The organism is Nocardia donostiensis (assembly GCF_002081715.1).
Taxonomy (GTDB): domain Bacteria; phylum Actinomycetota; class Actinomycetes; order Mycobacteriales; family Mycobacteriaceae; genus Nocardia; species Nocardia donostiensis.
This window is the reverse complement of record NZ_MUKP01000024.1, coordinates 1-57,671: the sequence shown is the minus strand read 5'-3', so window position 1 is coordinate 57,671 and position 57,671 is coordinate 1. Positions and strand designations below refer to the sequence as shown.

The following is a 57,671-nucleotide window of genomic DNA, read 5'->3' as shown; positions in this document are numbered from 1 at the left end:
GCCACGAGCATGACCCGGTTGAGCGGTGTGGGCACGAATTCCGCGGTCGGGCGCCGACCCGACGTGCGGGCTCGCCGGACGACTTCACGGATGAGTGCCGCCCCGGCGCCGCGCGATATCACCCGGCAGGACATGAGCAGCAACAGCAGCACTGAGTCGGAGCCGCGGATTTCCGACACCGCGAGCCCGATCGTGCCGTAACCGCCGAACCGGTCGCGCAATGAGGCGACGAGCACCTCGTGGCCGGGTGAGGTGCACAGTTTCCGCAGTTCCTCGGCGTCGAAAGTAATTCCGGTGGTATTGAGCTGGTGAGTGCGCACGGTCAGCTCGTGTGCCCTGACGAGGTCCTCCTCTGCGGCGGTACGCACGGTCATGACCAGGCCAAGTGAGGCAAGGAAGTCCGCGTCGGATCCGGTGAATTCGGCCGCGCTCTCCTTGCGGGCCCGCTCCGCGCGATAGTAGGACCGGCGATGGCGCGCTTCAGGTGTCGTGGTCTCGGGTGTGAATTCCGGGAGGTCGGGCAGGTGCGGGATGCGATCGGCCGGATAGCAGCGGATCTCCGGATACGAGGCCGCCACCTCGGCCAACTCGACCGGATCGTTGTCGACGAAGGCCACGGTGTCGCGGCCGATGTTCAGCGACTCGGCGATACGGCGGATGGCATCCGATTTCGGACCCCACCCGACCTCGACTGCGGAGAACATATCTTCGATACCGTGCAGGCGCAGATGCGCGAGCGCGGCGGAAGGCTCGCCGCGGCTCGCGACGGCATGCAGGATGCCGCGTTCGTCGAGGATCTGAATTGCCTGCAACACCTCAGGTTTGGGGGAACCGCCGTCCGACTCCAGCACGACGCCGGACCACACCGTGTCGTCGAGATCCCAGACCAGGCACTTCACCGTCTCCGGTTGCGCCGTCATACCCTCACATCCGTTCTCCGCAGCACCGCCGTGCTCCACGCCGCCACCGGGCTGCTGTTGAGCAGCAGGGCGGTAGCGCCGGGCGCGAGGGTCGCGGCAGCGTCGTCCATATTGACCAGTACGTCCACCGAGCCGAGATGCCCGTAGCGGGCGAGGTTCTCGCCGCAGCTGGGGTGGATCGGCTGACCGAGGGATTCCGACCAGAAGGCGAGCGCCCCCGCGGACAGGTTCTGCATGAGCACCGCCGAGATGTCTTCGGGGCTCAGAGCATTGCGTGCCAGTACTTCCGTGTTGATCGCGGTGAACCGTTTACTGCTCTCCACCGCGAGCCGGAAGGAATAGGTCGGTTCGTCGGCGCACTCCTCGACCCAGTGATCGCTGGGCACGTCTCGATAGTCGATACGGAACAGGTCGGCGTAGCGGCCGTCGCTGTGCACGGTGATGTCGACGAGCTCATAGCGGCTGTCGGCGCCGTCGGAGCTCAACAGGACGGCCGCCGCGCCGTCGCCGAGCACGGTCATGGGGCTGCGGTAGCGGGCGCGGGTCGGGGTGCGGGCCGCGGCGGCCACCAGCACGGTCCGGCAGCGGGGATCGCCGCGCAGCAGCGCCGCAGCGAGCCGGAACGCCGCCGACACCGAGACACAACCCAGCTCGCCGACACCCGCGACGAACGCGCGTTCGGCGCCCAGCGCCTGCTGGAGCCGGGTCGCCTCGGAGGCGAGGAGATACTGCGGTGCCCGGCCCTGTACCAGGAGCAGCGCGTCCAAGGCGGCGGCATCGAGCCCGGCCCGCCGCAGGGCCTTCCGAGCGGCCTGCTCGGCGAGCTCGGTCTCCGTCGCTCCCTGGGCGCAGCGTACGGTATCGATCCCGAGAGACAGCGCGTGCTCGCGCCGCGCGGACGGCAGTTCGGCGAGTTCGGGCAGGTCCGCAACCCGAAGCGTATGTTCTGGAAACCATGTGGACACGGGCCCGAACCCGATCACGACTCCACGCCTTTCTCCTGTGCCACCTCGGTGAGCAGTTGGTCGCCGAGATGCAGTTCGGCGACGTCGCGGGAGCCTTCGATGATCTGCATGACCTTCGCGTCCCGGAAGAAACGCCCCACCCTGCTGTCCGGAGCGCAGCCGGCGGCACCGAGCACCTGCACCGCGTGTGCGCTGACGTCGGCCGCCGCCTCGGCCGCGGCGTATTTCGCGGCCACTGTCGCCATGATCGCGGCCGGGTCGGCGGTCGCCCGATACCGCGCCGCGCGTTCGCACAATGCCTGTGCCGCCTCCACCTGCACCCGTGCGCGCCCCAGCGTGGCGCGGATCTTCTCGTGCTCGGCGAGCCGGATACCACCCTGGGTCCGCCGCGCCGCATGCACCGCCGCGTCGTGCAGGCAGGTGCGTGCCATCCCCACACATCCCCAGGCGACGGTGTACCGGCCGTGGTCCAGCGCGGTACCCACCACATGGCTGAGGCCGAAACCGGCCGGCGCGAGGAGTTGCTCGCGGGGTACCCGGGCCCGGTCGAAGGTGATGTGCGCGAGCCGCGCCCCGCGCATCCCCAGCTGGTCGACCACCGGCTCGACGGTCACATGAGGCTGGTCGGTGGCCACCAGCGCAGCCTGTAGCCCACCGTCGGCCCGGCCGAGCACCAGCAGCACATCGGCCACCGCGCCGAAACTCACCCAGAGTTTGCGCCCGGACACCCGCATCTCGTGCCCGGTGTCCTCGAAGACCGTCTCGACCCCCGCGAGCTCTGTACCGGCCCTCGCCTCCGTAGCCGCCAGTCCGGCGAGCAGCTCTCCCGAAGCCAGCCGCGGCACCCAGTCCGCCCGCTGCGCGGCCGTGCCCCAGCGGTCCACGGCCGCGCTCACCATGCCGCCGACGGTGAGCAGGCTGCGCAACGAGGTGCACACCGTACCGACCCGGGCGGCGATTTCCCCGAGTTCGTGCGGGTCGAGGCCTTGACCGCCGCGCTCCCGTGGCCGGTCCGCACCGAGCAGCCCCGCCCGGGCGGCCGCGCCGACGATATCGTCGGGCAGTCCTCCCCGATCCCACTCGGCAGCGTCGGTGCGCGCCATCGAGAGCAGTTCCCCGATACCGGTCAACGGTCCGCCACCACTTGCTTCTTCGTTACGAACGCGGCTACCCGCGCGGCGGTGCGGAAGTTGTCCAACTCCAGATCGTCGACGTCCACCTCGAGGCCGAAGGTCCGTTCGACATGAGCCACGATCTCCAGCGCCCGAAGGGAATTCACCAGTCCGAGTTCGAAGATATCGTCGTCCGGTCGTAGTGGGGTCGCTGTCAATGCACTGAAGTAAACGCGCAGTTGTTCCACGAGTTCGGGTGGGGCGCTGGTCTTGCTGAGATCGATCGGTTGGGGCACCCACCGATCCGATCACGGCCGCACAACAGCCTCAAGGCCATGGTCTTAGGGGCAGAAAAAGACCTGTCTCCACAGGGCGGTGCACCCGCCATGCAGGCCCGAATGCGACTCCACTTCGTCGTCCATGCTCCGTTTTGGACCGCTATAGCCGCGAGCTGCTGCGCGGTGGAGACGGCCATGCCGCCTCCGCAGCCCGGCTTGTGAAGACCATGGGGTGTAAACAGCTGCTATGGCCCGTTCAGCGTCGTCTTCTACCAGGGCGCCGGCGTAGCGGATCGCGGACCGCCGCTTCGGGCAGGGATGAGGGGTAGTGTTTGGGGGTGACGGCTGTGGAGTTGTCTCATCGGATCTCGGATGGTATGGCCACCTGCCCGGGTTTGCCTGGACCGCGAGTCACCATGCAGTTTTCGTGTGAGCAGCCGCCTTTGATCGAGACGGCCCATGGCGTCGCGTGCGTGGATATGGTCGGTAAGACCGGGACTTATATCGATGCTCCGTTCCATTTCCATGCTCATGGCGCAGATATCGCCGAGCTGCCGCTGGAGCGGCTGTTGAATGTATCGATCGTCGTGATCCGCGTGGTAGGGCTGCGTGTAGTCGGGCCGGATGTGCTCGGCGACCCGGCGCGATTGTGGGGGAAGGCTGTGCTGGTGCACACCGCATGGTCGGCCCGGTGGGGTTCGTCCGCGTACTGGGACCTCGGGCATCCGTTCTTGGTGGGCGAGGTCGCAGAAGCGTTGATCGCCGCCAATGTGGCGCTGGTTGGAATCGACTCGCTCGACATCGACGACACATCCCTGCCGACGCGGCCGTGTCGCCACACGCTGCTCGGTGCGGGAATCCCGATCATCGAACAGATGACGAACTTGGATGCGGTCCCTGACACCGGTGCCAGACTGGTTGCACTGCCTGCGCCGGTGCGCGGGATGGGCTCGTTTCCGCTGCGTGCTATCGCCTGGACCGATTACGGCGCCCAGAGTTGGTCAGCCGAATCCACGTCGAAAGCGCCATGAGCAACCGTCTGCGATAGCACCTGCGCGATCTTGAACTCTCACTCCCCGCGGCCAGGCGCTGAACAGCGTGAAAGCGTTGGACACACTGCAACAAGCGCTCGCGGATCTGGGCACCGCCTACCGCAACTTCTTCGTCTCGATCGCGGGTAAACGTAAGAGGCGCGGGGCAACCCGCTGCGGTTTCGGTCCCGCCGGATAACCATCAACCGATCCGGTTCCCCCGCAACGCCGAGTGTAGCCATCCCCATCGTTCACGATGGCCGGAGAAAGTCAATTCAGTTCGGTTCGGGCTTGGTCGAGGCAGGCCTGCCAGAGACTGCGATCCATGCGATGGAATCCTTCGGCACCTTCGACGAAGGCGCTGGAGATGACCACGTCAGGTTGCACAGTGGCCAAGGTATCGAGTGCTGCGCGCAACCCGGCCTTGTCGCTGTAGCCCGGCACATAACCTGCACGCCACACCCCGTCGTCGTACCGGAGCAGGGTATCGCCGGTGAACAAGTAGGTCAGGCCATCGTGACCCGGCACCACATAGCAGGTGCTGCCCGGCGAATGCCCAGGAGTGGGAACCACTTCGACACCGGCGTCGTCGACCCCTCGCTCGGAGAGCAACACATCAATCGGGGCGAATGACGAGATCTGTGCGGCCTCTGCCGCGGGAGCGTGCAGGCGGCTCCCGAAGCGCTCGGCCAGCGCGTGCAGCATCGGTCCGGCCTCGTCCTGGTGACTCAGGTACTGACGGGCCACGCCGCCGAGCTCGTGCAGTTGATCGAACTCCTCGTCGTTGCCGGGGGAGTAGAACAGGATGTTGCGCCCTGATGGCGGTGTCCACAGGTAGGCGTGGGTTCGTGGGCCTTGGGGCACGACGAAAGCCCGTGTTTCCCACAGGTCCGGCAGTATGCGCCGCATAGCCACGTTCGACCGGTTCTGATCTTGCGGTATCGATTCGGTAGACATATCACTACGCTAAAAGCTCAACCTCACTCGAGGTCAAGCCTGTCGGTGGAAGTACGGGAGTGGGTCAGCGATGATCGGTCAGGCGTTGTTCTCGGTCGCGGCGCCCGCGACGGTGGCGACATGGCTATCATCGACGCGATGCATGTCGACTTGATGCTCGATTCCCTGGATGGGTTGTCCGTGGGGGACGCGTTGGGTGCGGAATTCCCCGTCATGGGCCGCTCGATCCCGGATCTTCGGGCAGGCAATCTCCCGGCTGGGCAGTGGGGGTGGACCGACGACACCGAAATGGCCTGCACCGTGGTCGCCGAACTCGCCAGTCATGGTGAGATCGACCAGGATCGGCTTGCTGCAGCTTTCGCCCGGCGGCTCGATCCGCGCCGCGACTACGGCTTCATAACGGTCGATACATTGCGTCGGATCCGCGACGGTGCACCGTGGCGGGATGCGGCCGGATCCGCATACGATCACCAGGGTTCCTGTGGCAATGGTGCGGCCATGCGGGTCGCCCCGCTGGGTGCCTTCTACGCCGGCGACCCGGACAAAATTGCCGCCGAAGCGGTTCGCTCGGCACAGGTGACGCATCTACACCCCGAAGGGGTGATCGGAGCGGTCGCGGTGGCACTCGCGGCTGGTAGGGCCGCTCATGCTCGCCTGATCGGGACCCGGCCCACAGCAATGGAATTCATTACCGCCGTCCTCGACCGCATCGACGACAGCGATACGAGCCGACTGATTCGCCACGCCCGCACTCTGCTCGGAGCCTCCGTCGAAAAGGCCGCAGCTGAACTCGGCAACGGTTCTCTGGTAACCGCGCAGAACACCGTGCCGTTCACGATATGGGTCGCGGCAACACATCTGGACGACTACCCGGCCGCGATCACCACATGCATTGCGGCAGAAGGAGACATCGACACCACCAGCGCCATCGTCGGTGGGATCGTCGCCGCCTACACCGGCAGCCGCCCCGGCCCGAACGTCGGGGTGCCGCAGAAGTGGCTTGCCGCGCGAGAACCGTTGCCCGGCTGGTTCGAACCGGTCCGCCGAGCACGCCGGCGCAAGAACTCTGGACCCGGACGTGTTCGACGATGGTTATCCGGCGCGTCGTAAAGAAAGTTATCGTCCCGAAAGCGCCGGCCCGAAAACCGGTTCCAGTCCCGGATACCACAATCGTGGTTCACTCCGAGAGTCGGACCAGCGCGCTCCGAGCCCGGGCAGTCCGAGGCGCCCACCTGCGCGATCGAGCGACGACAGAACTGCTGTTCGTCGCGTCGCGAGCGACGTGGGCGAATCAGGTTGGCTGAACCGGGATCTGGTGGGCTTCAATGTCGATGCGCGCTGCGTGCCGCCCACCAGGCGGGGGCGTCGACGAAGTGGTTGTCGAACTCGTCTTGGGTGGCAGCGAGTTCTGTCATCGCGGATTCGCCCGCGGCGATCCGCTCCAGCAACCGGAAGTACTCGAATCGCTGCACGCCGGGCGTGAGTGCAATCAGGATTCGTGCTGCGCTGTCCGGGGCGGCGCCGAAGGCGTGCGGCATGAACTTCGGGACCACGACCGTACCTCCTGCGCCGACGGTGACGATCCGATCGCCGGTCAGCAGTTGCAGTTCGCCTTCGGCGATGTAGAACAGCTCGTCGGAACGGGTGTGATAGTGCGGCGCCGCGCCGTCCGCGCCGCGATCCATGCTGACCTCGAGCGTGCTCGATCCGCCGCCCGCTTCTTCGGCGTCGATCAGCAGCCGCAAGGTGACCGACTTCGTGTGCAAGATCTCCGCCTCCTGCGGCTGCCGGATTGCCACGTCCTTACGTGGGGCAGGAATGCTCATCATGGGCTCCATGTGGTTCGCTGGCAGATAGTTTGTTATCGAACTATATGCCACCGAATAGAATCGTGTCCATGACCGAGCGGAAGACCGATCCCGTAGACGCGATCGTGGCGCAGTGGCGGCGCGAACGACCGGACCTCGATCTCGAGGCCATGGCCGTCATCGGCCGTCTGGGTCGGCTGTTGCTGGTCGCGCAGCGCGAGATCGAGACTGTATTCGACGGACACGGCCTGCGACAGGGCGAGTTCGATGTGCTTGCGGCGCTACGTCGTTCAGGGGAGCCGTTCGAACTCAACCCGTCGATGCTCGCCGATACCCTGATGCTCTCCCGGGCGGGCATGACCGGGCGGCTGGACCGGCTGGAGACGGCGGGACTGGTGCGACGCGTCGCGGACGCGCACGACCGCAGGGCGATACGTGTCGCCCTCACCCAGGCGGGGCGGGAACTGGTGGACACCGTGGTTACCGAACATACCGCGAACGAGACCGAGATGCTGTCCGTGCTGACCGCCGATGAGCGGCGGGAATTAGACCGGCTCGCGCGAATTCTGCTGAGCAGCTTGGAACCGGACGCGTAGCAACGGTAGCTTACGCAGCTGCTGCGACACCGGTGAGCCGCCCAACTTCGACGCCGACGCCCACAGGCACGCTGCACGACCTCACGAAACTACTCGGCAGCAGCCGTGGTTCGGCTCGCTCGACGGTATCTGCGCCACTCACTTCCTAGAGCGACCTTGCCAGCCCGATAAGCATCCTGATAGCGATGCCGCAGGCGAGCAACGATCTGCTCGCCTGCGGCGGGACTGCCACCACTGTCCGAGTGTGGCTACGGTTCGATCAGGGTGGTTGGTGAGCTCCGGTCACGAAGCCCCGACAGGTTTGTCGGCCAGGTGCGCTTCGATGGTCTCGATGATGCGGGGGCGCAGTTCGGTGGGGCGAATGATGGCGTCGACCGAACCGACCTCGACAGCGCGCTGAATATTGTGCACGCGGTCGAATTCCGCGGCTACTTCACCGAGCTTTTCCGAGCGGACCGACGACCGGACCTCGTCGAGTTCTGCGGCCAGGGCCGCGCGGTCGGTGCCGGTTGCGTTCGCGACGTCTGCCTCCAGCTCCCGTACCCGCGGGTCGGCCGCGGTACGTGCGTTGACCTCGCCGGCGAACACCACCGCAGCGGCCGGGGCGCCGCCGAGTACCGAGGCGAACGAGCCTTCCACCGCGAGCACGGTCATGTTCGGGTTCAGCGTCTTCGAGAACACCACGAACGCGCCGCCGTGGTATCGGGAGATGACGCAGAACACGATGGGGCCGCGGAAGTTCACGATGGCGCGGCCGATCTCGGCACCGTACTCCAACTGCAGCTTCCGCATCGACTCCGGCGAGCCGTCGAATCCGGACAGGTTCGCCAACACCACCAGCGGCCGGTTGCCGCTGGCCGCGTTGATCGCCCGGGCGGCCTTCTTCGACGACAGCGGGAACAGCGTGCCCGCGGTGTAGGTGTCGGGGCCGTCGGTGGATGTGAAGCCGCGCCGCGGCACGCTCTGTGACTCGATGCCGAGCAGGCACACCGGGATACCGCCGAGCCGTGCGTCTTGCACCACGGCGGTCTCGGCGTCGGCCATACCCGCCCACCGTTCCAGCACCGGATGGTCCTGATCGGCCAACGCCCGCATCACAGTCCGGATGTCGAAGGGCTTTTTGCGATCCGGGTTGGCGGTGGCGGAGAAGATCTCTCCGACGGTGGTGAAGTCGCTGTCTGCCGACACATGCGGGAAATCGGAGACGTCGCGATCGACCGGGTCGCTGGTGGGCGACCGGCGCGGCGTCTGCTCACCTGGCGCGATGTAGGTGTGGTCGTAGTGCGACATCAGCAGGTCCCGTGCGGCGGTCAGGTTCGGCGCCCAGTACTGCGCCTGCCCGTTCGGGCCCATCACCCGGTCGTAGCCGCCTATACCGAAGTTGTCTTCGGCCGAGACGCCGCCGGAGAAGTCCAGCGACTGCTTGCCGGTGAGCACCATCGCCGACTCCGGGGTCATCACCAGGATGCCCTTGGTATGCATGAGCATGGTCGCCTCGGCGTTCCAGTACGGCTGGGCGCCGACGTTGATGCCCGCGACGACGATGTTGATCTCGCCGCCGTCCTGGGTGAACTCGACGATCCGTTTGAGCGCGGCGGCCACCCAATCCATGTTCTCGGTGCCGGACTTCATCGAGATCCGGGCGCCGGAGGACAGTGCGTACCATTCCAGCGGAACCTGCATCTGTTCGGCCAGATCCAGAGCGGCGATCACGCGGCGGCATTCCGGCTCGGACAGTGCGCCCAGCGATTTGGTCGGATCGCCGAGCAGCACCACTCGGGTGACGCCCTGCGGGTGCTGCTGGGTCGCCGTGGTGACCACACCGGCGACGATCGCCGCCGTGTTACGCCCCTTGGGCCGGTCGACCGGGACCAGGGCGTGGCCGGCATCGAGGTCGTACTCGGTGAACTCGCCGAGCAAACCGGTCAGCTCGTAGGGGTAGACGGTATTGCGGCTCGCCGCCCGCAGCACTTTCTGCCGGTACTCGTCGAGTGGCTCGACCGGGTCGTCGGTGCGCTCGCCGATCGTGACCTTCGTGCCGGTGGCGTCGAAGGAGATGTTCACGGCGACCTTGACCAGTTCGCCGGTCTCCGGGGCGCGGTGCCGGGCGATGAGCAGGATCTCCTCCAGCCCGGCGCCCAGGGTGATCGGCTGGATGCGCTCGACGATGGTGTCCAGTTCGGCGCGGGTGATGTCGACCGGTGGCCAGATGTACATCACGATGCGGTTGGTGTGGAAGCGGGCGGCCGACGACCGCAGCGACCGTGCCCGGCGGATCGAGTCCAGGCAGGCGGCGACGGTGTTCTCCGCCGTCGGCAGCGCGAGCAACCGGCCGTCCTGGTCGCGCAGCGCGGTCAGGTCACGCACCTGCGTGAACGCGACGAGGCGCTCGTCGGCCGGGTTTTCCTTGGCCACACAGCGGAAGAGGTAGACCTCCTCGTCCGAGGACGGCTGCCGGGTGAGGGGTCGAACTTACGCAGCCGTGTCATCTGCATTCGCTGCGCGATGTACGGATGCAGGCCGCGGATCAGCCGCTCCTCGGCCATGCCGGTGGCCGACGGGCGGAATGTGAAGTGATGGTGCATCACCGCGCCGTTGCTCCCGGCCACAGTGGCGGTGATCCGGTGCACCTGGTTCGGCAGGGGGCGCGCGGCGAGCACCTCCTGCAGCGCGGCGGCCATCGCGTCGAAGTCTTCGGGCTGTTTCTCCCAGCTCAGGTAGATATCGGTTTCGACAGACGATGCAGCCGCGCCCGCGCCTGCCAGTTCGGACAGACCGCGCAGCACGGTGTCGAGGGCGTCGAACCGCACCGCGGCCGAGACCAGGCTCGTGCCCTTACGTTCGGCGATCACGAAGGTGCAGCCGCCCGCCTGCTCGGTACGGACACTGGTGAGCCCGGTGTTGCCGTAGTAGCGGCGGGTGAGCACCTCCAGCATGACGGTGTTGTCCACGCCGTCGCGCATCAGACGCTGGCCGAGCAGCCGCACCAGCGGCTCGGTGCTGCGCACCATCTCGGCGACGCGATCGGCGCGGTCGGGAGTGTCCGGGTGTGCGTCCAGGTGACGCAGGTGCCTGCGGACGGTGGTGTAGACCTCGGCGCGGTTGCGCCGCAGCAGCGGCTGGCCGTACCAGGCGTACACCAGGCCGCGGGCGAGGTCGGCGATCACCGGGAAACGCACCTGTGTCGCGCCGACCAGCCGCTCCAGCGCCAAACCGACGGGCTCGCGCAACGCCCGCTCCGGTACCGGCTCTTGCAGCCATTCGCGCAGCAGGGTGGTGATGACCTCGGCGGTGTCGGACGGTCGTTGCTGGGCGAGGAAGATCCGGAAGACCGCGGCCTCGAGGTCGGGGGTGCGTTCCAGATCGGTGACGCCATAGTGCTCGAGCGCCTTGGCCAGCTTGGCCCGGTACGACTCCGGCAGCCCGGCCCGCTCGACGTCGAGACTCCGCATGTAGGTGTGGAAGTACTCGCGGGCGCTGTGCACATGGCTTCGGCCGCCGCTGTCTTCGTCCCATGAGCGGTTGTGGCTCAGCTCGGCGAGGTCGGCGAACACCTGCACGAGTTCGACCTCCTCGGCCAGCGGCCTGCGGTTGTCCGCCACGGCCGCCCGGCGCGCGGTGAGGTAGTCGCCGAGGACGCGGCGGTCGTCGTGCGGGTCGACGTCGAAGCCGAGCAGCAGGCTGCGCAGGTCCTGCAGGCCGCGGACCACTTGTTCGTGCGGCTGGGCAGGTGCGGGCGCAATCGGCAGGTCCAGTTCGACCGTCTCCACGGCCGCGTCGCTGTTCTCCTCGCCCTCCTCGGCGAGCGGTTCCAGCCGCAGCAGCGGCGCGCCGGTCTCCACCTGGGTGCCGACGGAAACCGCGCACTCCTTCAACCGGGCCCGGAACGGTGCGCGCAGCACCGTTTCCATCTTCATGCTCTCCAGCACCAGCACGGGCGCGCCCGCCTCGACTTCGGCGCCGACCTCCAGCGGCGTGGCGACGACCAGCGCGGGCGCGGGGGAGCGGACGACACCCCCCTCGTCCCGACTGATCCGATGCGCCACACCGTCGACGTCGATCAGGTGGATCGGCCCGTGCGTGCCGGTGGTGAGGCGGTACCGGGTGCCGTTGACCACGATCTGCCCGGTGTGGTGGTCGAAACGTTTCAGCTCGACGTCGGCGGTGCGCAGTTCCCCGCCCGATTCGACACCGACCCGGAACCGGTGCGCGCCGACGCGCGCGACGCGGACACGGTAGCCGACCCCGCGCAGCTTGAGATCGTGCGGCCGCCCGCTCTGGTGCTGCACCTGCGGGCGCCCGCCGGCCGCCGTGGACAGCAGCCGGTCCCGCTCGACCTGCTCTTCCTCCTCGTAGGCGTCGATGGCGGCGGCGGCCACCGCGACGGTGGAGTAGCGGTGCGATACGAGACGGCCTTCACCGCGCACCCGGTCGATCCAGCCGGTGTCGGCGCTGGCGTCGATCACTTCGGGCTGGTTGAGCAGGTCGAGCACGAAGCTCTTGTTGGTGGCGCCGCCCTCGATGACCACCCTGGTCTGCGAAACCGCCCGGCGCAGTCTGCCCAACGCTTCGTCGCGGTTGCGTCCGTAGGCGATGATCTTGGCGATCATGGAGTCGAAGTCGGCGGGGATGGTGTCGCCCTCGCTGACGCCGGTGTCGACGCGGATACCGGGCCCGGCGGGCAGGTCGAGCCGGGCGATGCGGCCCGGGGCGGGTGCGAAGTCGCGATCCGGGTCCTCGGCGTTGAGCCGCGCCTCGATGGCATGGCCGCGCTCGACCGGGGGCTCGCCTTCGAGCCGGCCGCCGGAGGCCACGTGCAGCTGTGCCCGGACCAGGTCGAAGCCGGTGGTGGATTCGGTGATCGGGTGTTCGACCTGCAGTCGAGTGTTGACCTCTAGGAAGGCGAACAGCTGGTCACCGGGGTGGTAGAGGAACTCGACGGTCGCCGCGCCGCGGTATCCGACCGCGATGGCCAGCCGCTCGGCCGACGCCTTGAGTTCGGCGGTCTGCTCGGGGCGCAGCACCGGTGACGCCGACTCTTCGATGATCTTCTGGTTGCGCCGCTGCACCGAGCAGTCGCGCACGCCGAGCGCCCACGCGGTGCCCTGGCCGTCCGCGATCACCTGCACCTCGACATGGCGAGCGCCGGTGACCAGCCGTTCCAGGAAGACGACGCCGCTGCCGAAGGCTCGCGCTGCTTCCTGGCGGGTGCGTTCGTAGGCGTCGACGAGTTCGGCTTCGTTGGTGATCACCCGGATACCGCGACCACCACCCCCTGCGGTCGCCTTGAGCATCAGCGGGTAGCCGATCTCGGTCGCGGCGGCCAAGGCGGCGTCCACGGATTCGACCGCGCCCCGGCTCCAGGGCGCGACCGGCACCCCGACCTCCTCGGCGATCAGCTTGGCGCCGATCTTGTCGCCGAGCTTGCGCATCGCCTCCGGGGCGGGCCCGATGAAGGTGATCCCGATCTGCTCGCACAACTCCGCGAACGCCGGGTCTTCCGCGACGAAACCCCAGCCAACCCAGGCGGCATCGGCTCCGGTGGCCACCAGAGCGCGTTCGAGCGCCTTCAGGTCCAGGTAGGGACGGGCAGACGCCGGACCGAGATCGTAGGCGATATCGGCCTCCCGCACGAACGTCGCGTTCCGGTCGACATCGGTGTATAGAGCGACGGTTTCGATCGGTCGCGCCGTCTCCGCCGCCAAATCCCGGACGGCGTGGATGAGGCGCATCGCTGCCTCTCCCCGGTTGACGACGGCAATGCGATTGAACACTCGCCTGGCTCCTTCCATCTCCAATGCGCCGGCCCGGTCGACGGGATGCCGATCGCGGCTCTGCGTAGTGTGCACCTCCAGCCGGGATATGTGCACAGCAGTTGGGTATTACTCGCCCGTATACGTGCTCGCCAGTCTGCTGCCGGCAGGGATCACGTGATGGCGGTATCAAGAGCTTCCAGCTGTCGGCACAGATCCGGCCCCGGCGTCTTTCGGTTCACCACCTGCTCGTCCTCCAGTCGCAATTCGTCGGTTGGGCGCCGACGGCGAGAATCGCGGCCTCCGGCGAGTTGATCACGGCAGTGAAGTGTTCGATACCGTACCCACCCAGGTGGGTACGGTACAGGTGCCGGTGCCCATTTCGTCGGAGCGACAACTTGCGGTCGCGGCGCTCGGGCTCGTCTCGGCTTTCCGTGGCGATGGAATTCGTCGTGAGCTACGCTGTCCGGTCGGCCAGTTGGTCGGCACGGTAGCGGTCCGGTCCCAGTGGAGAGTGTCCGACTTCTCGGAGCCGGCCCAGCAAGGGCACATAATTATACGTAGATATGCGAATTTAACTATAGAAATTGCCCGCCGGAAAACGCCCACTCGAGCGTCTTCCGAATGCAGTCAATGGCGGGTCTCCAGGTCACCCAACTTGTGAATTCGCAAGGTCGTCGGCCACCTGGTCGGCTGAGGCGAGCGGGATCGGTTCGAACATCGCAGGTTCGTCTTCGGCGAAGAGCGCTGTCGGACCGTAGATCCAGTCGGTGAACGAGTAGTCGTGGACGGCTCGCGAACGAAGAAGCACGTTACGTTGCTCGCGCTGCAGGTCGTCGAGGTGCCACAGTTCACCCCACGTGCGGGCCGTGAGAACCACGCGGCGGCAGTGCTCGGGCCGGACGGCTTGGTAGGCCGCGAGCGCACCCGCCCAGTCGACGACACCGTCGTCCGTGCGCAGGCGACGCACGTGCTCGGCGAGCACCCAACCGTCCTCGATCGCCATGATCGCGCCTTGGGCCATGTACTGCAGCGGCGGGTGGGCCGCATCGCCGAGCAGGGCTATCCGACCGTCGACCCAGGTGTCGATCGGGTTGCGGTCGTACATCCGCCACCATTTGTCCCGCCACATGTGCGGCAGCCGCTGCCGGACGAAATCGCAGGTCTCGGCAAAGGCGGCATCGAGCTCGTCAGGAGTGCCCCAGTCTGCGAGCCCGGCGCGTGCTTTGGGGGATTCGAAGACCGCGACCTGGTTGAGCAGATCGCCGCCGCGGAGCCCGTAATGGACGAAATGACAGCGTGGGCCGACGTACACGACGACCTCGGAGAGGTCGACCGGACGATCCACCTCCGCAATCGGCACCGTGCCGCGGTAGGCGACGTAGGCGGAAGAAATCGGCTGGTCGTCGACGAGAAGCTGACGAGCGACGGAGTGGAGCCCGTCGGCCGCGATCACGACATCCGCCTCGTGGGCCGTCCCTGCTCCCGTTGTCGCGCAGGCCTTGTGAGCGTTCTGCGTGTACGAGGTGACCCGCTGCTCGGTGAGCAGTTCGACGCCCGCGTCCCGGCACGCCTCCACAAACAGTGAGTGCAGGTCGCTGCGGTGGATGACCAGGTATGGGAAGCCGTACTTGCGCGCGAGGTCGCGCAGGTCGAGCAAGGTCAGGTCGCTCCCGTCGATGGCGTCGCGCATCACCATCCGGTCGGGTACGACGCCGCGGGACTTCGCCTTCTCCAGCAGGCCGTAGTCGTCGAGGATACGGGTGCAGTTGGGGGCGAGCTGAATGCCGGCGCCCACCTCGCCGAATTCCGGAGCCTGTTCGAGGACCCGCACCTGCAGGCCGAGGCGCGAAAGTGCGAAGGCGGTGCTCAGCCCGCCGATTCCGCCGCCGACGATGACGACGTCAGGGATGCTCATGTGGCAGCCTCCTCACAGCCAGGGGCCGATGTCGGGGACATCGACGAGGGAATGGGAACGACCGGCGAGGTAAGCGGCGACCTCGGGTAGCGGCCCGTCGGGAACCTCGCCGAGACCGCGCTTGGCCTGGATGTCCGTCACGAGCGCGGTGAGGAACTCCTCGGCCAGATCCGCGAAAGTCAGGCCCGTGCCGAGATCGACAGCGTGGACACATACCTCCCGCGCCCGCAGCCAGGGGATCTCCGTGGCCGGTACCGTCCGGCCCTGGGCAGTGACGACCTCGGCGCGCCATTGCTCCTCGGTCAGGTCGTTCATCGCAACGGCCAAGGTGTGCGTTGCCCGGTTCGTCCATGCCGTCAACTGGGACGCGGAGAGCTTCGCGCCTGCCTCGATGTCGGCGTTGCGCTGCTCCGCCGAGGAGTACATCGGCGTGCGCTCACCGGTCTCGGCCCAGTGCACGAGGTTGCCGAGCGCGTCGGCGTTGGCGGCGACGTGCGCCATGAGGTGCTTGCGCGTCCAACCTGGCAGGGCGCTCGGCTCCGCCATCTCCTGCTCTTCCAGCTCGGCCAGCTGCGCGGTGAACAGCTTCGTCCCGTGCTCGACCCACTCGAGCGAGTCCCTGTGCGTGCGCATCGTCACTCCTCGACGACCCGGTTGGTGCACGTCCCGAGGCCGGCGATCTGTGTCACGACGGTTTCGCCGCCGACGAGGTAGACCTTGGGATCACGGGCGTGGCCGACCCCGGCGGGCGTCCCGGTGGCGATCATGTCGCCCGGGTTGAGCCGGATGACGGTCGAGATGTACTGCACGAGATGCACGGGGTCGAAGAGCAGTGTGCCGGTGTCGTCGTGCTGCATACGCCGGCCGTCGATGAGCGTGGTGACCTCGAGCGCGGGGCGGACGCCGCCGACCTCGTCGGGGGTCACGACGTAGGGGCCGACCGGGGTGGAGGAGTCCCAGATCTTGCCTTGGGTCCATTCGATGGTCCGGAACTGCCAGTCGCGCACCGACACGTCGTTCATGACGGTGAAGCCCGCGATGGCGGCGGCGGCCTCCTCTTCGGTTGCCCGGCGGACCGGCTTGCCGATGACGACCACCAGCTCGACCTCCCAGTCGAGGGCGTCGGTCTCAGCGGGCTTCACGATCGGGTCGTTCGGGCCGATGAGGGTGTCGGCGAACTTCGTGAACAGGGTCGGGTAGCTCGGGAGCTCGCGACCCATCTCCTTGATGTGGTTGGTGTAGTTGTGACCGACGCAGATCACTTTCGACGGGTCGGGTACGACGGCGGCGAGGTCGGCGCCCTCGGCCGGCCAGGTCTCACCGCTGGCGTCGGCGGCGATCGTGGCCCAGTCGTCCTGGGCGAACAGGGCACCGAGGTCGTCGTAGCCGAGGTCGACCAGGACGTTGTCGTCGAGGCGGACGGCGCGGGTGCCGCCGGCGACGCGGAGGGTGGCGAGCTTCATCGGATGGTCTCCTGACGGTCGAGTCGGAGCGCCTCGAAGACAGGCGCGTCCGAGAAACGGAAAAGGTCGAGTGCGCCGGAGTCGGAGTCGGTGCTGCCGGCTTCCGACCTGGCTGCGAAGGGCTCCCATGACGGGACGACGAACAGGTCACCGCGGGTGACCGACCAGGTCTTGTCACCGACGGTCACCGTGCCGGATCCGTCGAAAACCTGGTATACCGACGACCCGGTCTCGCGCACCGGCGCGGTTTCCGCACCGCGGGTGATCCGGTGGAACTCGGCGCGGATAGTCGGCAGTACGTCGGTTCCGTTGTGCGGGTTGGTGAACCGGACGGCCGCATGACCGGTTTCGAGGGTGCCCCCGTACCCCTCCTTCTCCAGCTGCAGCTGGTCGTTCAGGGCGGCGTCGGTGTGCTCCCACTTGTAGGCGAGCAGCGGCGAGCCGGGGGCGACCTCGCCCACCGAGAGCGGCCGCAGGCCCGGATGACCCCACAGGCGTTCGGAGCGCGAGCGCTCCGGCGTGGTCCGCTCGGCCGCACTGATCTCCGTGCGGCCGAACTGGAAGAACTGCGACTCGAGGACGTATTGGAAGGGGATGTCCAGTCCGTCGATCCATGCCATGGGCTCCGAGGTCGCATTGTGATGGGCGTGCCAGTTCCAGCCCGCTTGCGGCAGGAAGTCGCCGCGGCGCATCGGAACAGCGTCGCCGACGGACGTTTCGCCGCTGCCGCCGACCACGGTCCACACGCCTGAGCCCTCGACCACGAAGCGGAACGCGTGCTGAGTGTGGCGGTGCTCGGGGGCGTCCTCGCCGGGCATCAGATATTGGATCGCCGCCCACAGCGTCGGGGTGGCGAACGGCCGCCCGCCGAGGGACGGGTTCGCCAGCGCGATCGCCCGACGTTCCCCGCCGCGACCGACGGGGACGATGTCACCCGCCTTCTCGGCCAGGCGCAGCAGGTTCTCCCACCGCCACAGGTGCGGCACTGCGCACGACCGCGGGTGCGCCGGCATCAGGTCACCGATCTGGGTCCACAGCGGAACGAGCAGCTCCTGCTCGAAGCCGCGGTACAGCTCCTCCAGAGCAGGAGTCACGTCCGGCTGGTCCGGCGCCGCGACCGCCTGCAAGCGAACAGAGGTGTCAGTCGTGCTCATGTTCCCTACAGTGGGGCTGAACGCAACAGCAGAACATGAAATTCTGGAGAACGGAACAAATGGCCATGGGTAGCGCCCAACCGAAGACCCCGCCGACGTACATCGTGACCAGTGCCGACCATGCGCTGCGGGTGGCGGTCATGCTGCAACTGGAGGGTGGGCTCACGGTGAGCGAGGTCGCCGACCGGCTCGGTGTGGCGCGGTCGACGGCCCACCGCTTGCTGCAGACGCTCGTCTACCGCGACTTCGCGGTTCAGGACGACCAGCGTGTCTACCACCCCGGGCCGGTCCTCGAACTCGCCACGCACTCGCAGTCCCGCACCTCGCAACTCCGGGTTGCTGCGCTGCCGCACATCCAGCGGCTCGTCGACGTCGTGGGGGAGTCGGCGAACCTGACGATCCGCACGGGTGACACGGCGCGGTTCATCGCCAGCGTGGAGTGCGAGCAGGCTCTCCGAGTGGGTTCGCGCGAGGGAATGGTGTTCCCGGCCCACCGTACTACCGCCGGGCTGGTGCTGCTCGCGGATCTCGATCCGGCCGAGGTGGAGGAGTTGTATGCCGTACAGCGGTATGTCGAGCGCCCCGACGAACGGCCGGATATGCCGCGCTTGCGGGCCCAGCTCGCCCGCGTCCACCATGCCGGGTTCGCGCTCAACGACGGCTTGTCGGAGCGAGGGGTGGTCGCGATCGGGGTCCCGGTTCGTGACGCAGGGGGGACAGCGCTCGCCGGTCTCTCGATCTCGATGCCGTCGGTTCGGTACGACCGGCGTCAGTTGCCGGCGCTCGTGGCCACCCTTGGCCGTGCGGCTGCCGCCATCGAGGCAGATGGGGCCCTCTGAACGCCATGCACTGACCGACTCAGCCCCTCTCCTCTCCGCTCTCGACCTCTTCGACGACACGGCGCTCGTCGGGCCGTGTCCCTGCGCGACCTCGGAGGAGTTGTCCATCTCCTGGCGAACGACGTATACGCCCTCACCTGGCACGACGCCCTTCGCGATGTGCTGGCCGACCGGAGGGGGCTTCTCCTCGGCCGGGGTCAACGGCTTCAACCGACGGTCGGCGAATCGCTGACCGGTTTCTCCTGCACCTCGGACCCGCCGGTCCCATACGCGGCTGCGGGCGACCCTCACCGCAAACCTGTCGCCGCGGGCACTGTGCGGGCTGAAACCGGTATCGATGCCGAAGCCGCCGTGGCGGACGGCGCGGATCACCGACGTCGTCCCGCTCGAGGCGCATCTGGTCGGGGTGCAGAAGGCCGGTTACGGCGTGAACATCAGCGAAACCGAAAGCGGCGTATGCGGGATCGGTATGTGCGTGCACGACGGTGCTCGTCACCCGGTCGCCGCACCGACCATCGCGGTTCCCAGTCCCCGCTTCGACCACGACGACATCGGCCGCTACGTCGACAGCCTTCGGACGGCGATCGCAGTAGTCGAAACCAACCTGTCTCGGCGCTGACCCCGTGGGGTCGAGGCCTCGATCTGTGCCCGAATCCTGCGAAGTAGGCTTCGGGTCGATGGAGACCAGAGGTACTTCCGGGATCTCCCTTGCCCAGATCTGTCCAGATCCCGGCCAGTACCTGGGTGAACACCGTGCGGTCGTTGATGTTGCCCGCAGTCAGCACAAAGCGTCAGAGGCCGACCTCGGCGAGCCGTTCCTTGACGGAGGCCGTATTCGGTGCGATGTGGACCGGTGGTAGATCTCTGCTCATCTGTTCCCCGCACCGGCGCCGCCACGGTTCTCGAGCTCGGCCAACACTTGCAGCCAGTATGCAGTGCCCCTGCGGGCACTGATGGTCGCCACCCGTATCCGCCGATCCAACCGACGTGCCGTCGACGAACTGCGCTGGACGCCGCGTTACCCCACCTGCCGCGACGGCCTGTCGACAGTGGCGGTGTAGCGGCGCCGAGCCAGACCGGACGCGGCGGACTCGGCATAACCCTCAGGATCGACCCCAGGACTTACTCGCACAGTCCGGTGTCGGCCCCGGGTCCCCATGGCTGGCAACAGTCGGTTGTGTGTGCGGTACCTGCTGTGCAACCGTTCTTCCAGGACTGCCTGCGAATCAGCAGGTTGGGGATTCGGGGAGATTGCTGTGAATTCTGCATGGACCGGGTGGCATACCGAAACCGTGGCGATCCGAGTGAGTCGGTCGTCGGCTGTCGGTAACACGTAGCATGACCGGGGAGGACTGCGGTTCCGCAGGGCCGACCGATGAGATCGTACGGGGATTGCCGGAATACGCCCCGGCCGGATGGCATCGGCTGGTGGCGTGGTTTGCGGTGACCACCGTGTCCGAATCGGCGGTACTGATGGTCGACGACGGCACACAGCAGGTCCGGTGTGCCGTATCGGAGGACGTGTGGGATGCGGTGCGGCGGCACCGGCAGGAGTCGGCGACCTCCGACGACGGGCCATGGTGGCGATTGATGGTGCGGTTGGACACCGACGGTGTCGAGACCGCCTGTGATTACGGTGCGGAACCCTTTCCAGGGGAGCAACTGTTCGCGCCGGAGGCATATCTCGCCGATCTGGAACGGTATCCGCGCACGCGACTGCCGGCGTGGCTGGCGGCCTATATCGGGCGCGGTAGCCGGTCGGCGCGGACACCACAGCAGGCCGCCGCAGCCGCGCGCGCCGACAGCGAAGCGGGCGTGCGGCCCGCGGTGGCCGACGGCGAACTGCCGGACCTCCGGGTGCTGTGGGCGCGTTGGGCGGTGCTGGCGGCGGCATTCCTGGCGGCCGGATCGGAGCTGGGGCCGCGGATCGGCCCGTCGGTCGGGGTATTCGAAGGTGAGTCACGCAGTGGATCGACACTGACCGTGCTGCCCGGCGACCGGGCCGTGCTGTCGGGTGGGGTGTGGGATGCGCCCGTTCTCGACGCGGTCTACAACGCAGGCGCCGGGATGCCGGAATTCTTCGCGGGTGCACCGAGCTGGGTTGCCGACCCGGTACTCAACCCCCGGATCGCCACCGGCATGCTGACGTTCTGCTATTGGTGGCAGGACGGCCGGTGGTACCGCGGCGAATCCGAGCCGATGGCACGGTGTGCACCGGCGGTCCCGGCCGTATGGACGGTCGATACCGTGGCCGGCGTCGTCGCCGACCTGTTGGGAGAGGGTGCGAATGTCACCGCGGCCGCGGAGTTGGTTCGTGCGGCGCAGGGACATTCGGTGACCCGAGCGGCGGTCGAGCGGGCGTTCGGGCACGCCGGGATCGATATCGAGGGTGCTCTGTTCCAGTTCACGGTCGCGGGGCTGGTCGCTGATGGTGGCGCTGGGGGCCTGCGGTTGCCGCGTGATATCCCGTCGCACGGGGGGAACGGGTCTTCCTCGGGGGACGAGACCGCCGGGCTCCCGTGGGTGGACCGGATCGCCGAGTCCGGTGGTGCCGTTTCGGTAGCGGATGCCCGCCATGGCGAAGGGAGTGGGAACGGACGTCGGAGCGGGGCCGTTCCGAAGGGCCGCGAGGACGGGACTGCTCGGGCCGAGAGGGTTGCCCGGGAGGGTGCCGCCACCGGGGTAGGCGAGACCGGCACCGCCCTGGGCATCCGAGGTGAGGGGATCTCCGAGAGTGCGGCGATCGACCTGGTGCGGGCGCATATTCGGGAGCAGGGCTACGAGACGACCGGATATCCGCTGTCGACATTGCGGGCCGATCGAGTGGGTACGGTCTGGGTGGTGCATTCGCCGGTGCCCGCGGAGGAGATTGCCTTGGACCGCGCCGTCTTCTATGTCGCTGCGGACGGCGAGGTGGAACGCTCGACCTCCTCGGTTCCGTGGTCGGAGTACGTGGCGGGTGTGGAGCAGCGGTTGCGGCGGCGCAGGGACGGCAGGGACCACGGGCGGCGCCGTGGCAGATGAGCTCCAGGTCGATCCCGACGCCCTGCGACAGCAGGCTGCCGAACTGGCCGAGCTTGCCGACGATGTGGGGAGTTCCTATGCCCGCCTGCGGGAGTCGCTGGCGCGGTTCGATGGATGCTGGGGCGACGACTTCCTCGGCGAGACCTTCGCGAAGGATTTCAAACCTTCCGCCGAACAGCTGCTCACCGGTATGCAGGCGATGGGGAAAGGCCTCCACGATACGGCTTCGGCTATGCGCGGGGCAGGCGATGATTTCGGAGGTCAGGATCTGCAGGCCGGCCGAGAAATAGCGAGGGCATCGGAGGAGACCTACGGCTCGCCGGGGTATACGTCAGGAGCCCAGCCGCCCACGGTCACCACGCCTGTCGAGCCGCGGGTCCCGGTGGATGCGGCACCGAGCGCCCGCAACAATCCGGGGGCGATGGTGGAGACCCCATCGCAGCACAAGAATTCGGAAGGCCCTGCCTCGGGACCGTCGAACAGTGCGCAGCCGCCGAACAGTTCCACCGGGTCGCCGAACCAGCGTGGCGGCCCGGCGCCGTCGGACACTCCGGAGCGCCGCACCTCCCCGCAGCCACCGGCCGTCGCACGAAATACCGACAACCCGCGCATAACGACGGCCGGTCCCGGTGTGAGAGCGGTGGGCACGAGCCCCTCCGCCGTACCGGGTATGGCGCCTGGCGGGTCCAGGGGCGCGCGGGTGAGTGTCGGAGCGCGGGAAACTCCCTGGACCAGACCTCCGTCGGCGCATGCGGGCGCGCCGACAGGTTCGGCGCCACCCTCGCCGAGGTCTGCACAGCCGCGACCGAACGATCGGCGCAGGGGGGAAGACAAGCCCGCCGAGAAACCGCGTCGATCACCGCTGTTCGCCTGGCTGGCTCGCATGCTCGCACAGCGGCACGGCGTGGAGGTCAACGGCTTCGACCTGCCCGATCTGTGGGAGCAGCCGGTGCGCGATTTCGCGGCGGCCGTCGACCGGATACTCACCGATTACCCGATGATCGGTCTGGACGTCGTCGCGGTGGCCGACCTGGACGACGCCGGAACCGTGCGGTGGCGCCGCGAAACGCGGAAGTCGGAAGTCGTGCGGTCGATCACCCTGGACCGGCAGATCGCCTGTGAAGTGAGCGACGACGCAACGAATTACGATACAGACGAATATGTTTCGCGTATCTATGCCGATACCGTGGGCCAGCTCGGTCTGGCGTTGGACAGCGCAGGCGGGGGAGTCGCGAGCCGGACCGCACGACACACGCTGATCGCCGAGTACATGCGCGAAGTCGCCGGCCACTACACCACACTCGCCGAGCTGGTGCGGGGGTATCGGCGGTGGAGTGCCGATTTGACCGGCAGCCCCACCGGATTCGACTCCGAACGAGCGTTGTCTACGGCGTTCGCCGAGGTGGTGGCGCGGGGCGCAGAGGCGAGTGCGCCGGCGCGGACGCTGCACGCGCTGTTGGTGGACGCGGCGCCGCAACAGGACTAGGTGACGAAGGTGGAGCAGGTGGCGGCGCCCGGTCCGGTGGACGAGCTACGGGCGATCTTCGAGAGTTTGCCGGGCGCCATCCCACAGTGGGTTCAGTGGGTGGCGTTCGGGGGTGACTTGCCGCGCGCCGATGTGTCGCAGATGCGGGCGATGGCGGCACAGTTGCGAGCCGGGGGCGAAGACCTGGACGAACACATCGTGAGTGTGAAAAGGCTTATCGCGCAGCATGTTTCGGTGGGCCGATTCGGTGACGGTGTCCGGGGCTCATTGCGTCAGCTGGAGGAGGGCGGGGGCAAGCTGCGTGAGCAGGCCGCGGCGTTGGCCGATCAGGCCGACGCGGCCGCCAACGAGGCGGAGAAGACGCTGTGTGTGATGTTGGCGTTCGGTGTCGAGTTGGGTTTCCGTGTCCTCCGAATACTGTGGACGGCCGCGGCGTCGGGTCCGGCGGGGCAGCTGGCGGCGGTGTCGGCGGCAGAAGCGGTATTGGTCGGCGGTCGGGCGCGTGTGGAGGCGTTGCGCGCGCTGTTGAAACAGGCCTACCAGCGTATCGCCGTGCAGACGGCGGCGCAGGTTCCGTCGGTGAGTCCATCGCAGTTCGCGGTGACGGTGGCACGGGCGGCGGCGTTGCCGGCGGGCGTGGATGCCGGGGTACAGGCTGCGCAGGTGTGGGCCGGGTATCGCAATTTTGCGGTGATGGGTGCGGATGGATCGAATCCGACCGGTATCGACCTGACGGCCATCGGGGTCGCCGCGGCGGCGGGTGCCGCCGGTGCGGGTGGGGGTATGGCCGCGGCTCGGTTCGGCCCCGCGGTTCTCCCGGCGATGCAGTCGAGTCCGCTGCTGGCCGGATTGGTGCACGGTACGACGGGTGCGGTGTTCGGCATGGGGGCCGCGACGTTGATCACGGGATGGCCGCAGCATATCGATCAGATCGTGGCCCCGTTGCTCAACGGTGGGTTCGCCGGTGCGGTGTATGGGCGGGCGGGGGCGATATCGGATACGTCGACCGGGTCTCGCGGCGTGGATGGCAGCGGGGGCTTCATTCCTCCCGACACCGGCGCCCTTGCCGAGACCGTCCCGGAGCGGGTTGGGGCGCCGCGTCGGTCGCTGGAGGTCTCCCCGGAGGCGCGGCAGGGTTGGGAGACTGCGCGTGCGGCCTGGAGCCCGGGTACCGATCCGGTATCGGCGGATACCCCGACCCTGGTGCTCGCGGGATCCGCGGACCGGGCGGAAGGCGTAGGAACAGAACCGGTTCCGACGTTGTCGGCCGGTGCGCAGGTGTCGGCTGAATCTGCCGGTGCGCCGGATGCCAGTGCGCAAGGCTCGACCGGACCGGCCGGTGGTTCCGACTCGGCGAGTGCCGGTGGCGCAGAGACCGCTACCGGGATGGCAGGCGGGGACGGGGCGACGGATGGTGTGCCGGTATCGCAGGAGGCGTCGGCGGCCGGGTCGCAGAGTGGTGCGGAAAAGCCCGATCCTTCAGTGGGTTCCGCTGCCAGTGCGCCGGGTGGCTCGGACGGGGCTGCCGATTGGGCGGCGCCGGGTCGTGCGGAACCGGTCGCGGCTGCGCGCGGTGACGGTGGCGATCCTGCGGATTCCGCCGCGGCGGGTGAGGGCGCGCGACGGGAGGGTCCGGCGCGAGCGGAGGAGCCGGGCGACGATTCCCCCGCGCTCGGTGATTCGTCGGCTGATCCGGCCGTCGAGTCCGGAACCACCGATTGGAGTGGACGGCAATCGTCCACGGTCGATGTGCCCAGACGAGCCGGGAGCCACGAAACCCCAGCCGACACTGGAGGTGTTCCGGAAACACCCGCTGCTGGGGAACATGGAGATCCGAACTCCGTCGCGAGCGGAGACTCGGTAAGGCACGACGCAGCCGCAGCGCCGGAACAGAACAGTGGAACACAGGATGCTGCAGGTGGATACGGTCCGTCGGCAGCTGGTGTAGGCGAATCCGGTCTGGCGCCGGATCCGGCTGTTCGGGGCGACGGTAGCGGAATAACTACGACTGCAAGGGGTTACGATCCACCAGCGGATCTGGGTGCCCCGGCCACAGGGCGGGACTCGACCGCCGGTTCCGGCGACAGTGGTGTCACCACGACCGCTCCGGGCGCGCCGAGGTCATCGGAAATCGGTGTGCGCGGCCCTGGTGCTGAATCGAGTGTGGCGGCGGGGAGTTCCCGTGAGGGATCCCCCGCACGGACCGGCAGCGCCGACCACGGGCGTGACGCATCCGCCGCGTCCCGGCGGCCGTCCCGTGGGGACGACCGCTCACCGGCCGGGCAGCTCGCTCGGACCGCCGAACGGGATGGCGCCGGGGAGTCCGGTTCCACAACGCCGGGCCGGAGCGTCTCGGTCGATGAGCCCGCCGGAGGGTTCCGCCCCCCGCACGTCGATCCGGTGGCCCTCCGCAGCGAGGGCGAAAGACCCTCTGCTGCCGGCGAACACGAGAATTCCACCGCGGCGCGTCAACGCGACAGCGTTGGCGCGGAGGCGACCGAGGGGGACCCGCGCAGCACGGGCGCCGACGCCTCGGCGGACCGGAGTGCGGAGTCCGGTGAATCCGGTCAGCGGACGTCGGATGCCGAGGCGGCTCCCTCGGGGCGTACAGATGCCGCCCCCTCGGCGCGGCCGGATCCGGAAGCCCTGGCGCACGAGGTGTTGGCGGACTTCTATGGCCGCTCGGCGGAGGGGATCCCGGAACACCTGCGGTTGCAGAACCTGTCGGACGAGGCATTGCAGGCGGGACTCTTCCACCCGGACGAGCGGGAATCGCTGATCGCGACGATGGAGATCATCCGTCGTCAGACCGTCAGCGAGGACGTGCCGGGCGGCATGGTGTTGCGGGTGCCGCAGCTAGAGGGTCTGTTCCGGATGGAGCACCAACCGGTGCAGATGTTGCCCGGGCAGGGCAAGACGCTGATGTTCATGGCGGCCACGATGCGTCAGGCGGTCGGCGCGTATGCCGGGCATCCGGGGGCCGGCGACGGATCGGTGCTGTTGGTGACAACCACCGATGGTTTGGCGTACCGGGAATTCGTCGAGTATCGGCGAGTGATGCAGCCCTACGGGATCGATGTGCTGCGTGCGGATCAGCAGACCGGGTTCGGCGATATCCAGCCGGGGCGTCCGACGATCGTGGTGGCGACCGGGGAAACGGTCGGACATCTGTGCAATGCCGGGCACACACCGCCGCGCAGTGTGGTGATCGATGAAATGGACGGCATCGTCGACCGCGGCCTGCAGACGTTCATCCGGTCCGATCGCGCTGCCGAGGCGGCATCGGACGCGACGCGGGAAGAGGTGATCGCCGCCGACACATTCCTGCAGGAGGCGCTCACAGCGCAGAAGCTGTCGTATGCGGACTTCGGCTTGAAGCGGTTGACCGAAACCTACGATGTGCAAGGACCGTCCGGAACGTTCGAGACCGCGGTCAAGCACTGGCACGAGGGTAAGGCGACGTTGACGCCGGAGGGCCGAGCCCGGATCGCCGAGATCCCGGGCGGGGACCGCTGGTTGCAGGGTATGGGGTTGTCGCGGTTGGAGATGGCCGCGGCGGCGGAGTTCACCACCCACAACAAGACGCATTATGTGATCAGTAACGGCAAGATCGTGATCATCGGCCAGACCGAGCACGGCCTGCAGTACAACCCGAAGACCTCGAGCGAAACCCGGTGGAGCGCCGAAGACGGTAGAGCCAGCCTGGCGCAGGCCGTGGAAGCCAAGGAACTACGCCTTGCCGAGAAGAACGGACAGACTGCCGACGAGCACCGGATCGTGGTGCGCGCCGATGCCGGCACCGATGCCCAGACAACTGCCGCCGAGATCTACCGTACCGGGGGCAAGTTCTTCGACCGGGTCACCGGCGCCTCGGGCACCCTGTCCGACCTCGGCGATGTGCTGAACACCGTGTACGGGTTGGAGACACCGCACGAGGTCGCGCCCTACAACCCTTCGAAGCTGATCCAGGGCGTACCCGATGTGCACGAGAACACCCACGCCAAGCTGACCGCTATCGCGGAATACGCCCACGGGATACGGGAAAATACGGGCCGCTTCCAGTTGGTGTTGTGTGACCGCAACGACCTGGTCGACAAGCAAGTGACCGCCATGGTGAAGGCCGGGATACCGCGGGAGGCGATCGAGGCCGTCGACGCCGACCGGATCACCGGCTGGGATCGGGACTGGCTCGACGGTACGACTGCTATCGACTCGGAAACCCAGCTACAGAATATTTTCGACGCCGCCGGCGAGCGAGGCAAGATCCTCGTGATCAACCGGCAGGGCCAGCGCGGTGTCGATATCTCGGTCTCCGACGATGTCCTCGCTCGCGGCGGTATGCACGTCTGGTTGACCGAGGTTCCCGAACAGTCCTACATCTACGACCAGGCCACCAACCGCACTGCCCGCAACGGCCAGCCCGGCACCGCGCAGGCACTCATGTCGCCGCAGGACACGCTCATCCGTAATGCCCTGCACCTGCGCGGGGTCCGCGAGGCGGTAGTCACCTACGAACAGGCCGTCAAGGCAGTCGACGCCGACGACACCCCCCAGGCACGCTCGGCAGTTACCCAGGCCCGCGAAGGACTCACCGATCTCGTTTCGGGCCTGCAACACCGTGCCCACGTCCGCTCCACCGCCGAATTCCTGTATCACAACACAGGGATGAGCAAGGAGGAGGCGGAGCTCCATGCCCGGAGCCACAATCCGGGCAGTAACGACCAGCTCGACGATCCGGCCGATCGGAACGCCCGGCTGGCCGGATTGCTTGGTATCTCCACCGCGCAGCTCACCACAGCCCTCGGTGCCGACCTGCTCGATATCGACGACACCGTCTCGATCCGCACCGAGGAATCCCACGACGGCCACACCCGCGCGCCCGAAACCGATACGAACGACACGCGCAGCAACCAGTCCCGCATCCTCGACCCCACCGATATCCGCAGTGACCCGTCTCGCGAAGCCGATGCGCCCGCCGACCGTCGAGACCCGGCACACGACGTCGACGGTGCCAGGCCCGACCGAGCCCATGACTCCGAATCCGGCGCCGCCCACACCGGGGTGCCCCGCAACCCACTGCCCGGGATATCGCCTGCCGCGATGGAAGCACTGCGGCAACAGGTCGACGCCACCGCTCCCGGACAGACCGCGCGCTACGCGCTGCTCACCAATGAAGAGGCGCTGGACCACCTCTTGCCCAGACGCGACCGACTCGCCGCCGAACTCGGCTGGGATGCCGAGACAATCGAAGGGGCCGAAGGACTGCGCCACATCGGCCGGGCGGCCGACACCGCCCGGCACGAGTTCCTCCAGGCATTGGAATCCGCAGCCGGGCACCGGGCGGGCACCGATCCCAACCACGATGACATATCCCCTGCCCTGTCCGAGGTCACCACCGCCACTGCCCGAGAAAAACTGGGCGAAGCGATAGTTCACCACCTGTCGGGTGCCGCGAACAATCGCCGGTCCGACACCGACCCGACCGCGGACAGCGCCATCGTCGACGCGGCGGTGACTGCGGCAGCTTCGCACTACCTGGCCACCGCGGCCCTGCTCGACCTGATCACCGAGATACACCGCAGCAGCCCGAACAGCTGCGTGAACAATGGCGTCACCGCCATGCGCGTGCTGTGCCCGGAGAACGCCGACAAGTTCACTATGCCGCCCGGCGGGCCGCCCCTGGAGGGCCACAACTGGGATACCGTCAAGGCGTCGTTCCGCAATCAGGTGCCCACCGCCCACCGCTCACTCGACGCAGCCAAGACCACACTCGAACAACTGCCGGGCGGCGTCCAGGTTCTCGTCTACAAGTGGAAGAACAACACGACGAAAGCCACCACCGACCCCGACGCCCCGGAAGGGGAGTCCAGCGCCGCCGAGAAGGGCAGGGACGCCGAGAAGAAGGACATCAGCGACGCCGACAACCACCTGGTCCTGCTGGTCAACAAGAGCGACGACCCCAACCGTCCGGAGTTGGTGGTGATCGATCTCTCGGCCTCCCGCAGCGGCGACTATGCCCAGGACATCGGTCCTGAAGACCTCGCCGGCCGCGAGACTCTCCTGGACAAGGCCGTCTCATTCGAGGAATGGCAGCGCGAACAACAGAAGTTCATCGACCGAGTGCCCGAGTCGCAGCGCCTGTTCCACACCATCGATTTCGACAGGGCCGGCAATACGCCGCCCGATAGAGGCCCCCGTGGTGAACCGGCTCGGGAAAGGACGGCCGAGCCGGCACCAGACGTCGACGAAGTGCGACAAGTGTTCTATGGCCCGGACAATCGGCCGACCGGCGACGAAATACCCGACAGCCCAGCAGGTATCGACCTGGCGGGGATGAACTCCGCCGTCCCGCCGAACACCTCCGCCGCCGACCGTCGACCCGAACCCGCCTTCACGGGCAGCCGGCCTCACGACTTCGACATGAGCCCTGACGCCGCCGACAGGGGCGCCGACCCTCCCACCAATGATCGGGTCGGGAGCAGCCCCTCGGAGTCCGGAAACGGATCAGCGGCCGCGAACACAAACCGCGCGGACAATAGGCCGGAGTGGGTCTCTATTCCCGACCCGCCGTACCCGAAAACCATCAAGATAGCTCGCCAAGAGCTGGATCGCGAATTGCGGAAAAAATTCGGCGATCGTGAACTCACGGCCATGGAGCGCGAAGAGATCAGCGCGAAGCGATTGCCGGGCATACAACAGTATGCGCACGTCGACAGGAATATCGAACGACTGGCGACCGCTCTCGGTATGCGGTCCAGCAAATTGCGCGAAACGATGCGCGCCGAACTGCGGGCCGCACTGGCGGATAAGCCGGTGGCAATCCGAATGGATGCCGAGAGTTTGATCTCGATGCTCAACGACGGCGTCTACCGGCCAGCCTACCCGCCCGACACAGAGCGGACTCGGTTCGAGGAACAGTGGCTCATGGAAAAACCCACGTACGGCTATGTGGCCGTCGATGGAATCCGGCCGTCCGGGCCAGCCGGGCTGGATATGCTGACCACCGAGTACGGTCTCGAACAGGTGATCCTCAAACCAGGGATCCGTAGCTTCACCAGCATCACTCGTGGCGATTTCGAAATAAACAAAACTACCAGCCTTCCGTCCCCGCTCGTCAACCCGCTCGAGTGGTCGTTCGGTGCCGTCCCCGGTCCTGAATACAACAACCGCGGTGCGGTCCGTATCGACCGGAACTCCAGCTATTTCCAGGCTCAGATACTCCGGCAGGTTACCGTCGACGATATTGCTGAGATCGTGCTGCACAAGGAGCCTTCGCCACGGTTACTCGAGGCCCTCGACCGACGTGGCATCGCCTGTCGGGTGCTGAACAACAGCACGGTTGCCGAGTACGGTGATGCCGCCGAGCGTGCCGCCGCGCTCACTCGGGTCGACGACCACCTCGCGGTATTGCGCACTCGTGCTCGTAATCTCGGGAGCTCGTACACGTATGCCGACCGGGATGCGCAGCTGCTCGGCGAATCGGTGCAATTGCAGCGGTCTTTGGCGACCAGCCCGAGGCGCCTGACCGAAGGCAGGGCGTCGGAACCGGTGTGGTCCGGAGAGGAGTCGACCGGCAACGCCGATCATGCGGTGCCGGAAGCGGTGCGGTTGGCCGGTCGCAATGCCGAGCTCATCGACGTCTGGGTTGCCGATGCGGTGCGCGACGGCCTGGTCGAGTCGGGTACCGAGGCCGAGATCGTGCAGCGGGTGGCCGAAGCGGTTCTTTCCCGGGTACTGGATGACACCCGTGAGCATGTCGACGTCGTCGCGGCGGCGGCCGGCGCGCTCGGCGGTGTGGTCGATATCGACCGCGCAGTCCCGGTGATCAATCGGATGGTTGTGGTCACCCTGATGCGGGCACGGTATGCGGACGATCACACCGTGAGCGCGAGTGCCCGTGCGCGGACGACGGTCGGTGCCGTCATCCAGAATCTTCCCGAGTTGGTGAAAGATGTTGTCCCAGAAGAAAGAACGCGGGATAGTGGCGCACGATCCAGCGACGTGGCCGATCCGAGGATCAGGGCTGATATTACCAGGCAGGCTTACCAAGCCGTCGCGGAAGCGCTCGGCGAAGGTCGAGTGTCGCCAGGGGTCGAGGCCAACGCGGTGCGTGCGTTCGCGGAGACAGTTGTATCCCGGCTGGAGGGCATCCGTCTTGCGGCGGAAGTCACCGATCTTGCTGTCCGAGCCGGCGATATCGCCGGCGGAGTCGCGGTGTGCGAGGCGGTAGTCGGTGGTATCGCCGCCGTCGGGAGTGCCGATACCGACGGCCGTGTGGTTGTTGCGGTGATCGCGGAGAACCAGCTGGATCGTTCGAAGCCGTTGTCCGAGGACGATATTGCGGCGATCGTCGATCGCACGGCCGGTGACATCGTGTCCCGAGTCGCCACGTCGGATTTCCGTCGTGCTTCCGATATAGGCCGAGTTGTTGCCGAAACTGTGGCCGACGCCGGGGTGGCGGCTGGTGGCCGGGACGGTGTGGCCGCACGGGTAGCCGAGGCGGTTCGTGCCCGAGTGGCCGGTGCCGACGATAACCCGAACCCCGACCTCGCCACCGTTTCGGCCATGACGAACGCCTTTGCCGCCGCGGTAGCGCGGGTGGACGGTGCCACGAGTGTTGTCGTCGCGCGCGTGGCCGCCGAGGTTTTCGCCCGCCTGTCGAAGGTGAAAGAGTTTGTTCCGGGCGACGCCGCTGAAATCGTGGCGGCTGTGATCGACGCCGTCAGCCTGTGGCCGGAACACGGGAAAGTCGCGCGCGACGAAGCGCGTGCCGACGACGGGGACTTCCCCGGTAGCTTGATCGGCGCGCGGCCCGATACGTCGGTCACCGGGCAGGACGGAGCGCAGGGTCGTATCGGTAGCCGCCCCTCGGAGCCCTGGGATGATTCAGCGGCCGCGCCCACGCACTCCGCGGTCGGCGCGTTCGATAGCACCGGGTACTCGACCGGCCGCGGAATATCGGAACAGGAGCTATCCGCCGAGGAGTCGGGCGGGAATGCCGACCAGGCAGTGCCGAAGGCAGCTCGGTTGGCCGGCCGCAACGCCGAGTTCATCGCCCTTCGGGTTGCCCATGCGGTGCGCGACGGCCGAGTCGAGTCGGAGACCGAGGCCGAGATCGTGCAGCGGGTCGCCGAAGCGATTCTGTCTCGGACAGTGGGTGACACCCGTGATCATGTCGAAGCTGCCGCGGCGGCGGCCACAGCGGTCGGGAGTGTGGTCGACGCTGACAGCGCAGTCGTGGTGATCGATCGGATAGTCGCGGAAATCCTCGGACGGTCGGGGAACGTGTTCCCGGATGACGGCGACATCATGATGTCCGCGCTGGCGCGCGAGATAGTCGACGTCGTCATCCGCAAGGTTCCGGACATCGTGAACGGTGTTGTCCCAGAAGGGGGAACCTACGACAGCGACGTGCGATCCGGGGTCGATATCGATCCGGAGCTCGGGGGTGATATTGCCAGGCAGGCTTATGCGGCTGTCGATGCCGCGCTCGTCGACGGCCAGGTGTTGCCCGGCCCCGAGGCCGAGATCGTGCGGGCGATCGCGGAGGAAGTTGTCTCCCGATTGGAGGGCTTGCGTATTGCCGCTGAGGCCGGCGATGTCGCCGTCGGGGTGGCACTGTCCGAGGCGGTGATCGGCGGTATCGCCGCCGCGGGAAGAGCCGATGCCAGCGCCCGAGTGGCCGTCGCCGCGATCGCGGCGCGCCAGGTGTATCGATCAGATCCGTTGTCCGAGAGACATATTGAAGCCATTGCCGACAGGGCCGCCGCGGATATCGTATCCCGAGCGTCCGCGTTGGGTTCCGCTCCGGCCTACGATGACGTAGGCCGAGTTATTGCCGAAACCATGGCCGACGCCGGGGTGGCAGCAGGTGGCCGGGACGGTGTGGTCGCCCGGGTAGCCGATGCGGTACGTGCTCGGGTGGCCGAGACGGTCGGTACCGACGATAGTCCGCATACCGATGCCGCCGTCGTTTCGGCGATGACAGATGTCTTTGCCGATGCGGTAGCGCGAGTGGGCGACGCCGCCGGTGTGGTCGTCGCGCGGATGGCCGCCGAAATCTTCACCCGTCTGTCGATGCGGGACACGTATACCAGCGGCTCCGCCTCTGCCGGAACCGTCGCGGACGCCGTTGTCGATGCCATCGGTCGGGGGCCGTCGCGCTGGGTTGCCGACCGGGTCGAAGTACGCGCCGATGACGACGATTTCCCAGGCGGTCTCATCGGCGCGCGGCCCGAGGATGCCATGGGTGACGACGTCGCGGAAGACGTGCGGGCTTCGGGGCTGCAGGAAGGCGCCGACGGACCGGGCGCCCAGCGGGCCGACCGGGAGAACATCGATCCCGATGTACGGGATGACGGTGAACTCATCGCCGCCGTCCGTACGGGTGATCGGCACGCCGGTTCGGTGCGCCGGTCCGATACCGCGGAGCCCGACCACGCCGGCGAAGCCCCGAATGAAACGAGTTCCCATGACAGTGGATACGACCCGATCGGCCGCATAGGCAGCCGCCCGGACGATCCTCGACCCGGTGATCGGGACGAGACGGTTGCCGGGGCCGGCCTGATCGGGACGAGCCCCGCTCCCACCATCGCCCAACCCGGTTGGCGGGTGTGGCGCCTGCGGCACGAGGTCGCGCTGGCGCGGGAGTTGTATCACCGACCGGAAAGCCGGCGGGCCGCGGTGGCGATGCTCGATCGCCTGCGCGCGGTGCTCACGGCGCTGCATCCCGCGGCGACGGCCGAGCAGATCGACGCTGCGTTCTACGCGCCGGAGAACACCAGCGCCGGTGGGATGGTGCGGCGATCGGTGCCACTGGACGAGCTGCGCGCCGAGGGAAACCTGCGGGAACTGATGTCGGCGGTGTACAACGCCATGCTGCGTAGCGGCGAGCTTCCCGAGAACCCGGCCTCGACAACGCTGGACGATGGTGTGGCCGCCCTACTGAACCGGACAGGCTGGGAGCGGGAGGCGGCGGATCTGGGGCTCGATGTCGCGGCGCTGGGTCAGGTGCGGGAGTGGATCGTCGAGCGCAACCCGCAGGGGGAGGTCGGGAAACGGGATCTCCGCGACGTGCGCAATACCGTGCGCTATCCCGAAGACCGCACGATCGCGGACGAACGCACCCGCAGCAGTGCCGACGAGCGCCAGCGCGATCTGCGGGAGCAGGTGCGGCGGGGACTCACCGTGCAGGATTGGGCCGTATTGGGAATGCCGTTGTCGCTGCGGGAGGTGGAGGCGATTCCCGGGCCGCTGGTGAAGCTGCGGATATCCCGGCTCGACCCGCACCGGGTATTGCCACGTGGCGTGCGGGGGCGAGTGGATGTGGATGCGCTGGAGAGCCGGCTCCAGGCAGTGGACCGGATCCTGCAGCGAAAACACCCCGTTCGCTTCATCCTTCCGTTGTACGAGTACGAGGAAAACGGCCGCCGAAAACGGGACCGCGCGGGGAATGCCGTGGTGTCCGACCTGCTGGTTTACCGGGACGTCGGGGAGGTCGAGCCGGAGGCTGCGCTGGCGCTGGATCCGAACAGGTTCGCGGTCCCGCTGCCGTGGGGACCCGGTGTGGCGCGGGTAGACCTCGACAGGGAAGGCCCGTGGTTCGGTGAGCGCGCACTCGAACAGGGTTATCCGCTGCTGGCGGGGCTTTCGGGAACCTCGGCACGGTTCGCCTCCCGGTTCTCATGGCTGCGACCGGAGGTCTCCGATACCGATTTCGCCGGGGCGATACTGGCTTTTCTGTCGCCGCAGCATCATTCGCTGTACGAGCAGGTTCGAGGGATGCAGATGTCCGGTCTGCACATCGTGGACGAGGAGATCCTGCGGGCCCCCACCAACGCTGTGGCCGAGCTGTATCAGGCGGTATTCGATAGGTTCGACATCCCCGTACCGGACGGATCTGCGCGCGTCGCGCCGTTTTCCGCGCGTACGTCCGGTATTCGCATCGGTAGCCGTCCGGACGACAATGCGGCCGTCGATCGTGCCGCGGTCGAGCCGGCGGCCGGATCCCGGCCGGGAGATATCAAGCACCCGAGAAGCGTGGTGCGGGCGGCTCTCGGTGATCCGGTGCAGGTGAACAGGATCGCCGCCCTGGTCGCTGACCTGCCGGAGCAGCAGCGAGCGGGCGTGGCGGAATGGCTCGAAGAACACGGAGGAGTCGTCCTCGCCGGTATCACGGCACCGAAGAAGGTGACTGGGGCCTCTGCCAACTCGACGACAGTCGGTCTCGGGAAGCTCGCGCACCGGCTCGTGCGGGAGTTCCCCGAGCTCGCGGTGGTCGGCCGCGACTCCTCGCCCCGCGGGGTGCTCGAGTCCATGCTCAGCAATGACCCCGCGTGGGAAGCTCGAATCGAAGAGGCTCTCGACTCCTTCCGTGACGACGGAAGGTGGAAGCCGCGGTTCGAGAACTTCGAAAAAGTGGTTCTCGAGGGGTACACGGCAAGCGAGTGGGCCGAGGTGAAGGGGCACGCGCGGCAGGTTGTCGCGCGGTCGGTGCAGACGGCGGCGGACCAGGTGCTGCGGGCGCTGTCGGGCGAAGCTCTGACCGAGCGGGAACAGGCCGCTCTGGTGCGGCGGCCACGCCTGTACTACGAATACTTCGATCGGGACGGGTCACGGACCGGGCACGGGGATCCGGACACCGCCGCGGCTCTGAAGATCGTCGAAGAGGTTCGCCGAACCCAACGCGCGCAACTGAGTGTCGCGATCCGCCGGATCGACGACTCCACAGCGCGCAATGCTGCGCTGCTCGGGCTGCTCCGGTCGAAATCTCCCCGACGGATCGCCAAGGAACTCGGCACCGACGAGGGCGATGCCCGCGCAATACTGGCGGCCACGGCGCGCTCGCTCGCCCGACAGTTGCGGTCCTCCATCGATGTGGGTGACGAAGCATCGACTGGCCCGATCGACCGAGGCCAGGCGGAAGGCTCGCGTGAGGGTGGGCCCGGCCGGATCGGCAGCCGTCCGCACGAGGACGAGACATCGGCCGACAGGATCTCGGATGCCATGGGGTCGCCCCCGCATTTCGGTGCCCCGGAGCGTCCGCAACCAAACATCGGCGATTCCGGGATGTCTGGGATTGTCAGCAGCAGGCTCTCGGAGAGCCCGGTCCCCAGGGCTCCTCGCCGCCATCCGATGGATGAATACCACGACCCGCAGATCATCCGGCGTTATGACAACGACTACGGCCTGACCCGCCGGGTCGGCGAGGACGGCAGGCCACTTGCACCGGAAGGAATCTTCGCCTCGGTCGATGTCGACGGCATCCTGCGTATGCAGGTGAAGGCGAGTGAACGCACGCCTCGTGGATTCGCAATGGTCGCGCAGATGGAGGCCGAGATCGGTCATCTCGTTACCGGAATCCAGGACTACTGGACCGACGTCTACGACGGTCTGACCAGCAATATCGACCGGTTCAACACACTACTGCGCGAGAACCCCGAACTGTCGCCGGAGGACGCGGCGGCCCGCACCTTCACCGGCCGGATGGCCGCCCGCCGCGGGTTCACCGATATCCGCTGCGATCATTTCGACGGCGACCGTGGCTATCACCACAACGTGATCGTGACATTCACCCGGCCCGGAAACGCGAGCGATGCCGGCGTTACGCCGGGATTCCAGCCCGGAACACCCGATTCCATCGGGTCCCGACCGCATTTCGAGTTGGAACCGGACAAGACTGCGACCGACGGCACCGCCGGGGCCCAGTCGGCCTCGCCTCCGCCGATCCATGCCGACGAACTTTCCCCGGAATTGGCCGGACACGGCGTGATAGTCGGGTTCGCCGCGGCGGCAAGGGGTTTGGGCATGCCGGCGCCGGCGGTGCCCGATGTGGTCGAACTGTCGGTCCCGCAGTGGCTGTACCGAAAACTGGCGGCGGAGGGCTGGTCTGCGGTGCATGTGCAGCACCGGCGACCTGCCGGGGCCGGTCCGGTCGCCACGGCGGCGCTCACCCGTGGACGTCTGCGGGTATCGGTGGGGTGGGACGGTGCCGTATCGCATGCCGATCTGGTGGAACGCTCGTGGAAATCGGACACGGACGGGCTACGTTTCGCGGGGCTGCCCGATGTCTACGCCTGGGCTCAGGAACGCAACCGGCCGGAGGATGTAATCGCGGGGGATTGGATCAAGGACCGATTGCTGGGCCCCGATCTCCCGCCGCTGCCCGAGCGGATCATCGAACGCGAGATCGGTGAGGTCACCGAGGCGCTCTACACGAGGTGGCCGCAGGGTCGCCTCGACGAGCTCGATGTCGATGTTCCGGAGATTCGGCGTGGGATCCGGCTCGCGGCCGAGGGGCTGTTCGTCAATCGGACGTTGTACGGTGATCCGGATATCGGTCGTGCCAACCAGATCTACGACGACGCCTTCGAATTGCGCGAATACGGTGTGGGGGCGTTCTGCCACAACGGTATGGATATCGCCGCGGACCTGGGTCTTCTCGTGGAAAACTGTCTGCTCCAGGGCGCCGAACCTCGCGAGATCGTGTTGGCGGTCGCCGCGGACGCCTGGAGCGATGTCGTCTACGGCGGCGGCCGGCGTAGCGACAACCCCGACAACTACGACGAGCTGCGATCGGCGCGGTTGGTACACGACCGCGCCCTGGTGCACGGCTTGTCGTCGGTCACCGCCCGAATTCTCGGTTTCGCCGTCAACGCCACGGGGTTCGATGAGAGAACCAAGACCCAGATGATCGCCTCACCGGAGGCGGTCGCCGAATCGACAGAGCAGTGGGACTTGTCACCCGAGGAGTTCGCTCAGGCGATGCGTATCGGCCGGTGGGTTACCGCGGCGGACTTGCAGACGTTGTCGGAGCCCGAGGCCCTGGTGCAGAGCATCGAGTTGGCGCTAGAGGATCTGATGTCGCGACGGTTCAGCTCGACGCGCGTATTCGGCCGGGTGCTGAACGAATGGGGTGAGCGGGTCAGCACAGTGGAGGAGGCGTTGCGGGCGGCGGATCGTTTCGGTCGTCTGTTCCCCGAAGGCGACCACGTCATGGTGCGCCAGGCCTTCCTCGACCGGCTGCGCGGCACGGTCGGGTTCCTGGATCCCGATACCGGATACCGGGCCCCGGAGGGGTGGTTGCTGGGTAACCGCGCTATGCGGCGTGAGCACGCGGCGATGTTACGAGATATCACGGCCCGGCTGGCCGGCGACTCGACCTATACGCTGCTGGACGCCTATCGAGACGCGCAGGCACATGCCTCCGCCATGCGGGAAAAGTACAGTGGTTTCGGCTGGGAGTTGGTGGTCCGTCCGAATATCGAAGGGTGGGATTCGACCGATATCGCTGCGGACGTGGCGGATCGGTTGCCTGATTCCGTCCCGTCGGAGCTGGCCCCCGACCTCCTCGACGCGATTCCCCGTATCGGTGACCTCGCCCGGTCGAGTGTCGATTCCGATCCTGCGCTGGTGGTGTCTTCGGTCCATGACAGTCGCGGGTATCCACGGCTGGTCGGCCAGCTGTCCTATATCCGGCGGCCCGATCCGTATCCCGGCGCGCCGGTATCGCTCGATCTGCTGCGGCGACGGGTCCCGGATGTGAACTGTCGGATCACCCGGTCGGAACCCCTGTCGAATGGCCGGGTCCGCGAGAGTATCGAGTTCGATTTCATGAGTCGGCCTGGCGGGTCGGCCGATCGCCCTGTACCTGCCGACCCGGCGGCCGAGGGCTTCGACTCACGACACCGGCCCGGGGATTCGGAGACTTCACCGGAGGACCGCATCGGCAGCACCCCGGACGACGAGCAGTCTGCGGTCCCCCACGAACCCTCTGCGGCAGCAGGGCGCCCCGCCGGTGACCTCGACCTGATCGGATCTGTCGATGCGCGGTCCGGGCTACCCAGCTACGTGCCACCCGATGCGGATCACCGCGCGCGAGCCGAGGATATTCTGCGGTCCCACTGGGGTCGTGGCGCCACGGCGGAGGACCTGGCCTTCGAGTGGCAGGAGTACCGCACCGAACAAGCCGCGTCCCTGGCCGCGGACGACTGCGCGGTGCACGCCGCCCAGAACGCGCGTCGAATACCCGACCTCGATGTCGACGAGCTGCGGACGCTGGTGCGGGTCTGGCCCGAATATGTCGGCAAGGCGGGCGGATTCCCGCGTGAGGTCCGCGACCAGGCGAATCGGTGGGCGCTGGCCAGGGCGATCCATGAGCTCGAGGTGAAGGCTGGTACCGCCCTCGAGGACGCGGCCGCGATCGACCACCTGTCCGGACCAGAGAAAGCCCTGCGGAAGTATCTGCTGAACTCCCGAGACCTGTTGATCCGGGCCGTTCATCGGGCGGTGACGGTGGATACGCCGGGTGTGCCGGAGCCTACCGTTCTGCTCGAGTGGTTCGACACCGGATCTCCGGGCGCCGAATCTGCCATCGTGTCCTTGGGTAGTGCGCAGCCGGTAGCCGAGGCGTGGCATGTGGACGGTTCGGCGAATGATCTGCGTCGTCTGGATCAGCGCATGCAGTTGGCGTGCAACCATTACGAGGTGGCGGCCCGGGGAAATCCGGACCGCCCGGTGCGGGTGGTGATGTGGTCGGGCACTGACGGTCACCGTTTGTCAGCGGATATGGCGGCGCTGTATACGGCACCGGGTTCGGGGGCGCGTATCGAACGGCAGCTGCTCGTTCACGGTAGAGGTGGCGGCGAGGTGGCGAAGGCGGCGCTCGCGCGCGAGTCCGTCACGCAGGCGCTGGATGCGGTGATCGTTTGCGACGAGCGGAATATCGACGCCTTGGGTGCCGCACTGGCGGATCTCGGGCCGCAGACCGAGCTGTACTACGGGGTCACCTCCCGCGCAGGCGAACCCGCCTCGGCCGTGCGACTTCCGGGCCGGCAGTTCTCGAGCCGGTTCCCGGCCGCGGATTTCGCTTTCCGGACGGCATTCGTGCGGAGGATGAATCTCCGTGTGGCGGGGTACGAGAAAGCGCCATTCGACCTCGGCAAGCCCATCGACGACGAATTTCTCCTGTACATCGACGACCGCACCAAAGTAGGCACGGAATCACTGGACAATGTGGGCCGTATCCTGGCCGGCCGGACGGACCGGTTACGGCTCTTCGACGGGTCGAACGGCGTCGTTCGCTTCAGCGAGTACCTGCCCGGAGCCGGCATCGGTCCGGTATCGCCGCACGACCATGCCCTGCCGCGGGATCAGGAGACGGGCCGGCCGGCGCCCGTGGTGAACGCTACGGTTCGGGAGGTCGCTCGTACGGCCCTCGCGCCGCGCGGCGGCCCGGAAGCTCTGCTGCATCGAGAACTTCCGGACGACTTCACCCGAGCCCACCGGCTCGCCGCGGCCAATCGGCAGTGGTGGGATGAGTTGTCGACGAACCAGCAGCGCGCTGTGGTCGCGGCCTACCCAGAGATTCTCAGTAGAGCCCCGGGCATCCCCTCCGAGGTCGCAACCTATGCGGACGAGTATTACCGCCGCACCGTCTATGCCGAGATCTACCGAGAAGTTTCCGCGAAGGGCATCAGCAGGGTAAGCCGGGCGGACGTGTTCCGGAACCTCGTCGCCATCGACGAGGCGCTGACCCGATCGGTGACAGTACATCGCGATATTCCCCGGCCGATCGTGTCGACAATGGGCGTGGACCCGAACGCGTTCGGCGGCAACGGTGCGGGAACTTTCTTCATCGGCAACTCCCGGGTCGAGGATGCCGAGCACATCGTGTGGTACGTGGACGGGGTGAACACCAGCCTCCAGTCGGCGCCGACCCGGCTGGCATCCGCCCGCAACCTGTACGAGGAACTGGTGCGGGCCGATCCGTCCACGAAGGTCGTGGTGGCGTGCTGGATCGGCTATGAGGCACCGGCGAACAACAAGGAGCAGTTGGCGGCCACGGCGACCCTGGCCGAGGCCGGTGGCCGGCTGTTCGCGCGCGACGTCCTCGCGCTGCGCGCGGTAACCAATGCGCGGATGTCGAAACTCGGATACAGCTACGGGTCCCTGGTGGTGTCGACGCCGCCGGTGGTGTCGGCGCTTCCGGTCCTGATCGGCCGGCCCGGCTACGCCTTCGAGCACAGCATTGTCGGCGCATCTCCGGGGCGCGGCACCCGCTACGACAGCGCCACCGACACCAGCTCCCGATACCGGTGGTCAGGGGCGCAGTCGAGCGATCCGATCAGCGCCCTCGGCGCGGATGCCGCCGGGATGAACGGACGGCTTCTCGGTTCAGGGCCGCTCGGCCACGGCCTCGACCCGACTGTCGATCGGAATGTCGTCCGGCTGCCGAGTGAACGCGGTTTCCCATTCACGCTCGACCCCTACCCCGGACACGGTTTCGACCTGGATTATGCGCTGGCAAGTGCCGCACAACCCACCGAATTCCTGCACTACGTCGCGCTGATTCTCGTCGGGCGGGGCGACGAAGTGCCTCGGGAGGCGCACCGCCGCATCATCGAGGTCCCCTCGTGGACTCACAGCATCGTCGCGAAGGTGGACGACCCGGCCGCCGATCGGCGCGCGATGCAACTCGATCCAGCGCTCGCCCCTCCGGGCCGCCTGCCGTTACAGGTTGGACCCGCCGGTGAAACCTCCGCTCGTGCCGACGGCCGGCAGGAGCCCGGGACAACGCTCGACCGCGCCGAAGGTTTCTCCGAGAGGCCGCTAATCACAGCGCAATTCGCGGTCAACGGTCCGCAACACGCTCGGCGGTCGTTGACGAACGCTCTCGGCCTGGGCGTGGATTCGGTCGCCGTCACCCTCGGATCCGATCGGGACATCACCGAATTCCGTGACCTTTGCCGCGCCCTGGCCGTGTTCAACGACGCAGCAGAACAAGACGTTTCGGTGACCGCGACGGTGAAAGCGGGCCCGAAATGGTCCGACGAGGAGGTCCGGGCGAGAGTCGGCGAAATCGGCGACACCCTGGCGGAACACGGTGTGCCGGGGGAACTGCAGGCGGTTGACCTCCGGGTGCTGGCCGCTGCCGAGGATCTTGCCCTGGGCTACGGCCGGGTGGCGGAACTCAATTCGCTGACCGTGGCGGGCCGCGGTCTGCGTGGTGTTGTCGGCTGGATGGCCCGCTCGATATATCCCGGCGCCAAGGATATCGACGCACTGCTCACCGAGGCCGGGCAGTCGGGAGCGACCGCGGTCGCTGTTCCCTACCAACTCCTCTCCGAAGACTTGGTCCAGAGGGCCGGCGCCATGGGCATGCAGGTCGCAGTCTGGAACGTCACCACAATCGACCGGATGCGTAACGCGATCCGGCTGGGCACCCAGGAAATCCGCGCGGAAGCCGATCACCTCGCGCTGTTGCGGGCCGCGGTTGCCGAGAGCGGATTACGGACACCCGAATCACCGGATGCCCCTACATTTTTGCTCGAAGGGCTGATCGGTAGCAGCCCGGACGACAGCGGACCCGACACCACGGAACAACAGGACTCGGCGCCGCACCGCGCCGGGCCCGACGAACGTGAGCCGGCGGCCGGGCCGGGGGTGCACTCGCCGGAGAATTCCGACTCTCCGGAAACCGGTCGGAGCCCCGCGGATTCGGAGCAGTCGAACCCGGCCGTGACTGGCGAGGCCGGCCGACCGCAGTTCCGAGTGGAGTCGACCGAGACGGTGTATTCGGGGCCCACATTCGACATGCTGCAGAGTCATGTCCGGATGCCGGACGGTAAGGTGCTGCCGCGCGATGTGATCGACGTGCCGGCAACGGTAGCGGTGGTCCCGGTCGACCGGCAGGGCCGCGCGCTGTTGACCAGACGATTCCGCCCAGCGGTAGGCGCCGCGGTGCTCGAACTGCCGACGGGGGTGCTCCCGGTCGATACGGATCCGCTGCAGGCGGCCGAACAAATCCTGGCCGCGAACGGGTTACGTGCCGGTGGGGCATGGTCGCTGGCGACAGATATGGTGCGCAGCGGTGGCCTGTCGAATGCCGTCACCCGCGTCCTGGTGGCTCGGGAGGTCGAAGACCTCGACGATGCCCAGCAGGCACCGAACCTGTTCCGGATGCCGCTCGAGGAGGCGATCGCCGAGGTTGTCGGTGGCGACACCGTGGATTCCGCGGCGGCGGTCGGCGTGCTGGCCGCGGCCGCTGAAACATTCGGTGATATCGCCTTGCGGCCCGCCGCCGACCCGCCGCGGCGGCCACTACGCGCGGCACGCAATGCGCCGCCCTCGGATCTCGTGGGCCGATATGGTGCGCAGCCGCTGACCCCTGTTGGCGGCGAGATCACGATGTACCGCAGCCCGGCGAACGAGGTGCGCCGGGTCCGATTCGAGACGCCGGACGGGGGCGTGGTCGAGCAGGATATGGTGACTCGCCGCTCCGCGGTCATGGTGTTGCCGTGGGACGAGCGTACCGATGAGGTCGTCCTGGTCCGCCAATACCGTCCGGCGCTGGATCGCTGGGTCCTGCAATTGCCTGCGGGCACGTTGGACAAATCCGGCGAGGATCCGCTGGCCGGCGTCCGACGGGAATTGGCCGAGGAGGCCGGTATCGCCGCGCGGGAATGGGGAGAGCTGGTGAACGAGACACCGCTTCCCTGGATCAGTAGCGAGCGTCGGCGAATCTACTTGGCTCGCGACCTGTCCGCGGTCTCCCGTCCGGATTCGGGCGAATCCGATGAAATCGGCATGGGGCAGGTGCGCCTGTCGGCAGCGGAGGCGCTCGATCTTGCGCTGCGCGGCGAAATCGATAATGGCGCGGCAGTTTTCGCGCTCCTGTCGCTGGTCGCCGTGAAGTCCGGGCGGCTCCGGCCTCGGCCGGTCGGGGCGACGAGTCCGAGCGAGCGTGACGACAGGTCGAACGGCCTGGATTCTCGTGTCGGCGGCGATACAACCGGCGGTTCGCGCATCGGTTCCCGACCGAGCGACGACGGGAGGTCGGCGGCCGAGGGACAGGTCACGGGCACATCTGCGCCGCCGTCGTCGTCGGCAGAGCTGATCGATGCCACCGCAGGACACCAGCGTCCAGAGAACATCGACCTCGAGCCGGTTGCGGAAACGGCAGCACACAGCGGGCGATCGTCGCACCGGCGGCCGACGCCGGAATCGGCCGAGCGTGGTGCGGCGGAGGAACCCAGTCGAGATATGCCTGCCGAAATGGGGTCGACACCGTGGTCGGCCCAGCCGCGGTTCGACACGGCAGAGCCGAGGGAATCGGGCGACACGGCCGTCCACGATGGGCCCGCCGAACACGCCGGGTCTCGGCGGCAATCAACGAACGAGCACATTGCGATCGGTGACAGGAATACGCATTTTTCGGCGGTCCGTGCGGGAGCCGGCCCGTTCGGCCGCACACCTTTCCCGTCGCCGTGGCTGGTGATGAACAGTCAGGACCCCAACAAGCGCGCAAGGATTCAAATCTATTCGCTGTGGCAAGCGCGTGTAGCCAACCGCGGATGGGCGAAGCTGGTGAGCCGATGGGATTCGGCGAACTCGTCCGACGAACGCCGCAGGAGATTGTACGAGCTGTACTGGTGGATTTCGCACAAGCGCTATCAGTGGGCACTCCGGTCCGACGCGTTGAAGGCCGAGCCGGGCGAGCAAGATATGCACCCGTCCGTGCTCCGCGCTCGCCTGAAAGGCTACGACTATAAGCGCGTACCGCCAGATAAATTCCGGTCGCGGCACTTGTCCGATCACCCTGGCATCGATACCTTCGGCGCCAAACACCGGGAGAAGGACGGGTCTCGGTGGGACGATGATGCCCAACTATGGCGGGGCGGGAAAGAAACCCCTGCCTTCGAAACCTTCCGCGCAATCGGGGAGATAATCCGCAGCCGTTTCGACAACGATGCTCCGGATGCTGATGTGCTGCAGAACATCATCGAGCTGTACGACGGGACCCTGGAACACGGAAACACTCTGTATCGGGGGCGGGCCGCGGAAGAGGTGAACACCGCACGGCAGGGATATGACCGAGGCCGCGTCGACCCCTTCGACCCCGGCGCCGAGAAGTTCATCACCGTGACGGCACATCCGGAAAATCAACGCCGGATCTTCGAGTCGGCGATCGCCGAGATGGATACCGCACTGAGTTCACCCGCCGACCGATCAGCGGAGGCTGCCCGGCATTACGCCAATGCGATCTACATGCTGTTCCAAGCACCATTGATCATGCGTGGCAGCGACACGGTGATCAGAACCTTCGCATCGATCGCTGGTCTGCTCTTGTTCGGGGAGCCCCCGATCCTCCCGCACGACGTCGACGTGCAGGCTTACTCGCGGAGCCAATCGAACTTCGTCCGATGGCTCACCGACTTCCTCTCGACCTCGGCCAGCTCGCCGTCCGGCGAGCGTCGCCGGGTGGACCTCAGCTACGACACCGACGGCGAGCTGCTGCCTGTCGGCCCACCCGTCTACCCGCCGTTCCCGCTCGACGACATCGAACCTCCCCCGATTCCCGTGGGCACCGGAGAGCGCCCTCGTGAGCCCTGGGAACTCGACGAGTCCGATTCGCCCCGCGGTCGAGGTCGCGGCAGGGAGCACGGTACCGATGAGCACCAGCAGACAGATACACGAGGTTTCGGGCGCGAATCTGGCGCAGCGGGCAGCCCACCGCTACCGATCTCGGGTAGCGGCAACACCGAGCCATCCAGCGGGAAGGCAACGCCTTGGTCGCGCAAGAACACGCAACTGGCTGAGCAACCCGAGGCCACCGATCGCTAGGAAGTGTCCTCAAAGCTTGCGCGGTCGAGGTGCCGGTTCGATTCGATGTGTGGTCGTGACGCGTAGGTATGAGTTGACCGAGGAACGGTGGCGCTCGATCGAGCCGTTGTTGACGGTCTCGGGGCCCGACCACGAAAAACCATCTGGCGTGTGACGGCCACGGTCGGCTCAGCTTCGTGTCTCGGGTGAGACCTTCTGGCGCCGGGCTCGATTTGACCTTGACGTTGGCGTCAAGGTCTACGTTCGAGCCCATGGCTGTCCAGTATTCAACCGTGGTAGACGGTGAACCGGCTGACCCGAACCTGCTGTCCGGGGTGGCATTCGCCGGGTTCGCGCATTTCACGGCGATGCAGGTCCGCGACGGCGGGGTTCGCGGTCTCGATCTGCACCTCGAGCGGCTGGCTTCGGCCTCGAGGAAGCTTTTCGGTGCGGAGTTGCCGAACGAGCAGATCCGAGACGATCTGCGGGGCGCAGTGGGTTCGTCGCCGCCGGATGCCTCTCTGACGGTCACCGTCTTCGATGCGAACGGAGAGTTCACCAACGACGAACGACCGCCGTCGCTCCACACGCTGATCCGAACCGGACCGCCTTCTGACGGTCCCGCCGGGCCGCTGGCATTGGCGGTTTTCGAGCATGAGCGATTCATGCCCGACATCAAGCACGTCGGCGAGGGTGCCAAGACGTTTTTCATGCGCCGTGCCCGCGAAGCCGGGTTCGACGACGCCGCATTCACGGACCGACGCGGCAAGCTCACCGAAGCGTCCATCTGGAACCTGGCATTCTTCGACGGTGACACCGTTGTCTGGCCCGAGGGCGAAATCCTCACCGGGACCACGATGGGCATCGTTCGACGCCAGCTCGCCGAGAGGGGTGTGCCGCAAGACATTCGCCCCATCACCCCGGCGGCGGTAAGAGAGTTGGACGCAGCAGTGGTCATGAACTCCTGGACAGCGGGAACAGCTGTGCACCGCATCGGCGACACGTCCTTGCCGGTGCGACCCGACCTTGTCGGCTTTCTGCACGACGTATATGCAGCAGAACCCCTTACCCGTCTGTAGGGCCACTGGGCGTGTTTCGATCACGGTGCGCCCAACCAGTGCCTGGGGCAGCGGTGGCGGTGAGGGTGAAGCCATGACCTTCACCAGCACACTCACCGGAAGGAAACGCCTGTGACCCGTCGTATCCGTTTCAACGCCTTCGACATGAATTGCGTTGCGCACCAGTCACCCGGCTTGTGGCGTCACCCGGACGACCGGTCGCACCAGTACAAGGAGCTGACCTACTGGACGGACCTGGCGCGACTGTTGGAGCGCGGGCGTTTCGACGGGATATTCATCGCCGACGTCCTTGGCACCTACGACGTATACGGCGGTAACGACACGGCCGCACTGCGCCAGGGCGCGCAGATCCCGGTCGCCGACCCGCTGCTACTGGTCTCCGCGATGGCGGCAGTGACCGACCATCTCGGTTTCGGTGTCACCACCGGCACCGGGTTCGAACACCCGTACCCGTTCGCCCGCCGCCTGTCCACGCTGGACCATCTGACCAAAGGCAGGATCGGCTGGAACGTGGTCACCGGATACCTCCCGTCCGCGGCCCGCAATTTCGGCGCGGCCGACCAACTCGACCACGACGAGCGCTACGACCAGGCCGACGAGTATCTCGAGGTGCTCTACAAGCTGTGGGAGGGTTCGTGGGAAGACGACGCGGTGGTACGCGACGCCGCCGCGGGCGTCTACGTCGACCCGGCGAAGGTGCACCACATCGGGCACGGCGGAAAGCATTTCACGGTACCGGGGATCCATTTGTCCGAACCGTCTCCGCAACGCACCCCTGTGATCTATCAGGCCGGCGCCTCATCCCGCGGCGTACGGTTCGCCGCCGAGAACGCGGAGGCGATTTTCGTGGCCGCACCGTCGAAACGGGTGCTCGCGCGGACCGTGCGTACTGTGCGCGACGCGCTGGTGGCCGCGGGCAGGGACCGGTACGCCGCCCGGATCTACGCGTTGGCCACCCTCGTTCCGGACGCGACCGACGAGGCCGCGCGGCGCAAACACCAGGAGTACCTCTCCTACGCGAGTGTGGAAGGCGGCCTGGTGTTCGTCTCCGGCTGGATGGGTGTCGACCTGTCCCACTACGACCTCGACGACCCGATCGGCGAGGTACACAGCAACGCGATCCGTTCCATCGTGGCGGCGTTCCAGGAGTCCGACGACGAGGGCCGGGAATGGACGGTGCGCGATATCGGGCGCTTCGCCGCGATCGGCGGTGTCGGACCGGTATTCGTCGGGTCGGGGGAGACGATCGCCGATCGGTTGCAGGAATGGGCCGCGGACACCGACGTGGACGGATTCAACCTCGCGTATGCGATCACGCCGGGGACGTTCGAGGACGTCGTCCGCTATGTCGTCCCGGTCCTGACCGAACGGGGCGCGTACCGCACCGAGTACGAGCCGGGCACCCTGCGCGACCAGCTGTTCGGCGCGGGCGATCGGCTGCCGGACGACCATCGCGGCGCCCGCTACCGCCTCGGCGCACCGGATTCGACCGTCCTGCCCGACGAACTGTCCCGCGAGCCGCGCCAGGCGGTGGCGGCGACCGGGTGAGATGCCGGTCGGCTGCCGACCGACGAACGGGCGGTGCGTCTCCGGGCCGGGACGAGACCAGATTGCGGTACCTGCCGCCCCGGCCCCGGCGCGCCTACCGTCCCGGACCGGCCACGACCGCGCCGACTCCCTCCGCCGGGTCGATACCGGCCTCGTCGAGCGCTGTCGTCGCCGGTTCGGGATCGACTGCGCCCTCGGGAAGGTCGGGCGCCGGAATCGATTTGATCCGGTACAGGAACTCCGCCGCGGTGTCGACGAGAGCGGCGCTGTCCCCGGTGGGGACAAAGGGGAGTCGCAGCCGCACCCCGCCGGGGCTACCGCCCTGGGCTGTGGGCCACTCCCGGTAAAGGGAGTCGCGCAGATCCTGGTCGGAGAAGCCTTCCGTCTGTTCCTGGGCGAGCCGCACGATCTCGTCGGCGTTCGCCGCAGCGGCAAGGAACCGCTGGGCGTCGAGTTCGGCCCGTAACCAGCCTTTGGCCGCATCCGGGCGGGTATCCAGGAATTCCTCGTCCATCAGCATGAACCCGCCGTCGAACTGATCGGCGAACGCGCCGCTGGCGACACGTTTCGCCGATCCCGCGTTGACGAGTTTGGAGGCCGTCGGCTCCCAGACGATCGCGCCGTCGATCTTGCGGCTCTCGAAATTCGACGTGATCACGTCGAGACTCCGATTCAGGTACGAACCGGGCCGGACACCGAGTTGTTCGAAACCCGACTGCGCGATGCGATCGGTGCAACTGCCGTGCGGCGTGGCGACGGTCTTACCGTCGAACCAGCCGATGGCCTCCTGCTGGGTGGCGAAATCGGGCCACCTCCGAGAGTCGAGACGATCCGCAGGTCGCGGGTGGCGCGTTTACTGCTTCCCACGAGGACAGCGGGTTCGTTGATGAGCGCTCGCGCCAGTTCCGCACGTCGACGCATCCCGCCGGAGAGTTCGCCGGGGTAGCGGTCATGGAACTCGGCCACCCCATCCGGGCCAGCAGATCCTTGGCCCTGCGGCGGGTTCCGGGATCGTCCTGGCCTCGGGCGCGCGGCCCGAACAGCACGTTGTCGAGTGTGGTGAGCCACGGCCCAGGCGGATCACCTCACTGGAGGCGAATCCCACCAGCCCGAGGGTGATCATCGCGATCACGACGGTGGGATACCGGGTTGTGGTGTAGGAGGTGTTGATCAGGTAGCCGAGCCCGTACTCGCCTGCGATCATCTCGCCCGCCACCAGCGAGAACCATGCCACGCCCATGGCGATCTGCAGGTCGGTGAAGATATACGGCAGCGCTCCGGGCATCACCACGGTGCGCAGCACGTCCACCGGCCGGGCACCCAGGCAGCGCGCGGCACGAATCAGGTTCGGATCGATCGAGCGGAATACCGGCCGCACCGCCCAACCTCTGGCAGCCGACCGTTTCCGCCGACGGCGCGCTGTTCGCGGCAGTGGTGATGCCGCCTCAGCGGGCTCGGTCACCGCTGTGGTGCTCACCGGGTGCTCCACTCGATACCGGTCATGGGCATCAGCTGGTGGGCGCCGCCGCGAACGGGGCGGCGGCGGGCCGCACGGCCCGGCGCACCGTCGGCCGCCACAGTCCGCGCCGCTCCAGGATCGGCAGCACACCCTCGCCGAACCAGTACGCCTCCTCGACATGCGGGTAGCCGGACAGGATGAAATGCGTGATGCCCAGCCGCGAGTACTCGATGAGCCGCTCGGCCACCTCCTCATGGGAGCCGACGAGCGCCGTCCCCGCTCCGCCGCGCACCAAGCCGACGCCCGCCCACAGGTTCGGGGCGATCTCGAGCCGGTCGGTGTTCCCGCCGTGCAGTTCCACCATGCGACGCTGCCCTTCGGATTCGCTGCGGGACAGATTCGCCTGTACCCGTTCCACATCCCCGGGATCGATGCCCTCTAGCAGCCGATCTGCCTCCGCCCACGCCGCTTCGGAGGTGTCGCGGGTGATCACGTGGATGCGCAGCCCATAGCTCAGCTGCCGACCGTGGTCGACGGCGAGGCGACGAACCCATTCGAGTTTCTTGCTCACCGCGAACAGTGGCTCGCCCCAGGTGAGATAGGTGTCGGCGTATCGGGCGGCCACCGGCCCGGCGGGAGCGGACGACCCGCCGAAGAAGAGGGGAGGAGCCGGGTCCGGGTGGTTGTTCAGCAACGCGTCCCGGACTTGCAGGTGTGTGCCCTCGAAGGTGAACGGTTCCCGGGAACGCCACAGCTCCCGCACGATGTGCAGGAATTCCCCGCAGCGTTCGTACCGCTGCTCCTTGTCGAGGAAGTCACCGTAGGCGCGCTGTTCGTGAGGTTCACCGCCGGTGACCACGTTCAGCAGCAACCGGCCACGGGAGTGCCGCTGGAACGTGCCCGACATCTGCGCGGCGAGCGTCGGGGAGATCAGGCCGGGACGGAACGCCACCAGGAACTTCAGGGTTTCCGTGGTCTCCACCAGCATGGCGGTGGTGAGCCAGGCATCCTCGCACCAGGCCCCGGTCGGTGTGAGGACGGCCTCGAAACCGTTCTCCTCCGCAGCGCCCGCGACCTGGTTCAGATAGCGCAGCGACGCGGGCCGGTCACCGGACATGGCGGTTCCGTGTCCGCCCGCGACGAGACCGCGCGAATCGCCGTAGGTGGGCAGGAACCAGTGGAACGACAGGCTCATCCTCAGATCTCCTTCGGGGCATACAGATGCCGGGGGGATGCGTCCTCGGCCGAGCGTCGAGCCTGGACGACCCCCGATTGTGGTGCCGCCGGCCCATCCGGTCACCAGTTCGAATCGGCCCGATTCTTAACTGCACGGCCGGGACGGAAAGGTGCGGGATTTCGATCGCGGTGCGCGTAACCGGTGAGGCCGGCGGCGTCTCCGGCCATCGTGAGCGAATGACTTCCACCGCTGCACGATCGATCTCCGATGCCGAACTCGACGAGATCTTCACTCCGATCTACGAGCGCATCGCCGCCGGTGCGGTCGACCGTGAAACCGACCGCCGACTCGCCTACGACGAGGTGGGGTGGCTGCGCACGGCGCGATTCGGCGCGCTGCGCGTCCCCGTGGAATACGGTGGCTTCGGCGCGGGTGTGCGGCAACTGTTCCGGCAGTTGATCGAACTGGCGGCGGCCGAATCGAATCTGCCGCAGGCACTACGTGTGCACTGGGTGTTCGTCGAGGATCAGTTGTCCGCCGAGACCGGTCCGCGGCGCGACCACTGGCTGCGCGCCGTGGCCGAGGGGACGCTCGTCGGGAATGCCATCACCGAACCCGGCGTGGGCGCGGTGGACCGATACCGGACCCGCCTGACGCCCGACGGGAACGGCTGGCTGCTCAACGGGGTGAAGTACTACAGCACCGGTTCGCTGTACGCCGACCATATTCTGGTAGCCGCCGACCGGGCGGGAGACCGGGTCGCGGTGCTGGTCGATGCGAACGCCGCCGGGGTACGTCAGCACGACGACTGGGACGGCTTCGGGCAGCGACTCACCGCCAGCGGCACCACCGAGTTCACCGATGTCGCCGTGCACGAGGAACAGATCCTCGGACCCGGATACGGTGCCGCCGGACCGACCTACGCCACCGCCTACCTCCAACTGATCCAGCTGGCCGTGCTCGCGGGCATCGCGCAGCGCGCCGAACGCGATGTGCGGGAATGGGTCGCGCAACGCACCCGTGGCTACACCCACTCCGCCGCCGATCTGCCCCGCCACGATCCGCTCGTGCAACAGATCATCGGCCGGCTCTCGGCCGCCGCGTTCAGCGCCCGCGCCACCGTCCTCGCCGTGGCCGAACTGCTCGACGAGGTGCTGGCGGCGGGCGTGAAAGACGAAAAAGCGCTGGTGGAGGTCGAATTGGCGGCTGCGCAGGCGCAGCTCGCCGTGATCGATACGGTACTGCCCGCCACGAGCGAGCTGTTCGATGTCGGCGGGGCGTCCATCACCTCCGAACGGCTGCGGCTGGACCGGCACTGGCGTAATGCTCGCACCGTCTCGGTGCACAATCCGGCGATCCAGAAGGCCCGCGCGATCGGTGACCACCTGCTCAACGGCGCGGACCTGCCGTTCGCGTGGAGTGCGGGGGAGCGGACCTCCGGAGCGAGCCGAGCAGCGACCGAGTAAGCCGGTTCGCCGAGCTCGACGCCGGTCGTCTGTGCCGCCCGCGACCTGTGTGGAACACCGGCGGGTTGTTCGCGGTCGTTCCGGCTCCGGTCGCTCGATACGCAGTTGTCGCTGGGACCGCCGTCCTCGTGGGCGCGGCCCCTGCTCCTTTCTCGGACTGTCGGCGCATCGTGCCCGGGTGGCGAGCCGAGCGCCGGGCCGCCACCCGGCGGGGTACCGCCGTCGGCCCACTCCGGCAGAATCGGCGCCTCGTCGTACCGGTCTGCACGGTGGTACGGCTACGAGCCGGGTGGAGGGAGCGAGTCGAGGAAGACCTCGCTGATTCGCTCGAGCCCGCGCCGGTCCAGGTCGTCGAACCGGGCAGGGCGGGGGCTGTCGAGATCGAAGACGCCGACGAGTTCGTGGCCGCGTACCAGCGGCACCACGATCTCCGAACGGGAGGCGGCGTCGCAGGCGATATGCCCCGGGAAAGCGTGCACGTCGGGTACGAGCTGGGTGCGACGGGTGACGGCGGCGGTTCCGCACACGCCCGTACCGAGGGCGATGCGTACGCAGGCCGGTTTGCCCTGGAACGGTCCGACGACGAGTTCGGCGCCGTCGAAGAAATAGAAGCCGACCCAGTTCACCTCCGGCAGGGCGTGATACACCAGGGCGGCCAGATTGGCGGCATTGGCGATGCGGTCGGCCTCGCCGGCAACCAACGCCGCGGCCTGATCGGCGAGCTGCCGATACTGTTCGGCGCGGTCTCCGGTGAGGGTTTCGGCACGGAACGACATGGTCGAATCGTAGACTGGGCGGCCCGGCGCGCGGATGCTGCGACCGATGCGGAGTGTGCGCGTAAAAGCCTGTGGTAAACGGGTTTCCGCTATTGATTTCTCGGTGATCGCAACTCTCTGGCGACACACCGGACGGCACAACGATGGTCGTATGACATCTCAGCACACCTCCACAAACCGTAAGGCCGCTATCATCGGCGCGGGCCAGGCCGGCGCCACCGCCGCGCTCGGACTGCTCGACATCGGCTTCGACGTCACCGTGTACAGCAATCTGGACCGGGACGCCTTGCGTAACAACGTCCCCGCGACCGGCACCGCCTTGATCTTCGGTGAGGCGCAGGACGCCGAGGAAGCCCTCGGCCTGCCCACCTACCGGGACCGCGCCCCGCTGCACAGCGGGTTGACCGTCCGGATCGCCGGCGGCGGCGACGAGCTCATCGCCTTCGACGGCGAATTCGACGGATATGTCGGGCTCGCCGTGGACACCCGACTCAAAGCCGGGGAACGGCTCGACGCTTTCGTCGAGCGGGGCGGCCGGTTCATCGTTGACGAGGTGACCCCGGAAACGGTCGACGCCATCGCCGCCACCAACGATCTGACCCTGATCGCCACCGGTCGCGGCGGTCTGTCCGACCTGTTCCCGATCGATACCACGCGCACCGTCTACGAGGCGCCGCAGCGCAGCGTGCTGACCGTGACCGTCACCGGCCTCGGCTACGACGAATCGGTGTTCGCGCACCGCAGTCCAGCCGGCGGGGGGCGTTGCGGGTTCTCCATCCTGGCTGAACAGGGCGAGGGGTGGTGGGGGCCCTATCTGCACAAGGACGTCGGCCCGAGTTGGGCGTTCCTCGGATGGGCACGACCGGGCAGCGATTGGGAGAAGCGCTTCGCCGCCGCCGATTCCGCTGTCTCGGCGCACCGGATCGTGCAAGACCTGTATCGCGACTACCTCGACTGGGATCTGCCCGAGGTGCTCGCCACCAAGGTGATCGACTCCGATCCGCACTCGTGGCTGAAGGGTGCTGTACGGCCCCTCGTGCGCGCTGGTGTCGGCACTACCGCCGCCGGTCATACGGTGGCGTCGCTGGGGGATGCCTCCGTCGCCTACGATCCGATCGCCGGACAGGGCGCGCAGAGCGGTCTCATCCAAGCACAGCGGCTGGTCGCCGCGGTCAAAGACCACGAGGGCCCGTTCGACGCCGCCTGGCTGAGAAACCAGTACGAATCGTTCTTGGCGGCCCGTTCGGACGCTGCCGCGAAAGTCACCAGACTGTTCCTGAGCGATCCGGAGTTCGGTGAGATCGGCAACCAGTTCTTCGCCGCCGCCGCGGTCGATCCGCGGTTCGCCGCCGCCCTCGTCGGCCTGCTGCACCGGCCCCAACCCTTCCTCGACGTGAACTCGACCGAGGACGCACAGGCCTACATCACGAAGATCACCGGCGAGGACGCGGGCGCGCTACTGGAAAAGTTCCGCCCCGCCGGCCGTTTCGCCCGATCCACCTACGATGCGGCGGCATCCACCGGTCCCTGACCGGCGGGCTCGGGCAATCCGATCGGGCCGATTCAAACCCTCGTATCCGGTTCCCGGCACTGGTGAACTGAATGGGCGTCGGGCACCAGTTGCCAGGCCCGGCGCCCATTCGAGGAGTTCCACGGCAGCGGCGGGAGCAGGGATGACCACCGAGAAGATCACCGATCAGGTCCAGTTCGCCTACTGGGTGCCCAATGTCAGCGGCGGTCTGGTCACCAGTGCTGTGGAGCAGCGCACGAGCTGGGACTTCGACTACAACAAGAAGCTGGCGCAGACCGCCGAACGCAGCGGTTTCGACTACGCGCTCTCCCAGGTCCGCTACACCGCCTCCTACGGGGCGGAATACCAGCACGAGTCGACCTCGTTCAGCCTCGCGCTGCTGGGCGCCACCGAACGCCTCAAGGTGATCGCGGCCGTCCACCCGGGGCTGTGGCATCCGGCGGTGCTCGCCAAGTTCGGCGCCACCGCCGACCATCTGTCCGGTGGCCGTTTCGCCATCAATGTCGTATCCGGTTGGTTCGCCGGGGAATTCACCGCGCTCGGCGAGCCCTGGCTCGAGCACGACGAACGTTACCGCCGCAGCGCGGAATTTCTCGAGGTGATCCGCAAGATCTGGACCGAGGACAACGTGAACTACGGCGGCGACTTCTACCGTATCCGCGATTTCACCCTGAAGCCCAAACCCCTCAACTCGCCGGCTCGGCCGAATCCCGACCTGTTCCAAGGGGGTAATTCGACCGCCGCACGACGCAACGGTGGCAGGTACGCCGACTGGTACTTGTCCAACGGTAAGGATTTCGACGGTGTCACCGAACAACTCGACGATCTGCGCGCTGTCGCTCGCGAACACCATCGCGAGGTCAAGTTCGGCTTGAACGGCTTCATCATCGTCCGCGACAGCGAGAAGGAAGCCCATGACACCCTGCGCGAAATCATCGCCAAGGCCGATAAGCCCGCGGTGGAGGGTTTCCGTGATGCCGTAAAACAGGCCGGGGCCGCCACCCGGGACCGCAAGGGCATGTGGGCCGACTCCACCTTCGAAGACCTCGTCCAGTACAACGACGGTTTCCGCACGAAGCTGATCGGCACCCCGGAACAGGTGGCCGAACGGATCGTCGCTTACCGCAACCTGGGCGTGGATCTCATCCTGGGCGGATTCCTGCACTTTCAGGAAGAGATCGAATACTTCGGCGCCACGGTGCTTCCGCTGGCCCGGGAATTGGAGGCCGCGCACATCCCCGTCGCGGTCGCGGGCCGATGACCGTCGTCGCGGCCGAGCGCATCACCTCGGCGGACGAGGCCCGCGCTGTCGCCGCGCGTATGGCGGCAGAGTTCGCGCCCGGCGCCGCCCACCGCGACCGCGAGCGGGAACTGCCGTTCGCGGAGATGGATCGGTTGGCCGCCAGCGGTCTGCTGGCCATCACCGTGCCCGCCGTGCTCGGTGGAGCGGATCTGCCGCCGAGCGAGCTCGCCGAAGTGGTACGGGTGCTCGCCGTCGCGGATCCGAATATCGCGCAGATCCCGCACAGCCATTTCGTCTACGTGAACCTGCTGAAACTGGCCGGGTCCGACAGCCAGCAGCACCGATATCTGGGGCAGGTGCTGTCCGGCGCCCGGATCGCCAACGCCCAGTCCGAGCGGGGCGGCGCCACGGTCACCGATATCGCCACCACCGTGCGGCCGATCGACACCGGCACCCGATTCCGGATCGATGGCGTGAAGTACTACTGCACCGGTTCGCTGTTCGCGGATCTGCTTGCGGTGCTCACCCGGCTCGACGACCCGGACGAGCGTTCCGGTCTGGTGTCGGGCCAATACATCGCCTACCTTCCGGCCGACACACCCGGTGTGGAGATCGTCGACGACTGGGACGGTATCGGCCAGCGCACCACCAGCAGCGGGACGGTGGTCTTCGACAGCGTCGTGGTCGACCGGGACCAGTTGGTGCATCGGTCCGCGGCAGTCGACGCCCCGACCGCGTACGGCGCGTTCGCGCAGCTCCTGCACGCAGCCATCGACGCCGGTATCGCGCGCGGGGCGCTGAATGCCGCTGCCGAGTTCGTCCGGACCAAGAGCCGGCCGTGGTTCGAGGCCGAGGTGGCACGCGCTGTCGACGATCCGCTGGTGATCCAGCGGGTCGGTGAGCTCGCTGTGAGCGTGTCCGCTGCCGAGGCCGCCCTGCTTGCTGCCGGGGCGGCAGTCGACACCGCCCGGAACGCGCCGGACCGAGTGGGCGCGGCATCGATCGCGGTGGCCACGGCGAAAGTGCTCGCCGACCGTGCCGCCACCGAGGTATCGAGTGCGCTGTTCGAGGTGAGCGGCACCCGCAGCGCCGCGGCCGGGCTCAACCTGCACCACTTCTGGCGCAATGCCCGCACTCATACCCTGCACGATCCGGTCCGCTGGAAGTACCAGCACATCGGTCGGTCACTGGTGCACGGCACCCCGCCGCCGCTGCACGGCGTCATCTGACCGGCAGCCGCACGAGAACGAGAAGAGGACCACGAACCATGACTCATCTCTCCGAGGTTCCCGACGGTGTCGGCCTGCGCCGCGCCTTCGCCCACTTTCCGAGCGGGGTGGTGGCAGTGTGCGCGGAGATCGACGGTCAACGATACGGGATCGCGGTGAGCACGTTCGTTCCCGTATCCCTGGATCCACCGCTGGTGTCGTTCTGTGTGCAGAACACCTCGGCGACCTGGCAGCGACTGTCCCAGGTCGATCGGCTC

At 67.4% G+C, this 57,671-nt stretch carries 32 protein-coding genes and 1 pseudogene (1 of these 33 running past the window's edge); 17 read left to right on the top strand and 16 right to left on the bottom strand.

Translation table 11 applies throughout. The features are described from left to right. The 4 genes in view from B0T44_RS16720 to B0T44_RS16705 are tightly spaced (at most 14 nt apart) and all read right to left on the bottom strand, a layout consistent with a single transcriptional unit that may run on beyond the window. Positions 1-920 carry the 5' portion of an HAD-IIIC family phosphatase gene (locus B0T44_RS16720; RefSeq protein WP_077116763.1) on the bottom strand. Its footprint begins 115 nt before the window's first position, so the window shows 920 of its 1,035 coding nt (coding positions 1-920); the start codon lies at positions 918-920; its stop codon lies off the left edge, out of view. Further along, positions 917-1,885, bottom strand: a complete 969-nt coding sequence (locus B0T44_RS16715) for a 3-oxoacyl-[acyl-carrier-protein] synthase III C-terminal domain-containing protein (protein WP_081512228.1) — start codon at positions 1,883-1,885, stop codon at positions 917-919. The genes B0T44_RS16720 and B0T44_RS16715 overlap by 4 nt, the downstream gene beginning before the upstream one ends. 14 nt (positions 1,886-1,899) lie before the next feature. Continuing rightward, entirely contained in the window at positions 1,900-3,015 is a 1,116-nt protein-coding gene (locus tag B0T44_RS16710) for an acyl-CoA dehydrogenase family protein (RefSeq protein WP_077116761.1), read from the bottom strand. Then, positions 3,012-3,293 (bottom strand): acyl carrier protein, encoded by a 282-nt coding sequence (locus B0T44_RS16705; RefSeq protein WP_245839105.1) that lies wholly within the window; start codon positions 3,291-3,293, stop codon positions 3,012-3,014. Before B0T44_RS16705 ends, B0T44_RS16710 begins: the two co-directional genes overlap by 4 nt. Positions 3,294-3,613: 320 nt before the next feature. Between B0T44_RS16705 and B0T44_RS16700 the strand changes: the two genes are divergently transcribed. Together B0T44_RS16700 and B0T44_RS28075 are read left to right on the top strand one after the other, a co-directional pair. Continuing rightward, positions 3,614-4,306 (top strand): cyclase family protein, encoded by a 693-nt coding sequence (locus B0T44_RS16700; protein WP_217697491.1) that lies wholly within the window; start codon positions 3,614-3,616, stop codon positions 4,304-4,306. Positions 4,307-4,382: 76 nt separating this feature from the next. After that, positions 4,383-4,505: a hypothetical protein gene (locus B0T44_RS28075; protein ID WP_254893687.1), complete on the top strand. Its 123-nt coding sequence runs from the start codon at positions 4,383-4,385 to the stop codon at positions 4,503-4,505. A 71-nt stretch (positions 4,506-4,576) separates the two neighbouring features. On the opposite strand, the gene B0T44_RS16695 is transcribed toward B0T44_RS28075, so the two are convergent. Beyond that, positions 4,577-5,215, bottom strand: coding sequence for an MBL fold metallo-hydrolase (locus tag B0T44_RS16695; protein WP_077116759.1), 639 nt, complete (start codon positions 5,213-5,215; stop codon positions 4,577-4,579). Between the two features lie 168 nt (positions 5,216-5,383). Here B0T44_RS16695 and B0T44_RS16690 point away from each other — a divergent pair, with 168 nt between their 5' ends. Next, positions 5,384-6,373: an ADP-ribosylglycohydrolase family protein gene (locus tag B0T44_RS16690; RefSeq protein WP_245839107.1), complete on the top strand. Its 990-nt coding sequence runs from the start codon at positions 5,384-5,386 to the stop codon at positions 6,371-6,373. A 212-nt stretch (positions 6,374-6,585) separates the two neighbouring features. Here B0T44_RS16690 and B0T44_RS16685 read toward each other — a convergent pair whose 3' ends face one another. Further along, the gene (locus B0T44_RS16685) at positions 6,586-7,089 is read right to left on the bottom strand and encodes a cupin domain-containing protein (RefSeq protein ID WP_077116801.1); all 504 of its coding nucleotides are present in this window, start codon (positions 7,087-7,089) and stop codon (positions 6,586-6,588) included. 71 nt (positions 7,090-7,160) lie between these two features. Here B0T44_RS16685 and B0T44_RS16680 point away from each other — a divergent pair, with 71 nt between their 5' ends. Further along, positions 7,161-7,667 carry a MarR family winged helix-turn-helix transcriptional regulator gene (locus tag B0T44_RS16680; RefSeq protein ID WP_175648009.1) on the top strand — a complete coding sequence of 169 codons (507 nt, stop codon included), beginning with the start codon at positions 7,161-7,163 and terminating at the stop codon, positions 7,665-7,667. A gap of 282 nt (positions 7,668-7,949) precedes the next feature. On the opposite strand, the pseudogene B0T44_RS16675 reads toward B0T44_RS16680, so the two are convergent. The 6 genes and pseudogenes from B0T44_RS16675 to B0T44_RS16650 all read right to left on the bottom strand — a co-directional run bounded on the left by B0T44_RS16675 (position 7,950) and on the right by B0T44_RS16650 (position 17,955). Further along, positions 7,950-13,441 (bottom strand): annotated as a pseudogene (locus B0T44_RS16675) (ATP-binding protein). Positions 13,442-13,658: 217 nt separating this feature from the next. Further along, entirely contained in the window at positions 13,659-13,817 is a 159-nt protein-coding gene (locus B0T44_RS28585) for a 2-oxo acid dehydrogenase subunit E2 (protein ID WP_217697490.1), read from the bottom strand. A gap of 252 nt (positions 13,818-14,069) precedes the next feature. Beyond that, entirely contained in the window at positions 14,070-15,338 is a 1,269-nt protein-coding gene (locus B0T44_RS16665) for an FAD-dependent oxidoreductase (protein WP_077116757.1), read from the bottom strand. Between the two features lie 12 nt (positions 15,339-15,350). Next, positions 15,351-15,971 carry a maleylpyruvate isomerase family mycothiol-dependent enzyme gene (locus B0T44_RS16660; protein ID WP_077116756.1) on the bottom strand — a complete coding sequence of 207 codons (621 nt, stop codon included), beginning with the start codon at positions 15,969-15,971 and terminating at the stop codon, positions 15,351-15,353. Between the two features lie 2 nt (positions 15,972-15,973). After that, a complete protein-coding gene (locus tag B0T44_RS16655) occupies positions 15,974-16,801 on the bottom strand; it encodes a fumarylacetoacetate hydrolase family protein (RefSeq protein ID WP_077116755.1) in 828 nt (275 codons plus the stop codon). Continuing rightward, positions 16,798-17,955 carry a cupin domain-containing protein gene (locus tag B0T44_RS16650; RefSeq protein WP_077116754.1) on the bottom strand — a complete coding sequence of 386 codons (1,158 nt, stop codon included), beginning with the start codon at positions 17,953-17,955 and terminating at the stop codon, positions 16,798-16,800. Before B0T44_RS16650 ends, B0T44_RS16655 begins: the two co-directional genes overlap by 4 nt. Positions 17,956-18,020: 65 nt before the next feature. Between B0T44_RS16650 and B0T44_RS16645 the strand changes: the two genes are divergently transcribed. The 8 genes from B0T44_RS16645 (at position 18,021) to B0T44_RS16615 (ending at position 48,533) form a co-directional block, all read left to right on the top strand. Then, entirely contained in the window at positions 18,021-18,794 is a 774-nt protein-coding gene (locus B0T44_RS16645; protein WP_077116753.1) for an IclR family transcriptional regulator, read from the top strand. A gap of 337 nt (positions 18,795-19,131) precedes the next feature. Further along, positions 19,132-19,413 (top strand): IclR family transcriptional regulator domain-containing protein, encoded by a 282-nt coding sequence (locus tag B0T44_RS16640; protein ID WP_077116752.1) that lies wholly within the window; start codon positions 19,132-19,134, stop codon positions 19,411-19,413. A 316-nt stretch (positions 19,414-19,729) separates the two neighbouring features. After that, on the top strand, positions 19,730-19,855 hold the full coding sequence (locus B0T44_RS28070; protein ID WP_254893686.1) for a hypothetical protein: 126 nt from the start codon (positions 19,730-19,732) through the stop codon (positions 19,853-19,855). Positions 19,856-20,132: 277 nt separating this feature from the next. Continuing rightward, positions 20,133-21,818 carry a hypothetical protein gene (locus tag B0T44_RS27190; protein ID WP_077116751.1) on the top strand — a complete coding sequence of 562 codons (1,686 nt, stop codon included), beginning with the start codon at positions 20,133-20,135 and terminating at the stop codon, positions 21,816-21,818. Next, on the top strand, positions 21,808-23,304 hold the full coding sequence (locus B0T44_RS16630; RefSeq protein WP_175648008.1) for a WXG100 family type VII secretion target: 1,497 nt from the start codon (positions 21,808-21,810) through the stop codon (positions 23,302-23,304). Before B0T44_RS27190 ends, B0T44_RS16630 begins: the two co-directional genes overlap by 11 nt. Further along, the gene (locus B0T44_RS16625) at positions 23,305-45,927 is read left to right on the top strand and encodes an NUDIX domain-containing protein (RefSeq protein WP_077116749.1); all 22,623 of its coding nucleotides are present in this window, start codon (positions 23,305-23,307) and stop codon (positions 45,925-45,927) included. It begins immediately after the preceding gene. A 251-nt stretch (positions 45,928-46,178) separates the two neighbouring features. Next, positions 46,179-46,985 (top strand): aminotransferase class IV family protein, encoded by an 807-nt coding sequence (locus B0T44_RS16620; RefSeq protein ID WP_077116748.1) that lies wholly within the window; start codon positions 46,179-46,181, stop codon positions 46,983-46,985. A 111-nt stretch (positions 46,986-47,096) separates the two neighbouring features. Then, positions 47,097-48,533 carry an LLM class flavin-dependent oxidoreductase gene (locus B0T44_RS16615; RefSeq protein WP_077116747.1) on the top strand — a complete coding sequence of 479 codons (1,437 nt, stop codon included), beginning with the start codon at positions 47,097-47,099 and terminating at the stop codon, positions 48,531-48,533. 94 nt (positions 48,534-48,627) lie between these two features. Here B0T44_RS16615 and B0T44_RS16610 read toward each other — a convergent pair whose 3' ends face one another. The 3 genes from B0T44_RS16610 to B0T44_RS16600 all read right to left on the bottom strand — a co-directional run bounded on the left by B0T44_RS16610 (position 48,628) and on the right by B0T44_RS16600 (position 51,187). Next, positions 48,628-49,191, bottom strand: a complete 564-nt coding sequence (locus B0T44_RS16610; protein WP_077116746.1) for an ABC transporter substrate-binding protein — start codon at positions 49,189-49,191, stop codon at positions 48,628-48,630. 291 nt (positions 49,192-49,482) lie between these two features. Next, entirely contained in the window at positions 49,483-50,010 is a 528-nt protein-coding gene (locus tag B0T44_RS16605; protein WP_254854187.1) for an ABC transporter permease, read from the bottom strand. A gap of 31 nt (positions 50,011-50,041) precedes the next feature. Then, a complete protein-coding gene (locus tag B0T44_RS16600) occupies positions 50,042-51,187 on the bottom strand; it encodes an LLM class flavin-dependent oxidoreductase (protein ID WP_077116745.1) in 1,146 nt (381 codons plus the stop codon). Between the two features lie 218 nt (positions 51,188-51,405). On the opposite strand from B0T44_RS16600, the gene B0T44_RS16595 reads away from it, so the two are divergent. Continuing rightward, on the top strand, positions 51,406-52,635 hold the full coding sequence (locus B0T44_RS16595; protein WP_077116744.1) for an acyl-CoA dehydrogenase family protein: 1,230 nt from the start codon (positions 51,406-51,408) through the stop codon (positions 52,633-52,635). A 278-nt stretch (positions 52,636-52,913) separates the two neighbouring features. Here B0T44_RS16595 and B0T44_RS16590 read toward each other — a convergent pair whose 3' ends face one another. Then, positions 52,914-53,411 (bottom strand): GAF domain-containing protein, encoded by a 498-nt coding sequence (locus tag B0T44_RS16590; protein WP_077116743.1) that lies wholly within the window; start codon positions 53,409-53,411, stop codon positions 52,914-52,916. A gap of 151 nt (positions 53,412-53,562) precedes the next feature. Between B0T44_RS16590 and B0T44_RS16585 the strand changes: the two genes are divergently transcribed. The 4 genes from B0T44_RS16585 to B0T44_RS16570 all read left to right on the top strand — a co-directional run. Further along, positions 53,563-54,942: a styrene monooxygenase/indole monooxygenase family protein gene (locus tag B0T44_RS16585; RefSeq protein ID WP_077116742.1), complete on the top strand. Its 1,380-nt coding sequence runs from the start codon at positions 53,563-53,565 to the stop codon at positions 54,940-54,942. Positions 54,943-55,084: 142 nt separating this feature from the next. Further along, entirely contained in the window at positions 55,085-56,203 is a 1,119-nt protein-coding gene (sfnG, locus tag B0T44_RS16580; RefSeq protein WP_077116741.1) for a dimethylsulfone monooxygenase SfnG, read from the top strand. Continuing rightward, positions 56,200-57,414 carry an SfnB family sulfur acquisition oxidoreductase gene (locus B0T44_RS16575; RefSeq protein ID WP_077116740.1) on the top strand — a complete coding sequence of 405 codons (1,215 nt, stop codon included), beginning with the start codon at positions 56,200-56,202 and terminating at the stop codon, positions 57,412-57,414. The genes sfnG and B0T44_RS16575 overlap by 4 nt, the downstream gene beginning before the upstream one ends. Before the next feature lie 38 nt (positions 57,415-57,452). Continuing rightward, positions 57,453-57,671: flavin reductase family protein (locus tag B0T44_RS16570; RefSeq protein WP_176219225.1), on the top strand; the 219-nt coding region annotated here is incomplete at its 3' end.

What these genes read in the sequence shown, in the direction of transcription:
- B0T44_RS16660 (WP_077116756.1), bottom strand. Translation starts at nt 15,971, where the DNA reads ATGCGCACGCACAGGGACTCGCTCGAGTGGGTCGAGCACGGGACGAAG.
- B0T44_RS16650 (WP_077116754.1), bottom strand. Translation starts at nt 17,955, where the DNA reads ATGAGCACGACTGACACCTCTGTTCGCTTGCAGGCGGTCGCGGCGCCG.
- sfnG (WP_077116741.1), top strand. Translation starts at nt 55,085, where the DNA reads ATGACCACCGAGAAGATCACCGATCAGGTCCAGTTCGCCTACTGGGTG.
- B0T44_RS16690 (WP_245839107.1), top strand. Translation starts at nt 5,384, where the DNA reads ATGGCTATCATCGACGCGATGCATGTCGACTTGATGCTCGATTCCCTG.
- B0T44_RS16665 (WP_077116757.1), bottom strand. Translation starts at nt 15,338, where the DNA reads ATGAGCATCCCTGACGTCGTCATCGTCGGCGGCGGAATCGGCGGGCTG.
- B0T44_RS16680 (WP_175648009.1), top strand. Translation starts at nt 7,161, where the DNA reads ATGACCGAGCGGAAGACCGATCCCGTAGACGCGATCGTGGCGCAGTGG.
- B0T44_RS16620 (WP_077116748.1), top strand. Translation starts at nt 46,179, where the DNA reads ATGGCTGTCCAGTATTCAACCGTGGTAGACGGTGAACCGGCTGACCCG.
- B0T44_RS16655 (WP_077116755.1), bottom strand. Translation starts at nt 16,801, where the DNA reads ATGAAGCTCGCCACCCTCCGCGTCGCCGGCGGCACCCGCGCCGTCCGC.
- B0T44_RS16640 (WP_077116752.1), top strand. Translation starts at nt 19,132, where the DNA reads ATGCCGAAGCCGCCGTGGCGGACGGCGCGGATCACCGACGTCGTCCCG.
- B0T44_RS16595 (WP_077116744.1), top strand. Translation starts at nt 51,406, where the DNA reads ATGACTTCCACCGCTGCACGATCGATCTCCGATGCCGAACTCGACGAG.
- B0T44_RS16585 (WP_077116742.1), top strand. Translation starts at nt 53,563, where the DNA reads ATGACATCTCAGCACACCTCCACAAACCGTAAGGCCGCTATCATCGGC.
- B0T44_RS16645 (WP_077116753.1), top strand. Translation starts at nt 18,021, where the DNA reads ATGGGTAGCGCCCAACCGAAGACCCCGCCGACGTACATCGTGACCAGT.
- B0T44_RS16685 (WP_077116801.1), bottom strand. Translation starts at nt 7,089, where the DNA reads ATGAGCATTCCTGCCCCACGTAAGGACGTGGCAATCCGGCAGCCGCAG.
- B0T44_RS27190 (WP_077116751.1), top strand. Translation starts at nt 20,133, where the DNA reads ATGACCGGGGAGGACTGCGGTTCCGCAGGGCCGACCGATGAGATCGTA.
- B0T44_RS16695 (WP_077116759.1), bottom strand. Translation starts at nt 5,215, where the DNA reads ATGCGGCGCATACTGCCGGACCTGTGGGAAACACGGGCTTTCGTCGTG.
- B0T44_RS16575 (WP_077116740.1), top strand. Translation starts at nt 56,200, where the DNA reads ATGACCGTCGTCGCGGCCGAGCGCATCACCTCGGCGGACGAGGCCCGC.
- B0T44_RS16590 (WP_077116743.1), bottom strand. Translation starts at nt 53,411, where the DNA reads ATGTCGTTCCGTGCCGAAACCCTCACCGGAGACCGCGCCGAACAGTAT.
- B0T44_RS16600 (WP_077116745.1), bottom strand. Translation starts at nt 51,187, where the DNA reads ATGAGCCTGTCGTTCCACTGGTTCCTGCCCACCTACGGCGATTCGCGC.